This window comes from Postechiella marina, assembly GCF_039538365.1.
Classification (GTDB): domain Bacteria; phylum Bacteroidota; class Bacteroidia; order Flavobacteriales; family Flavobacteriaceae; genus Postechiella; species Postechiella marina.
The window spans coordinates 346,030-403,700 of sequence record NZ_BAABCA010000006.1; the positions used below are offsets into that span (position 1 = coordinate 346,030).

The 57,671-nt window shown below is 33.2% G+C and carries 40 protein-coding genes (2 of these 40 only partly in view); 23 read left to right on the top strand and 17 right to left on the bottom strand.

Going from position 1 to position 57,671, the window contains the following annotated elements; translation table 11 throughout:
- A protein-coding gene (locus tag ABD715_RS15160; RefSeq protein WP_344789154.1) for a hypothetical protein crosses the window boundary here: on the top strand, window positions 1–506 show its 3' portion. Its footprint begins 340 nt before the window's first position; only the last 506 of its 846 coding nucleotides appear in the window; its start codon lies off the left edge, out of view; the stop codon is at window positions 504–506.
- Between the two features lie 47 nt (window positions 507–553).
- On the opposite strand, the gene trxA is transcribed toward ABD715_RS15160, so the two are convergent.
- The 8 genes from trxA to msrB form a co-directional block, all read right to left on the bottom strand.
- A complete protein-coding gene (trxA, locus tag ABD715_RS15165; protein WP_344789155.1) occupies window positions 554–856 on the bottom strand; it encodes a thioredoxin in 303 nt (100 codons plus the stop codon).
- 54 nt (window positions 857–910) lie between these two features.
- Window positions 911–4,612, bottom strand: coding sequence for a metallophosphoesterase (locus ABD715_RS15170; RefSeq protein WP_344789156.1), 3,702 nt, complete (start codon window positions 4,610–4,612; stop codon window positions 911–913).
- A gap of 133 nt (window positions 4,613–4,745) precedes the next feature.
- The gene (locus tag ABD715_RS15175; protein ID WP_344789157.1) at window positions 4,746–5,969 is read right to left on the bottom strand and encodes a bifunctional alpha/beta hydrolase/OsmC family protein; all 1,224 of its coding nucleotides are present in this window, start codon (window positions 5,967–5,969) and stop codon (window positions 4,746–4,748) included.
- 62 nt (window positions 5,970–6,031) lie between these two features.
- Window positions 6,032–6,526 carry a peptide-methionine (S)-S-oxide reductase gene (locus ABD715_RS15180; RefSeq protein WP_344789158.1) on the bottom strand — a complete coding sequence of 165 codons (495 nt, stop codon included), beginning with the start codon at window positions 6,524–6,526 and terminating at the stop codon, window positions 6,032–6,034.
- Window positions 6,527–6,532: 6 nt separating this feature from the next.
- Window positions 6,533–7,477 (bottom strand): aldo/keto reductase, encoded by a 945-nt coding sequence (locus ABD715_RS15185; RefSeq protein ID WP_344789160.1) that lies wholly within the window; start codon window positions 7,475–7,477, stop codon window positions 6,533–6,535.
- Between the two features lie 32 nt (window positions 7,478–7,509).
- Window positions 7,510–9,072: a protein adenylyltransferase SelO gene (locus ABD715_RS15190; protein WP_344789161.1), complete on the bottom strand. Its 1,563-nt coding sequence runs from the start codon at window positions 9,070–9,072 to the stop codon at window positions 7,510–7,512.
- 4 nt (window positions 9,073–9,076) lie between these two features.
- On the bottom strand, window positions 9,077–9,619 hold the full coding sequence (gene msrA, locus ABD715_RS15195; RefSeq protein ID WP_344789163.1) for a peptide-methionine (S)-S-oxide reductase MsrA: 543 nt from the start codon (window positions 9,617–9,619) through the stop codon (window positions 9,077–9,079).
- A complete protein-coding gene (gene msrB, locus ABD715_RS15200; protein WP_344789164.1) occupies window positions 9,616–10,068 on the bottom strand; it encodes a peptide-methionine (R)-S-oxide reductase MsrB in 453 nt (150 codons plus the stop codon). Before msrB ends, msrA begins: the two co-directional genes overlap by 4 nt.
- Before the next feature lie 208 nt (window positions 10,069–10,276).
- On the opposite strand from msrB, the gene ABD715_RS15205 reads away from it, so the two are divergent.
- The 3 genes from ABD715_RS15205 (at window position 10,277) to ABD715_RS15215 (ending at window position 15,200) form a co-directional block, all read left to right on the top strand.
- A complete protein-coding gene (locus ABD715_RS15205; protein WP_344789165.1) occupies window positions 10,277–11,476 on the top strand; it encodes a Pycsar system effector family protein in 1,200 nt (399 codons plus the stop codon).
- 136 nt (window positions 11,477–11,612) lie between these two features.
- Window positions 11,613–14,033 (top strand): TonB-dependent receptor domain-containing protein, encoded by a 2,421-nt coding sequence (locus ABD715_RS15210; protein ID WP_344789166.1) that lies wholly within the window; start codon window positions 11,613–11,615, stop codon window positions 14,031–14,033.
- Between the two features lie 48 nt (window positions 14,034–14,081).
- A complete protein-coding gene (locus ABD715_RS15215) occupies window positions 14,082–15,200 on the top strand; it encodes a PepSY-associated TM helix domain-containing protein (protein ID WP_344789167.1) in 1,119 nt (372 codons plus the stop codon).
- Window positions 15,201–15,207: 7 nt separating this feature from the next.
- Here the strand turns inward: ABD715_RS15215 and ABD715_RS15220 are convergent, their stop codons facing one another.
- Window positions 15,208–17,574 carry a GAF domain-containing protein gene (locus ABD715_RS15220; protein ID WP_344789168.1) on the bottom strand — a complete coding sequence of 789 codons (2,367 nt, stop codon included), beginning with the start codon at window positions 17,572–17,574 and terminating at the stop codon, window positions 15,208–15,210.
- Window positions 17,575–17,736: 162 nt separating this feature from the next.
- Entirely contained in the window at window positions 17,737–20,028 is a 2,292-nt protein-coding gene (locus ABD715_RS15225) for a tetratricopeptide repeat protein (RefSeq protein WP_344789169.1), read from the bottom strand.
- Between the two features lie 290 nt (window positions 20,029–20,318).
- Here ABD715_RS15225 and ABD715_RS15230 point away from each other — a divergent pair, with 290 nt between their 5' ends.
- The 19 genes from ABD715_RS15230 (at window position 20,319) to ABD715_RS15320 (ending at window position 52,865) form a co-directional block, all read left to right on the top strand.
- Window positions 20,319–20,639 (top strand): hypothetical protein, encoded by a 321-nt coding sequence (locus ABD715_RS15230; RefSeq protein WP_344789170.1) that lies wholly within the window; start codon window positions 20,319–20,321, stop codon window positions 20,637–20,639.
- Window positions 20,640–20,665: 26 nt separating this feature from the next.
- Window positions 20,666–21,709: a family 16 glycosylhydrolase gene (locus ABD715_RS15235; RefSeq protein ID WP_344789172.1), complete on the top strand. Its 1,044-nt coding sequence runs from the start codon at window positions 20,666–20,668 to the stop codon at window positions 21,707–21,709.
- 15 nt (window positions 21,710–21,724) lie between these two features.
- The gene (locus ABD715_RS15240) at window positions 21,725–22,078 is read left to right on the top strand and encodes a hypothetical protein (protein ID WP_344789173.1); all 354 of its coding nucleotides are present in this window, start codon (window positions 21,725–21,727) and stop codon (window positions 22,076–22,078) included.
- A gap of 124 nt (window positions 22,079–22,202) precedes the next feature.
- The gene (locus ABD715_RS15245) at window positions 22,203–23,690 is read left to right on the top strand and encodes a sulfatase-like hydrolase/transferase (protein WP_344789174.1); all 1,488 of its coding nucleotides are present in this window, start codon (window positions 22,203–22,205) and stop codon (window positions 23,688–23,690) included.
- 26 nt (window positions 23,691–23,716) lie between these two features.
- The gene (locus ABD715_RS15250) at window positions 23,717–26,962 is read left to right on the top strand and encodes a glycoside hydrolase family 2 TIM barrel-domain containing protein (protein ID WP_344789175.1); all 3,246 of its coding nucleotides are present in this window, start codon (window positions 23,717–23,719) and stop codon (window positions 26,960–26,962) included.
- A gap of 253 nt (window positions 26,963–27,215) precedes the next feature.
- On the top strand, window positions 27,216–28,859 hold the full coding sequence (locus ABD715_RS15255; protein ID WP_344789176.1) for a tetratricopeptide repeat protein: 1,644 nt from the start codon (window positions 27,216–27,218) through the stop codon (window positions 28,857–28,859).
- A gap of 46 nt (window positions 28,860–28,905) precedes the next feature.
- Window positions 28,906–29,763 carry a helix-turn-helix domain-containing protein gene (locus ABD715_RS15260; RefSeq protein WP_344789177.1) on the top strand — a complete coding sequence of 286 codons (858 nt, stop codon included), beginning with the start codon at window positions 28,906–28,908 and terminating at the stop codon, window positions 29,761–29,763.
- Window positions 29,764–30,262: 499 nt separating this feature from the next.
- A complete protein-coding gene (locus tag ABD715_RS15265) occupies window positions 30,263–33,472 on the top strand; it encodes a SusC/RagA family TonB-linked outer membrane protein (RefSeq protein WP_344789178.1) in 3,210 nt (1,069 codons plus the stop codon).
- 36 nt (window positions 33,473–33,508) lie between these two features.
- A complete protein-coding gene (locus tag ABD715_RS15270) occupies window positions 33,509–35,269 on the top strand; it encodes a RagB/SusD family nutrient uptake outer membrane protein (RefSeq protein WP_344789179.1) in 1,761 nt (586 codons plus the stop codon).
- A 118-nt stretch (window positions 35,270–35,387) separates the two neighbouring features.
- Window positions 35,388–36,683, top strand: a complete 1,296-nt coding sequence (locus ABD715_RS15275) for an MFS transporter (RefSeq protein WP_344789180.1) — start codon at window positions 35,388–35,390, stop codon at window positions 36,681–36,683.
- A gap of 1 nt (window position 36,684) precedes the next feature.
- On the top strand, window positions 36,685–37,845 hold the full coding sequence (locus ABD715_RS15280; protein WP_344789181.1) for a mandelate racemase/muconate lactonizing enzyme family protein: 1,161 nt from the start codon (window positions 36,685–36,687) through the stop codon (window positions 37,843–37,845).
- A 58-nt stretch (window positions 37,846–37,903) separates the two neighbouring features.
- Entirely contained in the window at window positions 37,904–39,706 is a 1,803-nt protein-coding gene (locus tag ABD715_RS15285; protein ID WP_344789182.1) for an arylsulfatase, read from the top strand.
- A gap of 116 nt (window positions 39,707–39,822) precedes the next feature.
- Window positions 39,823–41,856: a glycoside hydrolase family 127 protein gene (locus ABD715_RS15290; protein WP_344789183.1), complete on the top strand. Its 2,034-nt coding sequence runs from the start codon at window positions 39,823–39,825 to the stop codon at window positions 41,854–41,856.
- Between the two features lie 253 nt (window positions 41,857–42,109).
- Window positions 42,110–45,235, top strand: coding sequence for a SusC/RagA family TonB-linked outer membrane protein (locus tag ABD715_RS15295; protein ID WP_344789184.1), 3,126 nt, complete (start codon window positions 42,110–42,112; stop codon window positions 45,233–45,235).
- A 4-nt stretch (window positions 45,236–45,239) separates the two neighbouring features.
- Entirely contained in the window at window positions 45,240–47,072 is a 1,833-nt protein-coding gene (locus tag ABD715_RS15300; RefSeq protein ID WP_344789185.1) for a RagB/SusD family nutrient uptake outer membrane protein, read from the top strand.
- Between the two features lie 4 nt (window positions 47,073–47,076).
- Entirely contained in the window at window positions 47,077–48,804 is a 1,728-nt protein-coding gene (locus ABD715_RS15305) for a SwmB domain-containing protein (protein ID WP_344789186.1), read from the top strand.
- Between the two features lie 347 nt (window positions 48,805–49,151).
- A complete protein-coding gene (locus ABD715_RS15310) occupies window positions 49,152–50,309 on the top strand; it encodes a mandelate racemase/muconate lactonizing enzyme family protein (RefSeq protein WP_344789187.1) in 1,158 nt (385 codons plus the stop codon).
- Between the two features lie 18 nt (window positions 50,310–50,327).
- Window positions 50,328–51,782, top strand: coding sequence for an NAD-dependent succinate-semialdehyde dehydrogenase (locus ABD715_RS15315; RefSeq protein WP_344789188.1), 1,455 nt, complete (start codon window positions 50,328–50,330; stop codon window positions 51,780–51,782).
- A gap of 75 nt (window positions 51,783–51,857) precedes the next feature.
- Complete coding sequence (locus ABD715_RS15320; protein WP_344789189.1) at window positions 51,858–52,865, top strand: L-rhamnose/proton symporter RhaT; 1,008 nt, start codon at window positions 51,858–51,860, stop codon at window positions 52,863–52,865.
- Window positions 52,866–53,051: 186 nt separating this feature from the next.
- On the opposite strand, the gene ABD715_RS15325 is transcribed toward ABD715_RS15320, so the two are convergent.
- From ABD715_RS15325 to cls, 7 genes are all read right to left on the bottom strand, one after another.
- Window positions 53,052–53,777 (bottom strand): T9SS type A sorting domain-containing protein, encoded by a 726-nt coding sequence (locus ABD715_RS15325; RefSeq protein WP_344789190.1) that lies wholly within the window; start codon window positions 53,775–53,777, stop codon window positions 53,052–53,054.
- Window positions 53,778–53,999: 222 nt separating this feature from the next.
- Window positions 54,000–54,884 carry a mechanosensitive ion channel family protein gene (locus tag ABD715_RS15330; protein WP_344789191.1) on the bottom strand — a complete coding sequence of 295 codons (885 nt, stop codon included), beginning with the start codon at window positions 54,882–54,884 and terminating at the stop codon, window positions 54,000–54,002.
- 251 nt (window positions 54,885–55,135) lie between these two features.
- Window positions 55,136–55,297, bottom strand: a complete 162-nt coding sequence (locus tag ABD715_RS15335; RefSeq protein ID WP_344789217.1) for a DUF1328 family protein — start codon at window positions 55,295–55,297, stop codon at window positions 55,136–55,138.
- A gap of 137 nt (window positions 55,298–55,434) precedes the next feature.
- Window positions 55,435–55,890 (bottom strand): DUF2383 domain-containing protein, encoded by a 456-nt coding sequence (locus ABD715_RS15340; RefSeq protein ID WP_344789192.1) that lies wholly within the window; start codon window positions 55,888–55,890, stop codon window positions 55,435–55,437.
- A 10-nt stretch (window positions 55,891–55,900) separates the two neighbouring features.
- Complete coding sequence (locus ABD715_RS15345; protein ID WP_344789193.1) at window positions 55,901–56,335, bottom strand: hemerythrin domain-containing protein; 435 nt, start codon at window positions 56,333–56,335, stop codon at window positions 55,901–55,903.
- Window positions 56,336–56,430: 95 nt separating this feature from the next.
- A complete protein-coding gene (locus ABD715_RS15350; RefSeq protein WP_344789194.1) occupies window positions 56,431–57,024 on the bottom strand; it encodes a hypothetical protein in 594 nt (197 codons plus the stop codon).
- 120 nt (window positions 57,025–57,144) lie between these two features.
- On the bottom strand, window positions 57,145–57,671 hold the 3' end of the coding sequence (gene cls / locus ABD715_RS15355) for a cardiolipin synthase (RefSeq protein WP_344789196.1). It continues 910 nt past the right edge of the window; only the last 527 of its 1,437 coding nucleotides appear in the window; the start codon falls outside the window, past its right edge; its stop codon occupies window positions 57,145–57,147.

Here is a 57,671-nt window from a genome sequence, read left to right on the forward strand (position 1 = left end):
CGCATTTAGACCAAGAAAATGAAGTAGACATAGAGCGCATTACATTCAAGTACGAAAATCAAGAAAAATTCCCTCCAAAAAACAAAAACATGTATTTTGATTGCGAAGCCTTTTTTTATTTTAACAACAACTTATATTTATTTACTAAAAGTAGAGTAAAAGGAGACCACGGTAAAACCAACATGTATAAAGTGCCTGCAAAAGCGGGTAATCATGTTGCTAAACTAGTAGAATCTTTTACAACATGCGAGGACGCCTCTTGTTGGGTAACAGCTGCCGATATTAGTGACGATGGCAAACAAGTAGCGTTGCTTACCCAAAATGGCGTTTGGTTGTTTTCTAATTTTTCTACAGATAACTTTTTTAGTGGCACATTAAAAACATATCCTTTTAAAAACTATACCCAAAAAGAAGGTGTTTGCTTTAAAGACAACAACACCCTTTATATAACCGATGAAAAAGCACATGGTGAAGGTGGTAATTTATACGAAATGAGTTTAAACTAAACTCATAAACACGGTATAAAACACTAAATTAAAATTTAGATTTTAATTTAGTGTCCGTGAGTTTTAATGACACTAACAATATCTTTTTTCTGTAAAACACCGGCTTGTCTCCATTTTGGCGCTCCGTCTTTAAACAAAATCATTGTTGGCACACTACGTACTTGGTATTTAGCTGCTAAAGCTTGATTTTTATCTATATCTATCTTTACAATTTTTACAGCATCGCCTAACTCGTCTTTTACATCTTTTAAAATAGGCATTAAGGTTTGGCAAGGCCCACACCAGGTCCCGAAAAAATCGACTAATACAACTTCTCCAGAGTTTACAATATTATTAAAACTACTTTTCATTTTTATTTTACTTTAACTACTTAGACGTAAATAATACTTAAAAATTACATTGATTTAAAAGCCAAATCCTAATTTAAAAGCTAACCTTAATCCGTCGTCACTATGAAACGCAGAAAGGTTTAAAGTTAATATATCTGCAGCGTTAGCAAATATTCCACCACCAACAGAGGTATTCCAAGAGTTTGAATTATATAGTAAATTATCTTCTAATACTAAATCGTTATCTACCCAAACACGTCCATAATCAAAACCGCCATAAACCCCTATATTAAGAGGTAGTAAACCTGTTTTTATTTTTCTAAGATTTAAACGAATATCTGTACTTTGATAAAACGAACTTTCTCCCGAAAATCTTTGATTTCTATACCCACGTAAACCATCATTACCACCAATACTCGCCGATTGGTAAAACTCAAAATCGTCTCCAAAAATAACATGAGCCTTAGCCATGGTTGCTAAAACCAACTGTCCGCTAGGCTCTAATTTATAATCGAAGCCCAATTCTGGAATAATATAGCCAAATGCTCTAGACTCGTCTAAATTCGTTTTATAACCAACCTCTATCCCTGTTTGCATACCTATAGTTGGGTAAGCCTCGTTGTCTTTATTACTAAAAACATACTTACCGCTTATACCTGCAAAATCTTCTTGATTTTCTTCGCCATTTTCTGTGTAAAAGGTATTAATAAACCTATTGCTTGTTTCTTCAACCTCTATAGACTCGTAGCTTACGCCTAGTTTAAAATGCCCACCTAATTCGCCTCTCCAATTTAACGATGGTGCAAAGGTTATAGTACTATATTTAACTCTGTTATAATCTAAATCGACATCAAAACCATCATTACTTTCTGCTTCCCTATTTGGAGTACTATTACCAAAACCAAAAAAGTTAATACTATAATTAGAACTTGTATACTTGGCATTTAAACCTAAATTCCATTTTCCTACAACATGAGCAAACTCTCCAGTATACTCGAAATCGTAACCGCTTGTAGCAAAATAATAAGACGCTGCAAAAGTGTGCTGCGAACTAAACGGGTTTCTTTCGAAACCATAATTTGTTAATATATTTAAAAACCCAAGTTTAAAACCATCATCTGGATTAGCACCTAGAAGAGGTGTAAATTGGTTTGTACTTGTTTTAAATTTGGTAAAATCGTAAATATTTGTTTCGTAATCGTCTGTTAACTTTTGAGTACCGTTATTGGTTGTAATTGTATTTTTCTTCGATTTAAAATCGTAAAATTTAACTCTATTGCCATTATCTAAAGTATAAGTGTCGTTATTTTGACCTCCAATAATTCTTACTTTAATGTACTTATCTCCGTTTCCAAAAACTTTAAACTCATCATCATCATCTAAGCCATAAATCCAAATTTCTTTAGTGTCTTTTTTAGAGTATGTTTTCTCGAAAAAGACTGTGCTTTTTTCTCCTTTCTTAATTCTACTTACTATAATTTTAGTAGCCCCATTTTGTAAACGCTCTATTTCAAATAAATCGTCTTTATCTGTACCCGTTATCACTGCAAAATTATTAAGTATGTCGTAATACTCGTTTGCTATTCTTGGCAAGTTTTTAAGCCTAGACAAAAGGGTTGCTTTAATTTTTGCCACTGTTTTGTCTTGTACTTCTTTAGGAAACTCTTGCAAAGCCCTATCTATAACCTCTTCTGTTAAGTTTTTTTGTATAAATGCAACTTGCGCTTCCCATTCTGCTTTTGTGGTTTCGTTAAGCAACGTCATATCTAAAGAATACGGACTAGAGTTAAAACCCTTTACGTTGCGCATATCGTTATTAAACCCCTCCATTAATTTTAATGCAGGCATAATGCGTGTTGCAACAGCCATTAAAGCACCATCTCCCATTATAGAAAAAGCTTGATCTCTATCTCTAGGAATGGCTTTGTAAATAACCTTACCATCTTCTTTAAACTCTGCCCAACGCCATTGGTCTACATGCCTATCCCAATCGCCAATAACCATATCGAAAAGCCTTGCTCTTAAGTAAACAATATCGTCTACCATGTACTTTTCATCTTTTCTAAGTTTTTTCATTAAGTTATCTGTACTTTCTATGGTATTAGAAAACCCAAAACTTTTTTGATTGCCATGCCCATCAGACACATGCTCTTCAATCATATACAACTCATCTCCAAAATCGTCGTTAAAATTTGTCAATGCTGCTTGTTTAGGCACATAATACAAAACTGGGTTAGTATGGTATAAATCTAAAGCGTCTGATAGTATACCTGTTGTAAATGGCGCATAGGGATGCGAACCTGTGTAAAAATCTAACAATAAACTTTCGGTTGCTGTGCCTTCAAATTGACCTTCTATGTATTGGTCTTTAAAAGCCATAGCTTGTAAATAAACTGTAGCACTTTTACGTATAGCACGCATTACATAACGCCTACCGTTTTTATCTTTAAGTTGCAAGGATTTAGATTGATGTCCTCCTCCTTTTCTTGTTGGCTCTAAACCTCCAAACAACGTGTCTAAATTAACAGTTGGCGCCTTAACCTTTGTACCATAAAAATTACGGTAACGGTCTCCCCAAAGCGATTTATAGAATTTACTTTTATCTATTTCGTTATCGCTATAAACAGAAGCTAATTTCTCGTTTTGAAAAGCTTTAAACGGTGCATAATCTTTCTTTTTACTAGACGAAATAACTTCTTTTTGAAAAAGGACCTCTCCAGTTTCTGCTTCAAAAAAACGAACAAAAGACGATCCATCTTTAAAAACATCTAGTCTTGCATAACCTGGTTTACTTGAAGAAAAATCTCCAGATACGTTTCGTGTTGTGGTAGATTTAGATCCTGCTCCGCTAATAATTTGCGGTAAATTATCGTGAACCAAATATTGTAAACTGTGCTCGTGACCAGATACAAAAATAACTTTATCGTTTTCTTGGGCTAAGGTTACCACTCGTTTTTTAAGAGTGTTGTATTTCTTGTTTTGTATATCTGCTGGAGATACTCCTGTTGTTTTTCTTAAAACATTTTTAAGGGTTCCTAAAACAGGCAAAGGTTTCATGTGCGAAGAAAAATCGTATTGTCCACCGTGTGGTCCATTAGAAAACATGGGATGATGTAAAGCTATTACGGTTGTTTTACCTCTAGCTTTTTTAATTTCGCTTTCTAGTTCTAAGAAAAACTTTTCTCTTGTTTTTATTTCGCAATCGTCGTTTATAGTTGGGTGTTTGTCCCAATTGGTTAAATACCACTCAGAGTCTACAATAATCATGATAACATCATCCGAAATCTCAACCTTTTCTATCGGGCATCCATCTTCTGGTAAAAACGTATTTTTACCTAAAGCCTCTTCAATATATTTTTCTTGTCGTTTTAATCCCTTTACCCCATTACTATACCAATCATGATTTCCTGGTATAAAAATAGTTTCCCCTTTAAAACCTTTAACAGCTTCGGTTTGTATTTTAAGTTGATATTCTGCAAATTCGTAGCCTTTTTCACTTTCTGCAGGCATACCTTTTGGATAAATATTATCGCCTAAAAACAAGGCTGTACTATTTTCTGAAGCTTTTAATAACTCTGATTTAAATGCTGACAAACCTTTTGAAGACGAACCTATAGGAGAATTTCCTGCATCGCCTATTAAATAAAACGAATGTGATATTTCTTTATTAGGAAACACATTTGAAACTGTACTATTAATTTGAGTTTTATAGGTTGCACAGGCATTTATAAAAAACACTAAAAAGGAGAGTAATATATAGCGTAATCTTTTAATCATGATAGGGATATTAATTAATGTTATACAAAAATAACCGTTTACAAACAGAATCATATTAAACTAGCATAAGAAAACTATATACGAACCATTAAAATACTTATAGTTACTCTTTTTTTTATTTTAAACGCAAGCTTTAATCGTTTATAAATGTTGTATCTATAACTACTTGACTTACTAAACTTTTATGCACTGGACAACGCGATGAAATTTCTTTTAAACGTTTTTTTTGAGCATCATCTAAATTGCCAATCAACTTTATTTTTTTATTTACATAATCTAAATATTTTGGCATATCACTTTGCACACCTAAATCGTCACTATGTTTTTTAGAGTGTGTAACATACACAAAAACCTCTTTTAAATCCCATTTTTTACGCTCGGCATACATTTTTAGCGTCATAGCTGTACAAGCTATTAATGCAGCATTGAGATATTCGTAAGGAGACGGACCAAAATCTGCTCCTCCAACCGATACAGGCTCGTCTGCAATCATACTATGTCTTTTACTTTGTATGGTGGTTGTAAAATTATCTTCAACAATATTTAAATGCCCTACAAGTTGCTCGCCACTAGTATTTAACATGGTGTTTTCTTGCGTTTTAAAATAACGCTGCACCCAAGTACCAATCATATTTCCAGCATAATTGCTATCATTAGAATTGGTTAATAAATGATCGGCATCATCTAAAGTTACAAAACTTTTTGGATGATGGGCTTGCAAATAAAGTTCTTCTGCATTTTTAATACCAACAATCTTATCTGTTGGTGCATGCATTATTAACAACGGTTTTCTTAAACTTTTAACTACCGATGCCAAATCGGTTTTATCAAAATCTTCAACAAACTCTTGGTTTATTATAAAAGGACGCCCACCAATATTAACTTGTACTTCACCTTGCTCTTTAACTGCATCAATGCCATGAGAAAATAAATGTGTAACATGTCCTACTGTAGACGGTGCCCCTATAGTAGCTACAGCTTTTACATTATCTAGTTGAGATGCCGCATAAAGAACAGCAGCACCACCTAACGAGTGACCAACAAGCAAAGATGGCGCTTCGTAATTAAACGCCATAAAATCGCTTACAGCAATTAAATCTGCAACGTTTGCAGAAAAATAACTATCTGCAAATTCACCGTCACTTCTTCCCAAACCTGTAAAATCGAAACGCACAACACCAAAACCATATTGAGTTAAAGCTCTACTAATGTTTTTTACAGCATTTAACGAGCTCGAACATGTAAAACAGTGAGCAAAAACTGCATATTTATTAGGTTTTTGATTTGCTGGCAATTCTAAATAAGCATGCAATGCTATCCCTTTCTTGTTCTCTATTTTTAATCTTATGCTTTTCATAATTCGATTTATTTTAAGGAAATATGGCTACTAAAAATAGAGTCGGAATAAATTGAATTTCCTTAATTTAACTTTATATAATTTGAGTATTTACTGCGTAATAATTTTAATTTCGGATTAATATATTGTTTACAGAAAGGTTTTTCAGGATTTTTTTTATAATAATTTTGAATAGCTTCACTGGATGGCTTAAACCCATTAAAAAGCATTGATTTTGTTATTATCTGGTTATTAAATTCTCTTTGACACCCCTTTAATATAGCATTAATTTGTTCGCCTTGTTGTGAAGTATAAAAGTAAACTGCAGATCGGTATTTATTTCTCATAGTATGATTACTTGTACTTTTATGCGTATGTAAATGTATTTCTATTAAGGCTTTTAAAGGTATCTGTGCTTCTTTAAAGTAAACTATAACCGCCTCAGAAAACCACTCGTTTTCTTTAATAGATGCCACATAGCCTTGCTCTACTTTTGTTACTCCTTTTAAAGATTGAAAAACAGCTTCTGTACACCAATGGCAACCACCACCTAATGCTATTTTTTGCTCTTTGCTCATTTTAAATTAGTTCCATTTAAGCGCCTTTCGTTCTTGCCAATACACTTTAGCATTTACTTTAAAATTTGATATCTCATCTATTTCTAAATCTGATAAAACAAAAGCATTCATCTTTAAATTATCTTGTAACTGTCGAGAATTACCTGCACCACTTAACACTTTGCTATTAGGGATAGTTTGCGCACAGTATTGCAAACAAATAGCATCTACCCCTACTCTATATTTGTTTGCCAATGCTTCTAAACTTGCGTACATTAGTTTGTAATTTGGATAATTTTTATTTCTAAAAACACGTCCGTTTGCCAATGCTTCTTTTATTATTATAAGTTTATTTTGTTTATTTAAAAGTTCTACAACTGCTTTTAAACTTTGATCCAACACATTATAAGTTACCTGAAAAACATCAAATAAAGGCACACCATTAACTGCTACTTTTAAGGCTTCTTTTATAATATCAACTTGATTATATCCTGTAGAGCTTAACCCTATTTTAATCTTATAAGTCTCTTTTAAAAAAGCTAAATAACTTAATACTTCGTCATTTTTAAGAACCCCTGTTTGAAAAGTTGCCGAATGAATTTGATATACTTTTAAATAAGGCAACAAGTTTTTAGAAACCAACCACTGCTCTTTTAATTTTTCTACACTATGGTCTTTAACTTCGTGTACTTTGGCTTTTGCGTTAAAGTTTGCAACATAGGTATAACCCCATTTTGTGGCTACTTCAATAGCATTATCATCTTTAGTTTTTAACCATTCTAAAAGCAATTGTTCTGCTAAACCATAACCTGGTGCTGTATCGAAATAACGAACCCCCAAGTTATAAGCCTCTTCGAGTGTAGCAAAACTTTCTTGCTTAAAAGCGTCTAAATTTAAATAGTTAGACGGTTTTTGGCGTATATTAATGTATTGTGGTCTTCCTAAAGCTGCTGTACCTAATCCTAATTTCATACACTTTTTTTTGCGTTATTAAACATTACAATTTAAGAACTACACGACAACATAGAGCATCCCACTTTATGCCTAGCCCACTCTGGACGTTTGGCAAACCATTTTTCGTTTTCTGGTTGTTCGCTATATGGTTTTTTAAGCAAATTAAATAAGACGTCTATTAATTGGTAATCGCCTTTATTAGCATTATCTATAGCCAATTGCGCCATATAATTGCGTAAAACGTATTTTGGATTAACAAGATTCATTTGCTGTTTTCTTTCTTCGGAATTTGCTTCTTCTAATTTTAAACGATTTGCATAACGTTTAAACCAAGCATTCCATTTACTCTTAACATCTTCAGTTATTTCATCTTGAATATAAAATGCATCATTTATAACATTTAATCCTTTTGAAGCTTCATCTAGAGAAAAGTTACTCAAATTTCTGAAGAAAATAGTCATGTCAGTTTCTGTAAGGTGTAAATTATCTTCTAAATCTTGAATTAGCATTTTATCTGCATCATCTTCAATAATTAATCCTAATTTATCTCGCATCATACTCAACGATAACTTTTCAAAATCGGTTTTATATTGCTCTAAAACAGTTTCAAAAGGCTCTGCTTCATCTACTAAAGGATATAAAGCATTCGCTAGTTGATATAAATTCCAAAGCCCCATATTAGGCTGATTGGCAAATCTATAGCGTTTATGTTGCCCATCTGTAGTATTTGGTGTCCAACCAAAATCGAAACCTTCTAACCAACCGTATGGCCCATAATCTATGGTTAACCCCAAAATAGACATGTTATCAGTGTTCATTACACCATGCACAAAACCAACCCGTTGCCAGTTCACTATCATTTTTAATGTTTGCTGTGCTACTGTTTTAAAAAAGGCGATATACGTTTCTTTTGAAGGCGCACCTAACTCTGGAAAAAAGTTTTTAATAGTATAATTTACTAACGTTTTTAAGGTTGTTATATCTTGATTTGCAGCTAAAATTTGATAACTACCAAAACGCAAAAAACTTGGCGCAATACGCGATACAATTGCGCCTTTCTCGTAAGCAGAATTACCATTGTACATCATATCTCTTAAAACCTGATCGCCAGATAAGGCTAAAGATAATGCTCGGGTTGTTGGCACACCTAAATGAAACATGGCTTCGCTACATAAATACTCTCGAATAGACGAGCGTAATACAGCCAAGCCATCGGCTGTTCTAGAATATGGTGTTTCGCCAGCGCCCTTTAATTGCACTGCCCATTGGGTGTTATTATATTTTACCTCGAATAGATTTATTGCTCGACCGTCGCCTAATTGCCCTGCCCAATTACCAAATTGATGCCCACCATAACACATGGCAAAAGGCTGTGTGTTTTTATAAACAGTATTTCCTGTAAACACATTTAAAAACTCAGTTTCTTCAGCATTTTCTGGGGTTAAACCTAAGGCTTTTAGCATTTCTGGAGATACATGTAACAACTCTGGTTTTGCAGTTTGCTTTGGCTTTACAAAAGAAAAACAGGCGTTTTTAACCTGTCTTCTTGTATTCTCTATAACCGTATCTGCTGGTAATTGTGTATTAAATGTATCTTTTATATTTAATTGCATGATTTTACCCCTTCAATTTATCGGCATGTAGTTTTCTTAATTTGGCTAATTTGGGTGTAATTACAAAACTACAAAAGCCTTCACTTTGATTGTTTCTGTAATAATCTTGATGATAATCTTCGGCTTTATAAAAAACATCTAAAGCAGTAAGTTCTGTTACAATAGCGTCATCATAATAAGGCGTTACATCTTTCAGTACCTTTTCTGCGGTATCTTTTTGTTTTTGATCGTGATAATAAATTACCGAACGGTATTGTGTACCAACATCGCCTCCTTGCCTGTTTAATGTTGTAGGATCGTGAGTAGTCATAAAAACAACTAAAATATCTTCGTAAGAAATAACATTTGCATCAAAAGTTATTTGAATTACTTCTGCATGCCCTGTTAAACCAGAGCATATTTCTTTATATGTTGGGTGTCCGGGTACGCTACCACCAGAATATCCAGAAACAACTTTCTCTACTCCTTTCACTTCTTGAAACACTGCTTCTGTACACCAAAAACATCCACCACCAACTGTGGCTATTTGTAAATTTTCTTTATTCATTTTTTATTTTTTTCTATTTTCATAGACTCTGAATTAACACAATATCTTAATCCGCTAGGTTCTGGGCCATCAGGAAATATATGCCCCAAATGCGCATCGCAGGTATTACACATAACCTCTACACGTACCATACCAAAAGATGTATCTCTTTTGTATTTAATAGCATGTTTTTCTATAGGCTGTGTAAAACTTGGCCAACCCGTGCCAGAACTAAATTTAATTGTAGAATCGAACAATGGTGTATTACAACATACACAATTATATTGCCCTTCGTCATAAATACTACAAAGCGCTCCACTATGCGGGTGCTCTGTTCCCTTTAAACGTGTAATTCTAAATTGCTCTGGCGATAATAGAGCTTTCCATTCTGCTTCTGTTTTTTCCACTCTATTTATTGGAGTTGGGTTTCCATTAACAGAAAAATTAATAATATCTTTCCAAGTAAGCATACTCTGTCCTTTATTTTAATATTGTAAATACCACATGTTATAAAGTGCAAATTTAAGTCGAAAAGCACTTCTAAACCTTACAGTTTTTTAATAAATATTCATTTTTGAAAGCTTAACTAAAATTTACGACAAATTATTACGTTTGCACAGTTAATTTTTATGTTATTAAAGTTTAGTATTTTTACTAAATAATTTACCTATTGAACCTATGCCTATTTCTGAAGTTGAAAAATATGTTACAAACCTTTTAAGCCAAGAGTTAGACACCTCTTATACTTATCATAATTTATCACATACAAGACGTGTTGTAGAAAAAGCTACAGAACTAGCCGAGCTTTCTAAAATTAATGACGTAGACAAAGATTTGCTTTTATCTGCTGCTTGGTTACACGATATAGGCTACATAAAAAACATTAACAAACACGAAGAAGAAGGCGCCATAATGGCTAAAGGTATTTTAGAAAATTTAAAATACACTCCAGCACAAATTAATACTATTACCAATTTAATATTAATAACTAAAATGGGTGCTGTGCCTAAAACCCAACTAGAAAAAATAATGTGCGATGCAGATTGTTCGCATATTGGGAGTAAAAATTACGCTGAAGTCTCTGAATTACTTAGAAAAGAATGGGAACTTACATGTAATAAAACCTATACCGAAGCAGAATGGCTAGACGAAAACATTAAATTTCTTTCTACACAACACCGCTTTTACTCTGTTGAAGCTGTTTCTAATTGGGACAAAAGAAAAGGCAAAAACCTTATTGGTTTATTAAATGAAAAAAAGAAACTAGACCAGCAAAACTCGAAATTAAAACAAAAAAAAGAAGAATTAAAGTTTAAAAAAGAAAAGGTAGAAATGCCTGAACGCGGTATAGAAACCATGTTTCGTGTTACTTTAAAAAACCACATTACACTTAGTAATATTGCCGATACAAAAGCCAATATTTTACTATCTGTAAATGCTATTATTGTTTCTTTAGTATTATCTAACTTGGTTTCTAAATTAGATAACGCCTCCAATGCATACTTAATTACGCCTACCGTTATTTTTGTAATTTTTACAGTTATATCTATAGTTCTTTCTATTCTTGCCACCAGACCAAATGTTACTAGCGGAAAGTTTACAAAAGAAGATGTAGCAGCTAAAAAAGTAAACTTATTATTTTTTGGAAACTTCCATAAGATGAGTTTACACGATTTTGAATGGGCTATGGGAGAAATGATGCAAGATAGAGACTACTTATACTCTTCTATGAAAAAAGACTTATATTTTCTAGGCTTAGTTTTAGATAAAAAATATAAAATACTTAGAATTACCTACCTTGTTTTTATGATAGGCATTATAATAAGCGTTATTGCCTTTGCTATAGCTTTTAGGTACTCTGGCGCTGTTACAATTTAAAAACAAACACGCAATAAGCTAACAAACAATAAGTTAACATTTTTATTTAGATTTATTATAAATAAATTGCACAGTTTAATTATAGAATATATTTTTGCTGAAATTTACAATTTATAATAAGTCTAAATAAAAATAAATGAAAACTAATTTTACTCTCACCATCTTATTAATGCTTAGTCTTTTTTCTTTTGCTCAATCTGGAAGCATAAAAGGAAAAATTAACAATTCTTCTAACACCGCTTTATTTGGTGTAAATACAATAATAAAAAAAACAACTAAAGGCGCGCAAACAAATGATAATGGGCAATTTGAAATCTCTAATGTTACCAACGGTAATTACGTACTTTCTATATCTTACTTAGGCTATAAAACCAAAGAAATAACTTTTGAAATAAATAATAACACGGTTAATTTAGGAGAAATAATACTTTACGAAGGAAACGAACTTTTACAAGAGGTTGTTTTAGACTCAAAAAGGAAAAATAAATTTTCTAGAAAGAAAAGTGCTTACGTTTCTAAAATGCCTCTTAAAAACATTGAAAACTCTCAAGTATACAGCACTGTTACCAACCAATTACTAGTCTCCCAATCTGTTAATAGTTTTGAAGACGCCTTAAAAAATGCTGTTGGTGTAAATAAATTATGGTCTTCTACAGGTAGAAGCGGAGATGGCGCTGGATACTATTCTATTCGAGGTTTTTCTGTACAACCACAACTAGTTAATGGCGTTGCTGGTATTACAAATGGTTTTATTAACCCATCTAACGTAGAACGTGTAGAGGTTATTAAGGGCCCTTCGGCTACCTTATTTGGTAGTTCTATTACCTCGTACGGTGGTTTAATAAACATAGTAACAAAAAAACCATATAGCAGCACAGGCGGAAGCATTTCTGTGGCAGGAGGCTCTTACGATTTTGCAAAATTAAATGCCGATGTTAATGTAAGTGCAAGCGATAAAGTATCGTTACGTTTTAATGCTGGTTACCAAAAAGACAATAGTTTTCAAGATTATGGGTTTAAAAAATCTGTTTTTGTAGCACCTTCACTATCATATAAAGTAAATAACAAACTAACATTAAATTTTGCTTACGAAGCGTCTGATAACGAGCAAACAAACCAAACGTTCTTATTCTTTAACAGAAGCGCTCCTTTAGTGTTTAACACTGTTAAAGAATTAAATTACGACCAAGACAAATCGTTAACAAACGATGATGTTGTTATAAAAAATATAACACAGAACTATAGAGCTGAAGCTGCTTACAAAATTTCTGACAACTGGTCTTCACAATCTATTATAGCTGGAGGTGTTGCAAAATCTAACGGTTTTTACACCTATTTATGGAACTTTGCAGATTGGACAGATGTTTCAAACCCACAAGGCACACCCAATTTTGCTTTATATGCTCAAAACACTAATGCCAAAACAAAAACGTTAAACTTACAACAAAACTTTACTGGCGATTTTAAGTTAGGCAATTTAAAAAACAAACTTTTAATTGGTTTTGATTATTTAGAATCTACAATTACTGATCAAAGTTCTGGTTGGGGTTACATGCACTCTGTAAATGCTCAAGGTGATTTAATTTTTGGAGAGCAAGACGTAAACGCAGAAAATCTAAATGCAATTACTTCTAAACTAGACAACTCGAATATAAAAACAAAACAAAATGTATTTGGTGCTTATATTTCTAATGTATTAAACATATTACCCAACTTATCGGCTATGGCTAGTGTGCGTTACGACAGGTTCGAGTATAAAGGCGATATTAACGATCCATCAGACGACCACCAAGCTTATAACGAATCTACATTTTCACCTAAATTCGGTATTGTTTTTCAGCCTATATTAAACGAGCTTTCAATATTTGCAAACTACCAAAACAGTTTTTCTTATGTAAATCCAGAATTGGTTCCTATAAACATTAACGATCCATCGGCAGGTACCATTTTACAATCATACGATTTAGAACAAGCTAACCAAATAGAATTTGGTGTTAAAACAAACCTATTTAACAATAAACTAGAAGCAACTATAAACTACTATAACATTACTGTAGACGATAAAGTTATGGGCTTTGGTACAGGAAAAACACAAGATGGCACAGTAAAAAGTAAAGGTGTAGAACTTGAAATTAATGCTAGCCCTATTACTGGTTTAAACCTGCGTGGTGGCTTTAGTTATAATGATTCTGAAACAACTAAATCTGACACATTAAAAAATTTAATAGGCTTACGCCCAGCCGAAGCAGGGTCTGATATACTTTACAACTTTTGGGGAGATTATCAATTTACTGAAGGATTTGCTAAAAACTTTGGGTTTGGAGCAGGATTTAATGGCGCTAGCGACTACAATACCATGAGCGATTACACAAATTCTGGAGGCTTTACTTTGCCTGCTTACACGGTTTATAACGCCTCTATTTATTACGAAAACGATACTTTTAGAGTTAGTGTAAAGGGCAATAATATAACAGACGAAGTATACTATTCTGGTTGGAGCACATTAACACCACAGCAAAACAGAACATTTTTAGCATCTTTCGATTATAAATTTTAACCTAAAAACATAAAGGCAACCTTTTTAAGGTTCTCTTTTATTTATAAAATGGCTATAAGAAAACACATACTAACATTACACAAAATTTTAGGGCTTGCTACAGGCATTATTGTATTTATAGTTGCCATTACTGGTTGTTGTTGGGCTTTTAGAACCGAAATAGAAAACCAATACAATCAATACAAAAAAGTAACACCACAAAACCAAGCCATTTTAACACCCACGGAAGTAAAAAAAATAGCAGAAAACATATTTCCTAACAACACCATACATGGCAGTGTTTTTGGAAAAGCAGACGATGCTATAGAAGTTATTTTTTATGATGCTGAACCAGAATTTTATCAAAGCGCATTTTTAAATCCTTACACAGGTAAGGTTATTCAAGTAGACAATCACCTTACTGGTTTTTTTGCTTTTATTTTAAAAGGACACATGCGTTTATGGCTACCAAAAGCCATAGGCGAACAAATAGTAGGCGCTTCAATTTTACTTTTTATCTTTATTATAATTTCTGGTTTTATATTATGGGTGCCCAAAAAGCGTAAAAACCTAAAACAGCGTATTAAGTTTGATTGGAAACAAACAACCCGTTGGAAACGAAAAAACTTCGACTTACATACCGTTATTGGTTTTTATATTTGCTCTTTAGCTTTAGTTCTCGCTTTTACAGGTTCTGTAATGTCTTACAACTGGTTAAAATATGTAGTTTATATATCTACCGGAGGCGACAAAGCACCTGCTTTTATTATTCCTAATAACACAAGCGAACCTAATAGCCATAGCACTGTAGCTATTGATAAATTAATTGTAAAGCTTAGAAAAGAATCGCCTAATGCCGAAAGTTTTGAATTACATTATCCAGAAACCGACTCTTCAAGTGTTTATATAGAAGTATCTAATAGTAATGATTTATTTTACGATTCTGATTTTAGATTTTTTGATCAAAATACTTTAGAAGAAATAGAAACTCCTGGAGTTTACGGTAAATATGAAGACGCTAAGTTTCCCGAAAAAATACTTAGGATGAATTACGACATCCATATTGGATCTATTGGAGGTATTACAGGAAAAATAATAGCCTTTATAATTAGCTTGCTAACCGCTAGCTTACCAGTAACAGGCACGCTATTATGGTTTGGCAGAAAATATAAAAAGCAAAAAGCTTAGTTTAAAACTAAGCTTTTATTTCTTTCATTAAATCATTGTAAGTATAAAACTCTTTATCATCTTCTTTTTTATGATACAGCACACTTACTCGTAATGCTTTTAAACCTGTTACAGCTTGTAAATCTTGCAGCTCTACAATCTCTACATCGGTATCTAAATAATGTTTAGATTGTAAAAATTTAATATATCTTAAATATTCTAATTCGTCTTGCTTTTGAGAATATACAATAGTTATTTTCCCTTTTTCTGTAATACGTTTTCTTGTTCCTTTTATATAAGCTTTATCTACACGCTTTTTTACAATTTCGTAGCGTGCATTATACGTACCATCTACGTCAAACTGTTTTTCGTCCATTCTAAAACTTATAGATAATGGCTGACTAAACACCAAAATCATCGAAGCAACATCTAGTGCTACAGGAAAATTCGATTGCATTTGGTAATACGCATTTTCCATTTCGCACATAACTTGCAGCTGCCATAAACGTAAGTTATATAAATATATAGGGTTAAAAGAATCTTCTTTAGTAATAGATTCTCCAACATACATGTTATGTTCTACACCATCAGTTTTAAAACGCTCAAAATAATGTGGATACATAGCTTGAGCTTCTACTTGTTTTTCATCTAAAAGCGAAGCCATTTCTTTATTAATCATAGCTACGGTATCATCGTATTCTTTTCTATGATTGTAAAGCACATTTACTTTATCGTCTATAGAGTCAAAGTAACTATCAATTAATGGTTTTAGTTCGTCTATAACATAAATATGTTTAAAAGCAGACTCTACATCTTCTTTAAAAAAGCTAGATATTTGCTGTTCGCTATCTACCTGAAAATGGTTTCTTAAGCCTTCTAAATAATCGTTTATCTCAGATACAAACTGTTCGTATATTGGTAGTTTTTCAATTTTTATAGCTCTTTCAAAAACATTTTTAGCCGAGTTTAATTGCAAAGCTAAATCTTCTTTGGTTGCTTTATTTCTAGCTTCAGATGAACCTTTAATGTCTATTTGACCGTAAAGCGGATAAATATTATCAAAAGCTATTTTATTAAATGCTGCTTTTTCATTATTAAATTCTGCCTTAATAAAGGCTCTTGCTTCTTTAGCAAAACGCCAATGCACACTTGGATGTATAGATGTACATTCTTTTTGAATAATAGCTTCTATTAAGTTTTCTTCTTCTGCTTTAGAGCGTTCTACTGCAGATACAATAAAAGGCATTACGTCTTCTAACTTATTAGCCATAACACTATTAAGTACTTTTGGCCTTTTAGATACTATTTCTAAAATTCCCATCAATCCACTCTCGTTTGCAATAGGTGCAAAAATAGCACTCTTAATTCCTTGCTTGTGCAGTATACTAACGTGTGGCGAAGGTTTCTCGTACTTATTAAAAGCTTTGTCTACATCAGAAATAGTAAAAAATTTATTTTCTTTTAGCAACCTGTTGTAAGACCAATTACATAAAGCATCAGCACAAGATGCTGTTTCTCGCTTATTTAATAAAAAGCTATTCATACCAACACCATAAACACGCTCAAACTGATCTTCTTCTTCGTTATAAATTGAAAATCCTACCTGCAAGTCTTTTAAGCCTAACAAAGAACGAAATATTTCATGAAAATCTTCCATAAAACTTTTAGTCTTTCTTTTGTCTTCGCCTATTAATGTTGACTTGATATTAGATATAGACTGATCGTCTGTTACATCAAAAATATTAGATATTACAAAGCCTTTAAAAATATAACTGTTTGGTGGAAATTTTTCTTTCCATAACCCTACATTATCATAATTATCTAGTAATTCTTCGTAATCTTCTTGTGTTATCTCTTTTGCTTTATTTGTACGTATTATTTCTATAAAATCTGCATTATATAGTATTTTATAAAAACGCAAAACACCATTTTCGTCTGGTATTTGATAATAAAACGGACGTTTAAAATTTAAATTATAGCCATAACAAAACCCTAGAATAACTGTACATGCAATAATATACATGTCGTCGTCTGGTAAGTTTTTAATCTCCAAATTAAAATCTTCGCCTGCTGTTCTTATAATTCTTTTAAACCTTTCGGAAGAATTAAAAATAACATTTTGAAACGGTACAGATGCTGTTTTTATTTCGTTATTTGTTAATACCGCACTAAACGAATCTTGCAAAATAACACCTATTTGATCTTTGTAAGTTTCTAATTTAGAAAAATCTGAAAAACCTTCTCTTAACTCTGGATAAGGAGCTTGTTCTTCCAAAATACGCTTCGCCTTTGCCGCAATAAAAGCGTTGTCGCTTTGGGCAAGGACTTCATATTGTTCTAAAAGCTTATTAAAGCTTATACGAACATCCAACGGAGATTTGAGATGAGTTAACATAGTTTTGTTTCTATAAATTGTGCTATTATAAATTAACGATAAATAATAAATTAGACGTACAATTACGCCTTAAGTTACAAAATTTGTAACTTTTCTTCAAATAATCTTAATATCTAAAATGCAAAATTAAGGAATAAAAACGTTATAAACCATATTATAGATTTATTGCATAGCACTTAATTGTTGATAAAACGTTTTGTATTGAGGATTACTAGGATACAAGTTTATTAATCGCTCTGCTATATTTTTAGCTTTTTCTGTTTTACTGTTTTTAGAATAAATAAAAGCCAAAGCATATAGTAAATTCTCGTTTGTAGCATCTCGTTTTAACCCATGTATTATTGTACTTTCGGCTTTAGAAAAATTATTTACTTTATTATACAACAGTCCTAAATTATAGTAAAACCTTACGTTTTCTGGCATATATTTTATGGCTAATTCCATTTGTACAATAGCCTCGTCTGTTCTATTTAACTCACCTAACAACAAGGCATAAGAGTAGTATGTTTGCCCAAATTCTGGCTCTTGTTTAATTATTGTTTTAAAGGCTGCTTCCGCTTTATCAACATTACCATTTCTATAATACAAGTTTGCCAAGTTAGTTCGTGCTAAATTATTTATATTATCTATAGCTAAGGCGTTTTCATAACATTTTATAGCGTTAAGTATATCTCCTTTTTTTAAGTAATAACTCGCTCGTTTTATTCGTCCTCCAGTAAAATCTGCATTTATATCTAAATAAGTTTCAAACTCTTTTTTAACATTTTTATAAACCGACTTATAAGCTTCTGGAATTTGCATTTCATTTAACCCGCCAATAGCAAAAAAGGCTTTTACTCTAACAGAGCGTTTCTCGTCTTTTAGTAACGGTAAAAAAGCATTTACATAATCGGTAGTATTTATTTCGCTTAACACATCTAAACTAGCACCACGAACTAAAGGCGACTCATCGTTTAAAAAGCTTATTAAATTATTAATTACCTCTTGGTTAGCATAATTACTCATTGCCATTACTGCAGATGCTCTAGCTATATCTGGATATACGGTATCTTTCACCAATTCTGTTAACGATTCTAATCCATTGGCTTGTCTTGTAATTCCGGGAGCCAATAAATCAGAAAAATGCGTGTAATCTGGCACACCATGTTGTTTCTTAAAATTATCCCAAGCCCATTGGTTGTCTTTATCTTCGTGACATTGTGTGCATGCATTTGGTGTCCCATATTTTAAACTTTGATCTGGACGTGGAATTCTAAAACTATGGTCGCGCCTATAATCGTTACCCATATACGTTTTCCCTGTCATGTGGCAATTTATACACTTTGCTCCATCTGTACCTGTTTCATGAAAATGATGACTTGGTGTATTATAAGTTTCTGAAACATGACATTGTGTACATAGGTTATTGCCATCAAATTTTAATTTTAAAGAGTGTGCATCGTGGCAGTTAGTACAGGTAACATTATTGTGGTACATTTTACTTTGTACAAAAGAACCGTATACATAATCCTCGTCTAAAATTTGCCCATCTGCATGATACAACCCTTCTGTTATAAGTTGAGGCGAATAATGGTCTAGCATAGACCCTTCAAAATTATAAAACTCAGAGAATTGTTCGCGTCTCATATGGCATCGCGCACATTGGTCTACTAAGTCTTTTGGAGCAGTATCTGCTGTCATTTTTAAACTTCCAGAAGGCTTATACTTATCTCCTAAACTTTTTACATCTGCAACATGCTGTTTTCCTGGGCCATGGCAAGCTTCGCAACTTACGTTTATAATAGCATATTTAGTATTGTAGCTATGGGTTTCTTGGTCGTAATTTTTTCTCACGTTTGTAGAATGGCAATCTGCACACATAGTGTTCCAATTTAAACCGCCACGAGACCAATGCAACCATTCAGAATGCACAACTTTAAAATCTGGATATAAATCAAACCATTTATTCTTTTTTGTATCCCAAGCTGTTCTTAAACATTGGTAATGTCCATCTGGAAATTTAACAATATACTGTTGCAAAGGTGTTACACCAAAAGCATATTCTATTTTATAATCATGATTTTGACCGTCTCTTCCTTCTGTATTTACATAAAAATCGCCATCTTTTTTAAAAAATCTAGAAGTAACTCCTTGACTTTTAAATGTCTTATTATTAAAATCGCCTAAAATAGAACTATCGCTAACTTCTTGCATAGCCATATCGTGATGCGAACCTTGCCAGTCTTTAAACTGATTGTCGTGACATTTTTTACAAGTTTCGTCTCCTAAAAAAGAGCTATCTGGTATTTGTTTACCAGATAAAAACATAGATTTCTCCTCTTTAGAAACAGCAATATATTCTGTTTTATTTTTTTTACAAGAAATACCGCAAACCAATATAAAAACAAACAATAAACGAGCTATAAATCTTTTTACAAAAACATACTTAACAGCTTCTTTTTTTAAGAAATTCAAATTAAAACTATTGAAATTAACATCTATTAATAATTACAAAAACTTTTAAAATAGTAAAAACTTTCGCAGCATAAAATTCGTTAAAATTTATCACTTAGCACCTATTTTATTTAAATCTTTAAAATAAAGCCATCAGTCTTTTCTAAAATAAAGTAACTATTTACCATTATACAAATCTGGTAATTTAAGCTTAGAACATGGTAAATTTTAAGGTTGCTTATTCAGAGATATACAGTTGCTTTGTAAACACAAACACTTTTAAAAATCTAACAACTAAACAATTACACAACATGAATTACAAGTTTAGCCATATAGGCATACCAACAACTGAAGAAAAAAACTGGGATGGATACTGCGAACCTGGAAATTTTAAATATACCGATTTTAGTAAAAATAAATATAACATCGAATGGGTTAAATTTGATAAAGGAAGCACAGCACACCCTATGGTAAAAACATTACCGCATGTATCTTATTTTGTTGACAGTATAGAAGACGCCATTGAAGGACACGAACTGTTAGGCAACATTTTTTCTCCTGCCGAAGGTATTCGTGTGGCTTACATAAACCACCAAAATGCTCCAGTAGAGTTTTTAGAAATTAAAGAATAATAGATTTTATCCAAAAAAAAATCCTTTTGAAAAACATCACAAGTAAAAAAACACTCTTTAGCTCTGCAAATAAATGGTTATTTACAAGCTTTATTATCGCATCTATACTATCATGTTCTAGTAACGATTCTGTGTATAAAATTGATAATAAAGAAGAACAAACAGAAACTCCTGAGTTAGCAAATATTAATAATGACTACCCGCTTTCAGACCAAAAAAACTCTGGTAATTGGGTTTTAAACACCTCTATTAGTGATGAGTTTGAAGGCACTACAATAGACGAAACAAAATGGTTAATACAGGGTAAAAATGGCGAATTTCAATCTAATTTTAGAGGGCGAGCACCTTCTCAATTTTCTACAGAAAATGTTCGCGTAGAAGATGGTAAATTAAAATTAGAAACACGTTGGGATCCTGATTATAATTTTTCGCCAACCACAGCCAACGATGGCACTAAATACGAAAACCTAACCACTGCAGCTGTTATAACTAAAAACGAATTTGTATATGGTTACCTTGAAGTAAAATCTAAAGCAGCCGATGCAGAGGTAACTAGCTCTTTTTGGGCAACGGGCAATAATACTGAATTCGATTTTTTCGAAATGTTTGGAGACCACAAACAAGCTTCTAAACTATGGAAAGATAACGAGTTATGGTGGTCTATACACGATTGGGCACCCGAAAAAAATGGTGGTGGCGGTGGAAAAACTACTTATACAGAACATCATGATTTAGGATTTAGGGTTGCTGATGATTTTCATGTTTATGGCTACGAATGGAGTGCTGATGGTGTTAAAATATACATAGACGGACAATTGTTTAAAAGTATTTCTAGAACCGAAATAAACAACTACGACGATGCTATCCATGGTGGTGGTAATGGCGCCAGCGAAAACTACGTAATAACTAAACCTATTAAACTTTGGTTTGACCAAGAAACATTCCCTTGGCATGGTGTACCAGATAGCAAAGCCGATTTGGAAGCCAATAGCTCGTCTGACAAAAAAGATGATGGTATTGTCGATTTCGAAATTGAATACCTAAGAGTATGGCAAAAAACAGTAAACTAATAACAAATAAATATTATGAAAAAAATTCTTTTAACCTTTGTATTGGCTTTAGCTTTTACAGCAACTTACGGACAAAATAAATGGCAACAAAAGCTAAACAAACATTTTGTTGATGCTGCTACTAAAGAATATAATTTAACAAAAACTCAACAAAAAGAACTTGCAGATTATAGAACCGCAATGGTTTTAGCCTTTGCAGAATCTAATAAACAAGAAAACGACGGAGTAATAACTGCCGAAGAAAAAAAGGCCAAAAACAAAGAGGCTAGTAAGACTTTTAATAATGCTATTATTAAATTAACCAATAAAACCTACCAAGAATTAAATCCCTTTTTAGCAAGAATGCGCAAAGAATTAAAAAATCTATAAAGCCATACGCTTAGGTAAAATTAACTCTAAAATAAATTCTAACTTACTAGCTATATTATTGGTAAGTTAGAATTTTGATTTTTAATATATTTCTTTTTATTTCTCAAAAAACACGAAATAAACCATGAGCTCATCACATAAATTAATTGCTTTAGTTTGTATTTTCATTACCATGTTTGGTTGTAATTCTACAAAAACAAATACAAATAAAACCCAACAAACCTCTACACCAATTACCCCACCTAGACCAAATATTTTAATAATTTTATGCGATGATTTAGGTTACTCAGACGTGGGATTTAATGGCTCCAAAGATATTAAAACACCAACATTAGATGCTTTAGCTAAAGCGGGTACTATATTTACATCTGCCTATGTTGCTCACCCATTTTGCGGACCAAGTAGAGCTAGCTTAATGACGGGAAGATACGCACACAAAATAGGCGCACAATTTAACCTACCTCCAAACGCTGCAGATGCCAAGGGGAAAGGTGTAGACACCAACGAAACCTACATTAGTAAAGTATTACAAAATGCAGGATATTTTACAGGAATTATGGGAAAATGGCATTTAGGAGACGACGAGCAATACCACCCAAACAATCGAGGTTTTAACGACTTTTATGGCTTCTTAGGTGGAGGACACAGTTATTTTCCCGAAAAATATAGAGCCGATTATATAAAACAAAAAGAAAATGGCAAAAAAAATATTTGGAGCTACCTCCATCCTCTAGAACACAATGGTAAACAAGTACATGAAACCGCATATATTACAGACGCTTTATCTAGAGAAGCATCTCGATTTATTATAGACGCATCAAAAAAAGAAGACCCTTTTTTCTTGTATCTTTCCTATAATGCGCCACATACACCGCTAGAAGCTAAAGAAGAAGACCTCAAACTTTTTAAAGATATAAAAGATAAAAAACGATCTACTTATGCTGCTATGGTGTATGCTGTAGATAGAGGTGTTAAAACTATTATTGAAGATTTAAAAACCACAGGGCAATACGAAAACACTCTTATTGTTTTCTTTAGCGACAATGGAGGCAAAACAACTGCAGGTGCCTCGAACTTCCCTTTAAAAGAAGGCAAAGGAAGCACTTACGAAGGCGGATATCGTGTTCCTATGTTTTTCCATTGGCCAAAAGTAGTGCCCGCTGCCCAAAAAACAAACACACCCATATCTGCTTTAGATTTGTACCCAACCTTTGCCAGTCTTGCAGGTGCAAAAATACCTAAAGAAAAAATACTAGATGGCAAGAACATTTGGAATAACCTTTTAACTGGCAAGAACTCTTATAAAAATGAAAACATTTATGTTTTAAGACATAAAAAAGGTTACAGCGATGTTGGTGTAAGACAAAACGAATGGAAAGCTTTAAAAATTCATAATCAAAAATGGAAGCTATTCAACATAGAAAAAGATATTAAAGAAGCCAATGATTTAAGTAAAACTCACCCAGAAATTCTTCAAAAAATAGTTACAGAAGCAAAAAACTGGAGCAAATCTAACATACAACCGCAATGGTTTCACTCTAAAAAAGAAGAAACCCAATGGCAACTCGATAATATGCCTCAATTCAATAAAACATTCAGATTAAATAATTAAATTTCGACATAAAAAAACAAACTTTCATGACACAACTAAACAAACTATGCTTAGCACTTTTTATTCTATGTGGAATGCCGCTTGCATTTGCCCAAAACGATTGGGAAAACGAACTTATGTTCGAGCAAAACAAACTACGATCTCGTGTACCTAGTTACTCTTATCTAAACCATCAAGATGCTTTAAAAGGAGATAGAAATACCTCTAGAATACAGTCTTTAAACGGAACTTGGAAATTTAAATATGTTGAAAAATCTAGCGACAGACCGCAAGATTTTATTGCTAAAGATTTTAAAGGTACAAATTGGAGCGATATACCAGTACCGTCTAATTGGGAACTAGAAGGCTACGGGCAACCTATTTATAGTAATATTATTTACCCATTTACACCTGATATTGAAAATGGTGGCACTAGAAATTTTAACTACATGGGGCCACACCCACCTCAATTTCCATACATAGAAAAATATAGAGACAACCCCGTTGGAAGTTACTTTAGAGATTTTACCGTTCCAAAAGATTGGAGCAACCAATCTGTTATTTTACACTTTGGAGGTGTATCTTCTGCTTTTTATGTCTGGATTAATGGTAAAAAAGTAGGTTACAGTCAAGGTAGCAGATTAGCAGCAGAATTTGACATTACTAACTTTTTAACTGAAGGAAAAAATAGAATTGCTGTACAAGCTTTTAGATGGAGTGACGGAAGCTATTTAGAAGACCAAGACATGTGGCGACTAAGCGGAATACATAGAGATGTTATGCTTATGGCGCAACCAAAAATTGCGTTAAACGACTTTTTTGTACGAACAAAATTTGATACTAAATTGGAAGATGCCAAGCTAGAAATTCGGCCTTACATTTGGATGAAGGGAGACGAAGAAAAGCTTAAAGATTGGAAAATAAATGCCGAATTATACGATGCCAATAACAATAAAGTTTTAAAAACACCAATGTCTTGTAGTATTGAAGCTATACATTTTGAACGATGGCCACAACGAGACATTACAAAATTTGCATTTTTAGAAGCTCATATTAAACATCCTAAAAAATGGTCGGTAGAACACCCATACTTATACACACTGGTTTTTGATGTTACAGATCCAAATGGAAATATAGTAGAATCTAGAAGCCAAAAAGTAGGCTTTAGGCAAGTAGCTTTTAGCAAAGACAACGAATTACTTGTTAATGGTAAACCCGTAAAAATAATGGGAGTTAATCGTCACGACCACCATCCTATTAGAGGTAAAGCTTTAACAAGACAAGACTTGGAAGACGACGTTAAATTGTTAAAAAAATTCAACTTTAATGCTGTACGCACTTCACACTACCCTAACGATCCTTACTTTTACGATTTATGTAATAAATACGGTCTTTACGTTATGGACGAAGCCAATATAGAAACGCATCATTTAGGCAGTTACGCTCCCCAACAACCCAGTTTAGCTATTCCCATTTTAAGCAGAATTATGCGCATGGTAGACCGAGATAAAAACAACCCAAGCATAATCTCTTGGTCTATGGGTAACGAAGCTGGATCTGGCCCTGCTTTTGCTGCTGCTGCAGGTTGGATTAAAGATTACGACCCGTCGCGTTTTATACATTACGAAGGTGCTCAAGGCGACCCAACTCATCCAGATTATAAAGAAGGAGACGAAGGTCAGAAATTATTTAGAGGCCCTGCTCACGCTAATCCAGACGACCCTAATTACGTAGATGTTTTAAGCAGAATGTATCCTGAGATTTATCAGTTAGAAAGCATGGCAAAAAGCAAACATATAAACAGACCTATTATTATGTGCGAGTACGCACACGCCATGGGTAACTCTATTGGTGGCTTAGGCGAATATTGGGATTTAATTCATGCTAACAAGAACCTTATTGGTGGTTTTATTTGGGATATGATAGATCAAGGTTTAGAAACTAAAAATGATAAAGGCGAAATGTTTTATGCCTATGGAGGCGATTTTAAAGACATCCCTAACGATAAAAACTTTTGTATAAACGGTGTTTTCTCTCCCGACAAAAAACCAAACCCACATGCTTGGGAGTGTAAATATATATTTCAACCGTTTAACTTTAAAGATAGTGATATTAAAAACGGAAAAATTTCTGCAATCAATCATTTAAACTTTACAAACTTAAACAAGTATGAAGTTAAATGGACAGTGAAAGAAAACGGAAAAACACTACAATCTGGAACCATATTAAATCCAGATGTAAACGCAAGCTCTACCGCCATATTAAACATACCTTTTAAGAAAATAAAATTTAAAGAAGATGCAGAATATTGGTTAAATATAACGGTACACGAAAAAACAGATCGTTTTTGGGCTTCAAAAGGTTTTGAAATTGCTCACGACCAAATTCTTATTCAAAAAAAATCGAAAAACAACATATATACTTCAAAATCTAAATCTATAGTTTCTACTGACGAAAAAGAAGGAGAAATTGTGGTTAGAGGCAAAACATTTACAGCTAAGATTTCAAAAAACAATGGCGAACTAATTTCTTTTATTTCAAACGGAAAAGAGCAACTTGCTTCGCCTTTAAAACCAAACTTTTATCGTCCACCAGTAGATAACGATATTAGAGGTGCAAGCAGTAAGCTGTTTAGAAAATCTCAAAAATATTGGAAAGGTATGGTTGATAAACTTAAAACCAATAGTGTAAAGGTTGAAGATACAGAACATGGAAGTAAAAAGATTATTGTTAACCGTTCGTTTAACAAAGACCTAACCTTAAACATTACTTATACCTTTTTAAATAACGGACGTATTACTGTAAATATGACTATGGATGCCAAAGCATCCTTACCTAGCTTAGTAAGATATGGTATGACTTTAGGAGTACCAGACAGTTACAAAAGTGCTTCTTTTTACGGAAAAGGACCTTGGGAAAATTATATTGATAGAAAAAGAGGAACCATAGTTGATGTTTTCAATTTTAAAACAGACAATTTGTTTTATAATTACATTTTTCCGCAAGAAAATGGAAATAGATCGGATGCTAGGTGGCTACAATTAACAAACAAAAATAAACAAGAATTAAAAGTAACAGGCGCACCAGAATTTGGGTTTTCTATATGGCCATATTCTGCTAAAAATATAGAAGAAGCCAAACACCCTTTTGATTTAAAGAAACAAGGTTTTTACACCTTAAATCTTGACCTTGTACAAATGAGTGTTGGCGGAACACTATCTGAAACCTTACCTCAATTTATAATAAAATCGGGCACATACAATTTTGAGTTTGTTTTAGAAACAGGCAAATAAAAACAAAAAAAAACTAAACATTAAAAAGGCCTGTCTATAAAGACGGGCCTTTTTATTTCTTAAATATTTATTAGTATTTTGCTGTTAACCCCTTACAACAAACTTAAATCGACTTAAAATTCACCACAAAAACCTAAATTAAAACTAAACAAAGCATAATTTAAACAAAAAGAGTTCTAAAGAATACATACAGTATTGTACCTTGAATTCACTTTAAAAACCAACTAACCACAAAAAATCACATTAGCAATACATGATTAAATTAAATAAACATATACCAAAACGAAACTTAACACCACTTTTAATGTTAAGTTGCATGTTTTTGTTTTTAAGTGTTTATGCTAAAACAAAATTTAAACTAGAAACCTTAAATTATTTTCAGAAAAAAGACTCTATTAATATTAACTACCCTAACTCTTCGCTTAATACTTTACATTTATTATACGAAGCTTCAATAAAAAATGCAGACACTATTCAAGCCATAAATAGTTTAAGAGAACTATCTGCCATGTACAGTCATCAAGGAAATCATAAAAAATCGTACGACTATTTATGGGAAGCCTTATTACTTGCCGATAATACCAATTACAAACAGGCACAATCTTTAATATATAAAGATATTGGAAGACACTACAGCTACTATAACAGGCGCGATAAGGCATTAAAATTTCTATCTACTTCTTTAAATTTAAAAAAAGATCTAGTAAAAAAAGGAGAGTTAGACAAAGGCTTACTTACCACAAGTTATGTTGCTTTTACTTCTACCTATAGAGAATTAAAGGAGTGGGAACTTAATAGAAAATATATTGATAGCAGTAAACAATTTATAACCAATGCAACTACAGCACAAACTAAACATTATATCCAATTTGAAGACGCTGTTGCTACCAATATTTCTGGTAACCACAAAGCAGCATTAATTAAGTATAATAAAATAATTCCGTGGTTTATAGAAAATAACCCTTCATATTTAGTTTTACTATACAATTATATTGGCGACACATATAACGATTTAGGTAATTTTAAAGAAAGCGAAAGCTATTATAAAAAGGCTTTAAAAACATCTGCTTCTCTAAATGCACACATAGACTTTACACCTTTAATACATGAACGCCTATCTAAATTATATTACTCTAGAGGCGATTATAAAAGCGCTTTTAAAAACCTAAAAAAAGGTAAAGCATTGGACGCTGTGTTTTTTGATAGTAGAAGCGAAATTAATAGTCCACTATTAGAAATTCAAGATGCCTTTTTAAAAGAGAAAAAAAGTCAATCTGAACAAGCACAACAACTAAGGTTAAAACAATTAGAACAGGATGAAAACGTTTTGTTTTTGCAAAAAACCATTTTATCTGCATTTATTATCATCCTCATTCTTTTCGGGCTTATATATTTAAGTTTTGTAAGATCGAAACATCGTGCAGAAAAAGAAGTTATTAAAAGAAAACGAGAACTCGAAACCCAAAAAAACAAGGAAATTATAGAATTAAAAAATAAAGAATTAGCCACTTCTGTTCTAAAATTAATAGAAAAAGATGCCTTTATAGAAACTTTAAAAAATAAACTATCCAAAGGTACTGGACATATAGACAGACAAGAAGCTAAGCAAATAATTCTTTCTATATCTAATAATAGCACCGATAATTGGAACGAGTTTGAAGCTCGGTTTGTAGCAATAAACAAAAGCTTTTATAATCGTTTACAAACCGAATTTCCTAAACTTACATTAAACGACCAGCGCCTTTGCGCTTTAGTTAAACTTAATTTTTCGAGTAAAGATATTGCTCGTTTACTAAACATGTCTACAGATAGTGTGCATACCACGAGAAGCCGCTTACGTAAAAAACTAGAGCTCGATAGAAACATAAATTTAAAACAATTTATAGCAAACATTTAATAGGCTTACCACCTAACTAGAATTCAACTAAATTAAAAACAAAGTCATGAAATTAATCTTAAAAAACCTAGACAACAGTATTCATAATAGAATGCATGTTATAAAAAAAGATGTTCCTTGCCTTGATAGTTCTTGGCATTACCATGCACAATACGAACTTATTTACATTACAAAAAGCACCGGAATTAGGTTTGTTGGAGATAGTGTTTCGCATTTTGAACCTGGAGATCTTGTTTTGGTTGGGCCTAACTTACCGCACTTATGGAGAAACGACTCTTCTTACTATAAAGAAAAAGAATCTAGTAATGTGCTTACTTTTGTTACTAAATTCGACAAAAACTTTCTGGGCGAAGACACCTTTAAAATCCCAGTTTTTCATGAAATAAACAAGCTATTAGACGCTTCTAAATACGGAGTATCTTTTAGTAAAGAAGTTTCAAGCTCTCTACATAATGAGTTAATAAGAATGGCTAATGTTACACCAACAGAACAGCGTATTAAATTTTTAAACATTCTGCATCGCCTATCGCTTACCACTAATAAAACACTATTATCGTCTTCTGACATGAGACAAATTACAATAGAAAACAACCAAAGAATTGACGATGTTTTAAAGTTTATTTCTGATAATTACACCAGTTATATTACACTAAACGATGTTGCTGAAGTAGCCTGCATGACCACAAACTCTTTTTGCAGATTTTTTAAGCGCATGACAAACAAATCGTTTACAGAATTTTTAAACGAAGTACGTATAAGAAATGCCTCTCGACTACTTATACAAGACAACTTAACCATATCTGAAGTTTGCTATAGTGTTGGATTTAACACGCCTACCAACTTTAACAAGCGTTTTAAACAAATTATGGGATGCACGCCAAAAAGTTTTCGCGAAGCCATATAAAATACACCACGCTTAAAAAAAATTAAAGATAGAACTCTTTAAAATTTACAGCTTACCCCAATAGAACACAATGTAATAACTAAACGGTTAATTGTAAAAGTAAAAACTAGTTTTCTTCACGTAAATTGGAGCACAAAACTCGTACCCTAAACTTACCTCTAATTTTAAATAATATGTTAACATAGGGGTAAAATAATGTTACCCAAAGGTAAATTTCACAAATACAAGCATACTTTATTATCATTTCTTTGCATATAGCGAGTATTTTTTAAATAATTCCTAAAAGACACAACTAACTTTTACTAAAGTTAAAATCTATTAAAACTTAAATAAATAACAACTAAACAAATCTATGACATAAAAACTCTCGAATGAACTAAAGAAAAAACAAAAAAGAGCGCGACTAAACACGCTCTTAATTAACATTCATGTTGACGCATGAATTTAAAAGTAAAACTCCCATTGACGTGGGCAATTTTAACTCTAACAAATCAAAAGTATGAAAATTAAATGTTTTAAAAACAAAGCATCGTACGCCCCTAGCTTTAAGGGATTTTGGATTGCAAATCTATTTTTATTTTACTTAATATCTATTCCGGTATATGCAAATTCAAACACCACTCACAATTCTGCAAACAAATACACCAGTATTCAACAAAACATAACAGGAGTCGTTACCGATGCTAATGGACCTTTACCAGGTGTTAATGTGCAAATTAAAGGAACTACCATTGGAGCTGTTACCGATTTTGATGGCAACTACAGCATCACTTCTACAGAAAGCGACATAACTCTAGTTTTTTCTTACATAGGCTATAAAACATTAGAAATTCCTGTTGGCAATCAAAACAAAGTAAATGCAGTTTTAGAAGAAGATATTGCTGGACTAGACGAAATTGTAGTTGTAGGATATACAACTAGAAAAAAAGGAGACATTACAGGTTCTGTAAGTACAATAAACTCCAAAGACATTCAAAATACAGCTAATAAAGATGTTGCTAAATCGCTATCAGGAAAAGTCTCTGGGCTTATTGTAGCAGATAGAGGTGGATATCCTGGCTCTACAGACAGTGAAGATCTTACTCTATTAATACGTGGTGTCTCTACATTAGGAAACAATGCACCATTAATATTAATAGATGGCATTCCCTCTGGTTCTTTCCAACAATTAGCACCACAAGACATAGAATCGCTTTCGGTTTTAAAAGATGGTGCTGCAGCTATTTATGGAACTAGAGCCGCAAATGGTGTTATTTTAATTACCACAAAAAGAGGAAAATCTGGAAAACCTAAATTTAATTTCTCTACACAATACTCTGTTTCTAAATTCTCGACATTTCCAGATCAAATGTCTTCAGAGCAGTATGCCATTTACGAAAATGAAATAGCAGAAAGAAACGGTATTGCAATACCTTTTTCGCAATCTGATATTCAAGCATTCGCTGATGGTAGCGATCCTATAAATTTCCCTAATACAAATTGGGCCGATTTAACTTTTGCCAACTCGTCGCCAGAGACAAGAAACTCTTTATCTATATCTGGAGGAAGCGAAAATGTAAGTTATTTTGTAAGTGGAGATGCCCTTAATCAAAAGGGAATTTACAGGTCTGGAGATTTAAAATTTAAACAATACCAAATTCGTTCTAACATAGACATTAAGCTATTTGAAGGTTTTAAATTAGGCGTAGATTTAAGTGGTAGAATTGGTGAAACCAACGAGCCTGGGGTTAATAGATCTAACATCTATAAACATATATATACAAATTTACCAACAGAGGTTGGATTGTACCCTAACGGGTTGCCTGGCTTTGGTGGTGAAAACGGACAAAACCCATATATAATGGCTAGTAATGCCTCTGGGTTTGTTAACAGAAAGACACATAATTACAGAGCTAGAATTTCTTATGATTATAAACTAGACCAATTTGTTGAAGGACTAAGCATAAAAGGTTTTGCGGGTCTTGGACAAGTAAGCTACGAAAACAGATCTTGGGATAAACCATGGACGTATTACCAATTGGTTAACGGAGAATATATAGCCTCTCAAGGGTTTCAAGTTAGCCCTTCTAGAGTTTTAGAAGACACCTTTAACAAGAGTAATTCTACCATATTAAATTCAACAATTCACTATTCTAAAACCTTAGGTGAAGATCATAACTTTAGTACGTTTGCAGGATACGAACACTCGTCTACTAAAAACCGCTCGTTTTTTGCTCAAAGAACCGGCTTTAATTTAGAATCTATTACAGAGTTAGATTTAGGAGCTGGAGATAATCAAACAAACGGAGGTACTTCTCAAGATTTTGGTTTTGTAAGTTATTTTGGATCTTTATCTTACGATTATCAGAAAAAATATTTCATCGACTTAACTATTCGTCGTGATGGCTCTAGTAGGTTTGCGCCTGGTAATAAATTTGGAACTTTTCCTGGTGTAGCAGTATCGTGGGCCATAGATAAAGAGTCTTTCATGGACAACGTTAATTGGATTGATGCTTTAAAAATAAGATCGTCTTTCTCAAGAATGGGTAACGACAGAATACAACAATTTCAATATTTAAACAGCTATGCACTTGGCTATCCTACAAATGCACAAGGTAATGGCTGGTACCAACCTAACGGATACGTATTTGGTTCGCCAGGTATTGCTCTTGGCGGTTTTGGACGAAGTGTGGTGCCAAACCAAGCGGTTACTTGGGAAACTGCAGACATGATGAATGTTGGTTTAAACTTCTCTTTATTTGACAGCAGACTTTCTGGAGATTTTAACTATTTCTACCAAAAACGTACAGACATATTAGTTGGAAGTAGCGGTGTACCAGACATCTCTGGGTTAACAGGAAGTGCCTTACCAGACGAAAACATTGGAGAAGTAAATAACTTTGGATGGGAGTTTGAGTTAGGATGGAGAGACCAAATTGGCAAAGTTGATTATAACTTAGGCTTTAACTTTACAAATGCTCAAAATGAAGTTGTAACTCTTGGAGAATCTGAAAACGTTCCAGATTACAGAAAAAGAGAGGGCAAATCTGTAAACTCTTACATTGTATTCCCTACCAATGGTATTTTTAAAGACCAAGCAGAAGTAGACGCGACAGCTGTTAAAAAAGATGGTACTGTAGAAGGAGAACCAATTTATGTAGATACTAATGGCGATGGTTCTATAAGTGCCGATGACAGAATTAGAGTAGACACATCTGCTATTCCAGAAATACAATATGGTATTTACGGTGGCATGAACTACAACAACTGGAACTTCAACTTTCTTTTTCAAGGTCAAGCAAAAGCAGACGTGTTAGTATACTTCGATCAAGCTGGAGCTAAACCAGACTTTGTTTTTAACGATAGATGGACACCAGAAAACCGTAACGCATCTTACCCAAGAGCCTTTGCACAAGGAGACACATATAGTGGTGTACAAAACGAAGCTGGTGCTGGCGCTGTAAATAGTGGTTTTGAAGGTGCAGATTTATACTTAAAAGACGCTTCTTTTTTAAGACTTAAAGAAATAGAAATAGGATATACGCTTACAAAAGAAGTTACAAAATTTGCAGACATTAAAATATCGCTAAGAGGCTTTAACGTTCTTACCATGTTCTCAGATATTTATGATTTAGGTCTAGACCCTGAAGCAACTGGCTACAACAACTTTAGAAACAGCACATACCCTTCTCTTAAGAGTTACACGCTAGGGCTAAACGTAAATTTCTAATTGGTTATGACAAATTATAATTTAAAAAGAAGAAAAATGAAAAATATAAAGACATTATCAATCATCTGTCTTATTACTTTTTTTACAATTTTTAGCTGTGAAGATGTAATAGATGTAGAGCCTAAAGACCGCGTTACAGAAGTTGCTGTTTATGGTGATATTGATCAAGTAGAGGCCTTAGTTTATCCAATGTATAACAGTACAGAAGGTTGGGCTATTAGAAGAAATGATTTTTGGGGACAAAGAATTAATATAGAAAGCGCATCGTTTGAAGCAAAATTTAACTTTAAAGATTTAAATAATATATTTCAATTAAGAGCTGGCGGTTGGTCTAAATCAAACGTAGGTCTTTCGTTTGCTTCAAAATGGCAAAACTATTGGTCTTACATACAATCTACAAACGAGTTTTTAAGCAAAATAGATGCTAGTGATGCTATGGTGCAAGACCCAGAAAGAGCAGAAGTTTTAAAAGCTGAAGTTCGTTTTTTAAGAGCCAACATATATACCAAATTAATTAAGTATTATGGAGGAGTACCTATATTAACAGAACCTGCAAAAATTACTGATAGTTTTGAATATACTCGAGACAGCTACGAAGACTGTGTGTCTTTTATTGTAGAAGAATTAGACGCAGCTGCAGCAATATTACCAACAACAAGACCTGCTGCAGAGTTTGGAAGAGCTACAAAAACAGCTGCCTTAGCTGTAAAATCGCGTACACTTTTATATGCAGCCAGCGATTTGCACGACCCAAGTCTTTTACCACAAACAACAAACACAGAACTATACTCTTATTCTGTTGCTAGTAAATGGGAAGATGCCGAAAATGCTGCAAAAGCAGTAATCGATATTGTAGGAGAAGATGCTTTAATACAAGTTGCAAATGCTACCGATTATCAAAACCTATTTCTATCGCCTAACGACAATATTATTTTTGCTAGACCTTACACAGCCGGTTTTTACGAAGTAGGTACAGGCGGATTTGCTGCTGCTAACTCTTTACCAGACCAAGCACAATCGCCTAGTGGTTATGGCGGATGGGGTTTAAGCTCGCCAACACTTAATTTCACTTTAGAGTTTAATTTTAACGATGGCACAACAACAGGAGGCGTAACACCAGCAAACCCAAATGATGGCAGAGAGATGAGATATTACGCAAACCTTAACTTTCAAGGAGCCAATTTTAGAGGCAGACAAATTAACTATGCTTTATCAGACACTTTACCTGGACAAAACACACCTGCTTTTCCGCACGGATTAGATTCTCCGCAGGGTTTAGGTAATGTTTTACACTCATCTAAAACAGGTTATAATATTAGAAAATTTCAAGACGAATCATTAGATGCCACAAATGGTATTTCTCCAAACCGCCCTTACATTTTATATAGAGTAGCAGAAATATACTTAAATTATGCTGAAGCTTTAGCAGAACAAAATAAAGATGGATTGGCTAGAACTTATTTAAACAAAGTATCTTCTAGAGCCTTACAACCAGACATTACAGTTGGTGGTGATGCGCTTAAAGAAGCCATAAAAAGAGAAAGACGTGTTGAACTTTGTTTTGAAGGACATAATTTCTTTGACGAAAGACGTTGGTTAAACGAAGACCATTTAGGTTTTGATATTAAAGGTCTAAAATGGAAAACAGACACTAGCGGAAATTTATCTTTTGAAGAATACTCCCTTTTTACAGATTCTAGCCAAGGTAGAATATGGTTTGATAGACAGTATTATTTACCAATACCTGAAGGCGATTCTGAAATAGTACCTACATTAATTCAAAACTATGGGTATTAAACCCCTTAATAGAGAAGTAAATTGTAATCATATTTATATTTAGTAGTTAGTTTTTAAAATACCGAGGCGTTCTTCCTCGGTATTTTTTTAAAACCCCATTTAATCGACAATAATTATTTTGAAAACACATAAAAGCAGTAAGAAGCGCTACAACATTCTCGCTTTAATCTTTGGCACAGTAGTTATAAATTACCTTGACAGAACAAATATTTCTGTTGCTGCATCAGCTATAAGCGAGTCTTTAAAATTAAGTACCATTCAAATGGGATCTATTTTCTCTATTTTCGGAATCGCTTATGCTGCACTACAAATTCCTGGAGGTATTATAGTAGATAAAGTAAGACTACGTTTTTTATATGCCTTTATGCTATTACTGTGGTCTGTTGCCACGCTATTTCAAGGTTTTGTAAATTCATTTAAAATTTTACTTGGTTTAAGAGCAAGCATTGGTGTATTTGAAGCCCCATCCTACCCTGCCAACAATGCTATTGTTACCAAGTGGTTTCCAGAAACAGAACGCGCATCTGCAATTGCTATTTACACCTCTGGCCAGTTTATTGGACTAGCATTTTTATTTCCCGTATTAACTATTATACAAGACAAAGTAGGCTGGCGCGGTTTATTAATAATCTCAGGAATAATTGGAATAATCTGGGCAGGAGTTTGGTATGTTTTTTATAGAGACCCAGACCAACATAAAACAGTAAGTGAGCAAGAACTAAAACTTATTCAAGATGGCGGTGGCTTTTACAAAGAGAGAAAACCAAACCATAAAAAGGAAAAGTTTAATTGGAATGATTTTTCTGAAGCCTTCAAACATAAAAAACTTTGGGGCATATACCTTGGCCAATTCTGCATGACATCAATGTCTATTTTCTTTTTAACTTGGTTTCCAACATATCTAGTAGAGTATAGAGGTCTCGATTTTATAAAATCCGGATTCTTAGCATCCATCCCTTTTTTAGCTGCTTTTTGCGGTGTGCTTTTAGCAGGTTTTTCTTCAGATTATTTAATTAAAAAAGGACGCTCTGCAGAATTCGCAAGAAAAGCACCTGTACTTTTTGGGTTATCTTTATCTACTTTAATAGTTGGCGCTAACTTTACCGATAGCACTTTTTTAATCATTCTATTCTTAACTATTGCATTTTTTGGTAATGGACTAGCTTCTATTACTTGGATTTTTGTTTCTCTAATTGCACCAAAAAACATTATAGGTTTAGTAGGCGGTGTTTTTAATCTTATAGGTGGCTTATCTGCAGTAATTGTTCCTTTTGTAATTGGCATTTTGGTTCAGGATGGAGATTTTAGCCCTGCCTTATTTTTTATAGGCTCCTTAACAGTAATTGGCTTTCTTTCATTTCTATTAATTGTGGGCCAAGTAAAACGCATTGAATTACCTAAAAAAAAGAATTAATATGAAAATAACAGATATAAAAGTTTTCCCTGCCAACATTGCAGGAAGAAGTCAATTAAACATAAAAGTAGAAACAAATTCGGGAATTTATGGATGGGGAGCATCTGGCATTACAGGAAGAGAATATGCAGTAATTGGAGCATTAAAACACTTTAAGCCATTACTTATTGGAAAAAACCCTATGCAAATTGGTGCCATATGGCAAGACCTTTATCGTGGGCAATATTTTGAAGGCGGTCGTGTTTTAACCGCTGCCATTTCTGCCATAGATATTGCGCTTTACGATATTAAAGGCAAAGCTTTAGGTGTTCCGGTTTACGAATTATTAGGCGGAAAACAACGCGATTATGTTGAGTGTTTTGCTTCTTTACGATTTAGTAGCAAGAAAGAACTTATAGATAGAGCAAAAACTTTAATACAAGAAGGCTGGCAAATGCTAAGATTAGCCCCTGCAGAATATGAAGAAGGCAAATATGCATCTACATTTGAACCAAGAACATCAATAGCCATTATAGCAGACTGGTTGACAGATTTAAGAAAAGAAGTAGGAAACACGCCTACTATTGGCATAGATTATCACCATAGATTAACTATACCCGAAACCATTTCATTTTTACAGCGTATGCCCATAGGCACAATAGATTTTATTGAAGAACCTATAAGAGACGAATCTCCTGAAGCATACGAAACCTTAAGAAAAATGACCAATATACCTTTTGCCATTGGCGAAGAGTTTGCTAGTAAATGGCAATTTATGCCTTATCTGGAAAAAAACATCACTCAGTTTGCAAGAATAGATGTTTGTAATGTAGGCGGTATTACCGAAGCAATGAAAGTAGCTAGCCTTGCAGAGACTCACTATATAGATTTATTACCACACAACCCTATTGGCCCAATTTGTACAGCAGCAACCATTCATTTAGCTGCAGCATGTCCAAATTTTACATGGTTAGAAGAAATGAATACTCCTGTAGAAAACCCTGGGTTAGATGATATTAACTACTACCCCATTCAACCAAAATTAGATGGTCCCAGATATAAAGTATCAAACACACCTGGCTTGGGCGTAGAATTTAATGAAGAATTAGCCTTAAAAAATAAATTTAAACCTGTTGAAACACCCCGCTTAAAGCGTAAAGATGGATCGTTTACCAATTGGTAATCTCGAACCATTCTTTTGCAAAATAACTTTGTAATTTTTAATTAAAATTTCACGAATCATGCCCAAACATATATTCAAATTTATTTCCTTAGTAAGCAAACACATTTGCCCAGTTATACTACTTATGTATTCGTTAAACATTCAAGCCCAAGAAAAGCCAAATATTATTATCATGATGACAGACGACCAAGGTTATGGAGATATTGGTTCGCATGGTAATCCATATTTAAAAACACCTCATATGGAATCTATTGGAGAAAAAGGTATAGAAATGACACACTTTTTTGCCTATCCCAATTGTTCTGCTTCTAGAGCTGCTATGTTAACCGGTCGTTATCCTTATAGAACCGGGGTAACCGCAGTAACTCAAGTCGATCATTTTATGAATACCCAAGAAACCACTATAGCCGAAGTACTCGCAAACCATGGCTATCGCACAGGTATTTTTGGCAAGTGGCACTTAGGAGATAATGCCCCCATGAGACCAACAGATCAAGGCTTTCAAGAAGCCTTGGTTCACAAAGGCGGAGGCATAGGACAAGCAGCAGGCCCAGCAGGAAACACCTATTTTAACCCTGTTTTAGAACATAACAACAAATCAAAAAAATACAAAGGTTACTGTGATGATATATTTACTGATGCTGCTATAAATTTTATTAGCAAGAAAAACAGCGCACCCTTCTTTACCTATTTAGCAACAAACTTACCGCATTTCCCGCTTCAAGTCCCAGAAAAAAGAGCCATACCCTATAGAAACATGGGGCTTCATGAAGACAATGCACTTACCTATGGCATGATTGATAATATTGACTACAACGTAGGGCGTGTTTTAAAACAATTAAAAATCTTGGGTATTGAAGATAATACCATTGTTATTTTCCTATCGGATAATGGCCCTAGACATAGAAGAACAAAAAACGATAGTTACCCAGGACGATGGGTTGCCAATTTAAGAGGCACAAAAACGAGTGTTTACGATGCAGGAATAAGAGTTCCATTTTTTGTTAAATGGCCTAAGGCTATAGCTTCTCAAAACAAAACATCTACCATGGGAGCTATTATAGATTTGTTTCCTACGCTGCTAGATGCAACGAAAATAAAACTACCAAACAACATTCATATTGATGGAAAATCGTTGCTTCCGCTTTGGACAAAAAACGACACTATCAATTTAAAAAGTCGAGATTTTTTTGTGCAAATGCATTATGGGCCAACACCGTTTAAGTATATGCATTTTACACTTAGAACACCTAAATACAAACTGGTTAGTCCGCATAATTTTCCGCATGGTATTGTACATCAACCCACAGATAACATACTTAAAAATGTTTTAAAAAACTTAGAACTTTATGATGTAGAAAACGACCCTAGCGAGCGTATTAATATTGCTAAAATTCACCCAGAAATTGTAAACAATATGCTAGAACGCTACGACCATTGGTTTGATGAAGTTACCGAAGAGCGTGATGCAAGAGGCATACAAAGAATACATATTGGCACAAAAGCACAACCTGTGGTAAACCTATCTAGATTTGACTGGGGAGGTCCGCGTGTTATTTCTCGTTTCGACTACGGTGGCGCACGTGTAATTGAAGAGAACCAACTGGGCTATTGGCAAGTAAAAACCACAAAAGGGTTCTACTCTGTCACCTTAGATTTACCAGAAGTACAAGTAGACGGGCTTGCACATATAAAATTTAACAACCTGCATTTAACTGCCCCCATTAAAGCTGGACAGAAACAAGTTATTTTTAATACCATTAAACTACCAACAGCAACTGGAAATTTTCATGCGTATTTTAAAACAGAACGTTTGGCAACCGGACCTTTATTTGTAACCATAGAACGTTTAAACATATAATTCAAAAAAAATATAAGGTAAATTTTAGTTATCAGCGGGTAAATTCAAACAATATTTAAAGCTTAAATTTAATGTAATTTGTAAATCATAACATAAAATCATCAACAAAACATAACATGAAGTACTCTATTATATTTCTGTCTCTAATTTTTTTAACCCAAACATCTTTAGCGCAACAACAAGGCATAATAAACAACGCCGAAAGTGAACACGTAACACTAAAAAGCATAAACTTTGGAGACTGTAAATGGACAGAGGGCTTTTGGGCTGATAAATTTAAAATAGCAGAAAAAAGCATGATTCCTTACATGAGAAGCCTGTTAACCGGAGATATTGGGCATGCTTTAAACAACTTTAAAATTGCTGCTGGCGAAAAAGAAGGCGAACATAAAGGCATGCGCTGGCACGATGGCGATTTCTACAAGTTTATGGAGGCTATAATGTATGTATATGCCCAAAATGGTGACGAAAAACTTTTAAAAGAACTAGATAATTACATTCATATTATTGAAAAAGCACAAGACCAAGATGGTTATTTACAAACCCAAACACAATTAAATGACGATATTGACCGCTATGAAAACAGGAAGTATCACGAAATGTACAACACCGGACATTTACTAACAAGTGCCTGTATTCATAATAGAATTACCGGACAAACAAATTTTCTAGACATCGCTATAAAACATGCAAACCAACTATACTCTGTTTTTATGCCAGAGACAAAACATTATGGGCGTTTTGGTTTTAACCAAACCCAAATAATGGGGTTGGTAGAATTATACCGCACAACAAAAGATAGCAGATACTTAAAGCTTGCTGAAAAATTTATTAATAACAGAGGTAAATACAAAGTAGAAGACCACCCAACTACAATTGGATACCCTATTGGAGATATGGTGCAAGAGCGTACACCTCTTAGAAAATCTAGCGAAGCTGTTGGCCATGCTGTGCTAGCATTATATTACTACGCTGGTGCTGCCGATGTTTATGCCGAAACAGGAGAACAAGCTTTAATAGATGCTTTAGACAGGCTTTGGGAAAATGTTACCAATAAAAAAATGTACGTAACTGGCGCACTTGGACAAACACATTACGGGGCATCTACAAATAGAGACAAAATTGAAGAAGGCTTTATAAATGAATACATGATGCCAAACATGACTGCATACAACGAAACATGTGCCAATATTTGTAACTCCATGTTTAGTTACAGAATGTTGGGTTTACATGGCGAATCTAAATACGCAGACATTATGGAACTTGTGCTTTTTAATAGTGCTTTATCTGGTATAAACTTAGAAGGCGATAGATATTATTACGCAAACCCATTACGAGTAATTGAAGGTTCTAGAAACTACAAAAAAATGAATACTGAGTTCCCTACGCGTCAACCATACCTTGAATGTTTTTGTTGTCCGCCAAACTTAGTTCGAACAATTGCTAAAGTTTCTGGATGGGCATATAGTTTATCAAAAAATGGAGTTGCTGTAAACTTATATGGAGGTAATAAACTAGCGACAAAATTATTAGATGGTTCTGTTATTAAATTAAAACAAGAAACACAATACCCTTGGAATGGCAATATTAAAGTAACTATAGAATCTTGTAAAAAATCGCCTTTCGAAATCCTTTTTAGAATTCCAGAATGGGCTATAGGTTCGCAACTTAAAGTAAATGGTGTTAACATTAATACGCCAGTAAAAGCAGGTTCTTTTACTAAAGTAAATCGTAAATGGAAAAAAGGAGATGTTGTTACTTTAAATTTCCCAATGGAAATCTCTTTTGTAGAAGGCCATTCTAGAATTGAGGAAGTAAGAAATCAAGTAGCTATTAAAAGAGGCCCTATAGTATACTGTGCAGAATCTGCAGATTTACCAAAAGACACTAAAATTGTAGATCTATACATTAAAGGAGACACCAACTTATTAAAAGCAGAATACCGCCCAGATTTCTTAGGAGGCGTATCTGCAATTACCGGAGATGTCTTGCTAAGAAAAAAGGACAACAACAAAGCAATGTACACTAAGGTAAGTAAACCAAATTGGACAAATTATTCAACAACATTTGTTCCTTACTTTGCATGGTCTAACAGAAATAACGGAAAAGAAAGTGAAATGACTGTCTTTATGCCTGTTATATGGGAATAAAAACTTAAACACCTATTTAAATTTTTAGTTTAGTAATTAGTTTATGGCAATAACAAGATAGATTTAAAACCTATCAGTTATTGCCATTTTTACATCATACATATTCATATATACACTTATAATGGAATTTTAACAATATTTTAGGTAAAAAATGATCTATTACTGACAATTATTACCATATCATTTTTAATATTTTCAAGTTATTTTGTTCGTAAGACTTCAAAAGAGTTTTAAACTTAAACTAAATTAACTAATGAAAATTAAAACCTTATTATTATCAAAAAAGGCAAGGATGCGTTCCATCCTACTGGCATTATTTGCATTAATATGCAATTTAAATTTACATGCACAAAAATTAACAGTACAAGGTACTGTTACTAGTGCAACAGACGGTTTACCTATTCCGGGAGTAACCATTTTAATAGAAGGAACAGCAATGGGCACAACTACAGATTTTGATGGTCAGTACGTGGTAAGTGCAAACATGGGAGATGTTTTAACATTTAGCTATATTGGCATGCAGCAGCAATCTCTAAAAATAAAAAGCGCTACGCTTAATGTTCTTTTAGAAGAATCTATTGAAGATTTAGAAGAAGTTGTTGTTATTGGCTACGGAACCGTTAAAAAGAAAGAGATAACTGGAGCAGTAGCTCAAGTCAAAGCTGAAGAAATTGAAAATGTAATTACTAGTGATATTAGCACAGCACTTCAAGGTCAAGTAGCAGGTGTTAGTGTAGCTGCCACTAGTGGAGAACCTGGCGAAGGTTCTGGAATTTTAATTCGTGGTGTATCTTCTTTAACAGGATCTAATTCACCTTTATTTGTTGTAGATGGTGTACCACAATCTGGAGATCCTGGATTAAACCCTAACGAGATTGACACTATAGATGTTTTAAAAGATGCAGCATCAGCCTCCATATATGGAACTAGAGCTGCTGGTGGTGTTATTTTAATTACTACAAAAAAAGGCAAACCGGGTAATGCAAAAATAAGTTTGGAAATTTCAAATGGTGTTCAAAAAATAACTAAACAAACACCATTACTTAACACTCAGGAGCAAATTTTCTTCGATTTAAATAACCCAAGTATAAATGGGTCTCCTGCAAGATCGGACCGTTTTAGTCTATTAAACGACAATGATCTAAGAGATTTAACAGAAAACGATTACGCCAGAATCTCTAGATACAACTTTAATATTTCTGGAGGAACAGATGATGTAAACTACAGTGTTGTATTAGGCTACTTTAACCAAGAAGGAACGGTTGTAAACTCAGAGCTAAAACGATATAATTTAAGATCTAATTTAAATATAAAAAAAGATAAATGGTCTTTTGAAAATGGTTTTGGTTTTACTGTAGACAATAGAGAACGACCAAACTACAACCTATTAATATTAGGTCAACGTGCTTTTCCATATTTAGATGAAGTAACTCCAGAAACCTCATCTGTAGTTAATGAGAATGATGAAAGCGCTGGTCCTTTTACTCAAATTTTAGAAGCTCTTACTAGAGACAGACAAACAAATAGATATAGATTTGAAGCTAGCTCTAACATTAGATACAAAATAAATAAACACTGGGAATTAACAACACTTATTAGCGGTGTTATTACTCATGAAAAAGAAAAGCAAATTCAACCACGTTTTGACTTGTTCGATTCAAACGGTATTAATTTAAGAACTGATGATGACAATTTTGTTTTCGAAGAACGTGAACAAACTATATTACTTAACTGGAACGGAGGTATAAACTATAACCAAGAATTTGGAAAACACAGCGTTAGTGCTCTAGCCATGGTAAACATTGAGCAAGATTATTACACATCTATAGCTGCAGTAAATAGAGGTTTAAGCTTTACAACTCCCGTAAATTTATCTACAGGAAGCCAAAACCCAGAAGTTGTCTCTAATGGAACAGTTAGTATTGGAGGTCCTTTTTTCACAGATCCAGATCATAAAATAAAACGAGTTGGTAATGTTGCTCGTGTTTTATATGATTTCGATGATCGTTACTTACTAAGTGTAAGCGCAAGGCTTGATGCATCAAATCAATTTTCGAAAGATAATCTTTACGCATTTTTTCCTTCAGCTTCTGCTAGCTGGAACATCTCTGATGAAAATTTTTGGAACAGACGCGTTGTAAACAACTTTAAATTAAGAGCAAGCATTGGTACTACAGGAAACGATCGTTTTCCAGCAAACTCCATATATAGCCCAGTATTTACTGGATACAATGCTTACTTTCAAAACTCAAGCGGCAACAGTACAGAAAATACAGGATATGTACAACAATCGTTTGGTAACTCTAAACTAAAGTGGGAGGTTACTACTCAAAGAAACATTGGTGTAGATTTAGGCTTTTTTAAAAATAAACTAACACTTACTGCTGATTATTACACAAGCGATAAAAAAGACTTACTGTCTAACATTGCATTAAATCCAAGTTTTGGGTCTCCTGCTGCAGTAGAACGTTTTCAAGGATCAAACTTCGCGATTTTTAATGTTGGAAACTTAACCAACAAAGGTTTTGAAACCGCTATAAGATACCGTCCTAAAACAGGGAAAGTAAGATGGAATATTTTAGGAACATTTGCTACTAATAAAAATGAAGTAACAAAAATTAACGGAGAAACAGATCAGCTTTTATTTGGCACAAATATTATTCAAGGTGACATTACTGCAAGAGCTATTGGATTACAAGTTGGCAGAGAGGCTGGGTCTTTCTTAGTATGGGAAACTGATGGTTTATTAAGAACCCCTGAAGAAGTTGCAGACTATAATTCAACTTACAATCAAAATGCTCAAATAGGTGACTTAAAATATGTGAGCACAGATGGCAACAATGTATTACATGAAGACACAGATAGAGTTTACAAAGGAAGTGGTTTGCCAGAATATGAGCTAGGTTTAAATATTCAAGCTACTTATAAAAATTGGTTTTTTGCCACCAACTGGTTTGCCTCTATAGGAAATGAAGTATATAATGCAACTAGAGCAAATGCCCTTAGAGTAGGTCGTCATAGAGATTTATTATTTCAATATATACCTGGTGTTAACGAAAACACAGACATTCCTGCTTATAGAACACCAAATAGAGGTGACCTTAACTTTAATGGTAGTTCTGATTTCTTTGTAGAAGATGGTTCTTTCTTAAGACTAAGAAATGTTGTTGTTTCTTACTCTTTACCTAAAGATGTCACAGAAAAGTTAGGCTTCTCAAGGTTTAACATTTATGCTAATGCACAGAATGTATTAACTATTACCAATTATTCTGGATTAGATCCTGAGGTAGGTGGTAACAATATCTCAATAAAAGGAATAGACCGAGGTTTAATTCCTATATCTGCAAGTTTCAATTTAGGTCTAAGATTAAATTTCTAAAAAAATGAAAAAATTAAAATTTATTTACATAACGCTTTCTGTCTTAATATTGTTCTCTTGTGAAGAATATTTAAATGAACCTAACCCAAACGCTCCTGAACTTCTTGAAGCTGTAAACAATTTAGGCGATACAGACAAAGTACTTAATAGTGTTTACAACTCATTATTTAACCACTTTATTCTAAGTATAGAGGAAGACAATTTCAGGTCGGATATTGGAGCCATGAAAAACAGAATTAATCCAGACACAGGATTATCTGAACACGTTGATTTTTACTATAAAACTTACAACTCAAGTACAAGACGAATAGATCAACGCTGGGGTGCTTTATATCGTGGAATATTTTTTACTAATCAAGCGTTAGCAGCCTTAGACCATATAAAACCTAACTTGGCAGAAAGCGATCTTCAAGCATGGAATGAACAACGTGCTCAAGCATTATTTTTTAGAGCAACCTATCATTTTTACTTACATTCTGTATTTAACAATGGTGAAATTATAATTAGAGATGTATATGAGCCAGATGTTACTAAACGCAGTAAAGAAGTATCATCTTCTGCAGACGTAAGAGCCTTTTTTAGAAAAGATTTAGAAGACGCAATTCCATACTTACCAATGCCATCTGAAGTTTCAGAATTAGGCAGAGTTACAAAAGGAGCTGCTACAATGATATTAGCAAACTCATACCTTTATGAATCTTCAGAAGGAAATACTCAAGCACTAACTAGAGCTACTGCCCTATTTGAAGAATTAAGAGACAATTTTGGATATACTCTAGAAACTGATATATCGAAAATGTTTACTTCTGCAGGAGAGTTTAACAGCGAATCTATTTTCGAAATTCCATACACTAATACATTTGGAGCAGAGTTAGATGAGTTTGATGAAACTAGTCCTCATAATAGATTAGCATCTAGATCGGGCCACTTTAACTACAGTGGTCAAGACTTTATGCAACCTGCTACTTGGTTAATTATGGCTTACGAAAACGACCCAATCGACGCGTCTAACCCAGTAAATACTATTACAACTGGCGCAGGTACTCAAGATACAAGACGTGTTTCTTTAAGAGCTTCATCTATGTTATTTTTAAATGATGATTTAGATACTCCTGTCTACGACGGACCTAATGTATTAAATTCAGGACGCTGGGGAGGTCTTGGAAGTAGAGCCCTAATTATTTCTGCATTTAAAAAATATACAAATCACGATTTAGGTTCTGCCAATGAGGTAGATGCCAATGGAGGAAATCGCTTAAAGTCTGGTAAAAATGTAATTGTAAATCGTTTATCTGAAGTATTACTAAACCTGGCAGAATGCTACTTTAAACAAGGAAAACTTCAAGAAGGTATTAATGAAATCAATAAAATTCGTAACAGATGGGCATTACAACCTTTAGAATTAGGAGCCCGTATAGACGAACCAGAAACCGCATATAATCAAGCAAGCCTTATGGAAAGGTTAATGTTTGTAGAAAAACCGTTAGAACTTGCCTTAGAAGGTCATGCTACTAGAATAATAGATCTTAGACGATGGGGAGTTGCAGAACAACGTTTCGATGATTTAAGTCAAACGTATTATCAAGGCACCTTTTTCCCAAGACCAGGACGAAGAGCTATTACTCAAGCTTTGGCTAGAGGCCCAATTACTAGTATAACAAGAGCCCTAAGTGATGTAATTATAGTTGAAGGAGACGTACCTGCCACCATTGAAGAAAGAAGACAAAACAATATTTTTCAAGAATTCTTAGGCTCTGCACAAAACTATTCTAACAACAATGGTTATTTACCAATTCCTGCAGAAGAGGCTTTAAACAATAACGACATTAACAACTAATAAGATGAAGAAATATAGTTTAATTATACTTGTATTACTAGCAATAGTAAGCTGTAATATAGATGATTACGACAGACTGTCTGAAATTACAAAACCAGAATTATTTACACCTAGTATTTATAACTTAACTGAAACCTCAATTAATAATGCAGTTCCTATTGCTATTAATAGTTTCAGTTCTGTCTCAGATGCATCACAAGGTGTTATATCTAGACATTGGACCATAGAAGAAGGTTCTAAATATTTATTACCAACTTTTACTAGAAAAGACAGTTTAAATTTAGAGCCATTTATTGATTCTGACATAGGGTTATCTAATTGGACTGAAATAGTACACGTGCTATTCCAAAAAGAAGGAGAAACTACAATTACATTAAAAAATACATTTGATAAAGCTGTTAGCTTTTTGGGAAATGATGCTGTGCAAAATAATGATGGGTTATGGGAACTAACAACCACTTTAACATATGACGTATATGCAGAGTTAAATGCTGAAGCATCTGTTTCCAATGCTGACAATACGGAGGTTTTAGCGACTTTATCGTCTAATCAGAACCCGAATAAAGACAATACTAATGGTTTTCAAACTATTACAATTGAAGCAGGTAGTAATTTAACCTTTACAGATTTATCTACAATAGGAAGACCTTCGGGTAGACTATGGGAATTTGAAGGCGCAACACCAAATTCTAGCGAAGAAGAACAACAAGTTGTCACTTTTAACAGATTAGGTAGTTACACCGTAAACCTAACAACAATACGTGATAAACGAGGAAACTCTTTACATGCAACAGAGCAAACTAAAACTTTACCTGTAATTATTGAAGTAATACCCTCAACACAACCTTACATAATTAGCGGAGAGGCAAATGCTGAAATTGATGGTAATGATGATGCAGGGACAAACATTATTTCATTTCGAGTTAACGGAGAAATAGAACCATTTAATGGAGGAGAAACAGATTTTACCGTTAATGTAGTAAACACTGGCTTTAATCAAGATTTTGAGGTACAATCAGTCAACATTAACAATGCAGACCCTACTATTATCGAATTAACATTAGCTCAACCAATCTTAAATTCTGACACTGTAACACTATCTTATAACGGAACGATTATAAAATCTATAGATTCAAGGACTTTAAATACTTTTTCTAGTATTTCTGTAAATGCTTTAAATCTAAATCTTATGACGAATGCTTCCAACCCAAGTTTTGAAAATGCTGTTGATAATGATAGACAAGTAAACGCGCAAGGTTATAACCTCTTTGTTGGCGGTGGTGGTAATAATTTAGATAATGCTAGAAATGCAGACAACTCTTTATTTTTAAACAGAAGTACAGAAAGGTCTAGTGATGGTAATGCGTCCTTAAAATTTAACGCTATTATGCCAATGGCACCTGGCTTTGTAAGTTTATCAAACACCATATTATCCAATTCGGCTATTCCTGCTGGAGACTACAAATTAACTTTTGATGTTTTTATTGAAGATGGATCCAATTTTAATGCTATTTTCAGTGTTATACAACAAGGAACTCCAAGAACACAATTGGCACCACTTAATGCTCCTGCAACAGGAGAATGGTTTACTGTAGAACGTAATTTTAGCAATGCAGGTACTTTAGGAGGCAATCTCATTTTTAACTTTAGAAACCAAGATAATAATGGTATAACAGGGAGACAAACATTTTACATAGACAATATTCAAATCATAGCTATAGAGGCCAGATAGTTATAAATAGAACTTTAATTAAAAACTTAATAGTATCCCTATAATACAAAGAAAATAATTAACTTTTTATAATAAAAAAGGGACATGTTAACACATTGTCCCTTTTTGTGTATAGTAACTTTTAGCAATATATTACAATAATTAAGCTATGTTTTACCCCAACTAAGCAAGAAAGGTAATTTTTGCTTTGTATAAGATAATTTAAGAGTCTTGCAAAACTCCATAATAAGTACCTTTATGCCAAGCAACCATAAATTAATAATTTAGAAACTAAATCTACTTAAAAAAAGTACAAATAGATTTTTATATCTTACTAAATTCAACTAAAAAATTATAAAACCAATCAGATGAAAATTGAAAAAATAGAAACCTTCATACTTAAAGATAAACTATCTAAAAGTTTCTTCTTTTCACAATGGGAGTATTCTGAAAGATGTATATGTGTGGTAAAAGTAACTGCTTCTAACGGTCAATTTGGATGGGGAGAAGGTTATGGCCCAGCAAATGTTTTAGAAGCTGGAATAAAACTTTTAGAACCACATGTTGTTGGCAAAAACCCTTTAGAGAACGAAGTCATCTGGAATCACATGTATCGAAAAACATTAGATTTTGCCAGACGAGGTATTTTAGTAGCCTCTATGAGCGCGATTGATATTGCAGTATGGGATTTAAAAGGGAAAATACTAGGTTTACCTATTTCCACTTTACTTGGAGGCGCTCAAAGACAAAGTGTAAGGCCATATGCTACAGGTCTTTATTTTACAGATCACAATAATCCGTCTAGAGATTTTGAAACTGAAGCTAAACAGTATGTAGAGCAAGGATTTAAAGCTATAAAAATGAAAGTTGGCTTGGGCATTAAACAAGATTTCGAAAACGTAAAAAAAATGCGAGAAGTTATTGGTCCAGACATTCAATTAATGATAGACTCTAACCATGCTTACACATTAAGAGAAGCCATAGCCCTATCTAGAAAAGTAGAACCTTTTGATATTAGCTGGTTTGAAGAACCCGTATCTCCAGAGTATTACGACCAATACAAGCAATTAAGAGATAAAACCTCTATTCCTATTTCTGGTGGCGAGTGCGAATATTTGCGCTTTGGCTTTCATCAATTACTTCGCAACAAATCTGTAGACATATTACAACCAGACATTTGCGCTAGTGGAGGATTAACAGAAGCTAAAAGAATAGCAACTTTGGCTAGCACCTATGGGGTAGATTTAATTCCGCACACTTGGGGCACATCCATAGGTATCCATGTGGCATTGCATTTTATTTCTAATCTAGAAAGTATGCCAGGAAGAATGAAGCAACCAGATTTTTTAATGGAATACGATCAAACAGAGAATGGACTTAGAGAACGTTTAACATTTCCTAAAATAAAAATGGAAGATGGTATGATAAAAGTACCTAACAGACCTGGTTTAGGTATAGATGTAGACGAGGATGTATTAAAAGAATATGCCACTCCAAAAGAAAATATTAATAGCTCAATTATCTAGTTTAATAAATTTTATTACATGAATACTCAAAATTTTGGATATAAAAAATTATATATTGGCGGTAAACTAATTGACTCTGCCAACGGAAAAAAAGCAGATGTAATATGCCCTGCTACCGGAGAAGTAATAGCCCAAGTAGCAGAAGCAGGAAAGGCAGATGCAGAAAAAGCTTTGGAAGCTGCAGAAAAAGGATTTAAATACTGGTCTAAACTTTCGCTTGCAGAACGTACAGAATGGATGACCAAGCTACGCACTGCAGTTCTAGAAAAAGAACACGAGTTAAGAACTGCAATGGTACATGAAATGGGTAAAAACTATGAAGGCGCTTACGAAGATATTGAGGCTGTAATTAACGCCTTAGAGTGGTACCCTTCTGCCATGAAAAATTTAAGAGAAGAGCAAATTCCAGATTACGAGAACACACATACCCACAAAATGATATCTAAACCTGCAGGTGTAGCTGTAGCTTATTTAGCATGGAACTTTCCTTTACTAAATGTTGGTTTTAAATTAGGCCCTGCACTAGCTGCTGGTTGTTCTTTAATTATAAAACCTTCAGCTTTATCTCCTCTATCTACTTATATTATTGGAGAAATTCTTAACGACATTAATTTTCCTGCTGGTGTAGTTAATATTCTTTCTGGCCCAAGTTCTACAGTTGCTCATACCTTGACAACTAGTAAAATTCCAGCAGTATTAACCATGATTGGATCTACAGCAACAGGACAACGCGTTATTGCAGACAGCACAACTTCTATTAAAAAACTAGGCATGGAATTAGGTGGTAATGCTCCTTTCATTATTTTTGAAGATGCTGACTTTGATAAAGCTCTAGAATTAGCTGTTGTTTTAAACTTCTGGAATTCTGGTCAAATATGTGTGGCTGCAAATAGAGTTATGGTTCATAAAAACATTTACGATAAGTTTATAAAAGCTTTTGTAAAACGCACTTCAGAATTAAAATTAGGATTTGGCATAAAAGAAAACCCAGACGTATTTATGGGCCCTGTTGTTTCTAGAAAAGATAGAGACAGAATGTTTGACTTGATTGAAGATGCTGTAAGCAAGGGCGGAACATTAGAATACGGAGGAAAAATACCAAGTCATCTTCCTGAAAAAGGAAACTGGATGGAACCTACTGTAGTATCTGGAGTTACTAAAGAAATGAAACTGTTTACTCAAGAAACCTTTGGACCTGTAGCAGGCATTATGAGTTTTGATACAGATGATGAAGCTCTAGAACTTGCAAACGATACAGAATACGGACTGGCATCATATATTTTTACCAACAACCACAAACGTATTGAACGTTTTACTGAAGAACTAGAGTTTGGAGAAATTCAAATAAACGGTGTTAAATATGCTATTTACTTGCCACATGGCGGTATTAAAAATAGTGGTATTGGACACGACTGCTCTCATTTAGCTTTAGATGACTACTTAGTTAAAAAACGTGTTTCTACAGCTTTGTAATTATTTTTTTTACTTTTTAAACATGTAAGCACAAAATACATTTAAAAAAAACCAATTAACTTAACAACAAACATTATGGAATTACTTCCTCTATTACTAGTTATTTTTGCTAGTATTTTCCAAGGCTCTTTTGGCCTTGGAATGAAATTTATGGCTCCTCTTAAATGGGAAGCGTGGTGGTTAGTTCACTCTATTTTCTCCATGATTTTAATACCTACAGCTTGGGCTTTTTTTGTTACACCAGATTTATTTAGTGTTGTTACAGGCGCCTCTACAACAGTTATATTAACAGCTATGGCTTTTGGTGCACTTTGGGGTGTTGGTGGTATTATGTTTGGAAAAAGCGTGCCATACATTGGCATTTCATTAACCTATGGTATTGTTATGGGTATTTGTTCTGCTGCAGGAGGATTAATTCCTTTATTTACAGCAAATGAAGTTGAATATCAAAACATGGCACCTGCACTACCTTATATTCTAGGAGGTGTTTTAATTATGATAATAGGAGTTGCAATTACCGCATACGCAGGCGTGCAAAAAGACAAATTACAAGCAAAAGATAAAAACACAACAGAAAAAATAAACCTAAAAGCAGGTTTAATTATTGCTATTTTAAGCGGATTATTATCTGCTTTTTTAGCTGTTGGTTTTGCAGAAGGCAAGGAGATTGGTGAATTAGCAAAAAATGCAGGGGCTATTCCGCGTAACGCTAGTTTATCTATTTGGGTTGTTGTTCTTTGGGGTGGTTTTGCTGTAAACGCTATATATGCTATATTTCTTTTGTTTAAAAATAATACTTGGAACACTTTCTCTACACCAAATTCTGGTAAAGCATATGCTTGGGCTATTGGAGCTGCAGTACTTTGGTTTGGCGCACTAGGCATATATGGTCAAGGCGCAACACTTATGGGCAAAATTGGAGATGTAATTGCATGGCCTATCATGTTAGGACTTTCTTTAATTGTTGGTAATATATGGTCTTACATGAACAAAGAATGGGAAGGTGCTAAAAAGCCTTTTAATATTATGTTATCTGGTGTATTTGTAATTATTATTGCTGTAGTAGTTATGGGGTATTCTTAATAAAAAAACTTAGTAAAAACTATAATATCAAACAGCATTTATTTTTAATAGATGCTGTTTTTTTTTAGACATATTCATCTTTTAAAAAAAACACAACCATTTAAGCCCACAAAAAAACCAATAAAACTAATTGCTTTACTGGTTTAATTTAAGCTCTTTATTTGCTACTTCTTAAAACAAACTTGTTTATTGTTTTACAATACGCTTTGTTGCCACTCCCCTACTTGAAGATAGTTTTAAAACATATACGCCTTTAGCTAAAGCCGAAACATCTAAAGCATTTTTAACGGTATTGGCACTTAGTACTTTTTGACCTATCAAATTAACAACTTCAACAGAAGAAACAGGCTCTTTAGTTTGAAAATTTAATTTGTCGTTTGTAGGGTTAGGAAACACCGAAAATTGAAAGGCATTATGCTTTGTAGTAGATAAAGATCCCTGAGCTACAATATTAATAGGAACATTAAGCACAGTACCCCAAACAGATGTTTGGTTTGGCGCATCATTATAATTTTTGCCATTTATTTTAATTAAATGATCTCCAATTATGGCATCTTCAGGAATATTAAACACTCTTTCTGTTTCTGTGTGAGGAGAGGCATTTCCTGGAAATGGAAACACATTGCTATCTGCAGGAATAATATTACCTGGGTGGTTTGAAAGGTTTTCTTTAATAACAAAAAATGCACGTTCTATATTATTTGTACCGTGCGTTAAAGTCCAAGTAACCGTTAAAAAAGCACCTTGCTCTACAGTAATTGGAACTCCAGAAAAATCATTACCTTGAGGTCCAGCCCCAGAACCTCCCGTGCCTACACTTGGTGTTATGGTTACTGCCGATACATTTTGAGCAAATGTCGTGTACGTTACAAATAAAGTAAACATTAAAATAATTGCGTAAATTTTCTTCATAATTAATATAGTTTTTTAATTTATCTAAAATTAGCAAATTACCTCGCTATACTTTTCTTTAAAACTACCCTACCTTAATCATTTTTTACCTAAAACAATACCAATCAATCGTTTTACGTTTTTTTATTACAAAAAAATACCACATATATTATGTGGTATCTTTAAATTATATTTACTATAAATCGAGATTTTTTTTGAGTTTTAAACCTCAATAATTAAATTTTATTTGCGCTCTGCTTCTTGAATATTTATTGGGCTATCTACTTGAAGTGTTCGTATAGGAAAAGGAATATTGAAACCTTCTTGATTATATACCTTTTTAATATTAATTATGGCATTACTTTTTGCCTTAAGCCTATCTAATCCGCTTTCACCTTCTATCCAAAAACGACACAAGTAATTTATTGAACTTGCCCCAAACTCTGTATAATAAAACTCTACTTTTTTACCAAGTTCTTTTTGATTGTAATGTTTTGCAATAGTATCTTTAGTTACCTGCTCTACTTTTTCTAAATCAGATTCATACCCCACACCACATTCTAAAGACACTCTCATTTTTTTTGTTAATGTATAATTTTTAAATGGGTTTTCTATAATAAGCTTATTAGGTATTACTACCGTGTTATTATCTGCCTCACGAAGTACAAAATAATTTAAATTAATATCTACTACTTCTCCTGCGTAGCCATTAGTCTCTATCCAATCTCCTAATCTAAGATTCTTTCTAAAAGCTAAAACGATTCCAGAAATAGTGTTAGACAACGTGCCTTGCAATGCCAAACCAACTACTAAACCAGATATACCTGCTCCTGTTAAAAGACCTGTAAGTGCTTTGCCTAAATTTAAAGCGCCTAAGGCTAAAAATAAACCAACTAAAACAACAATTACCGCAGTAAACCTTGCTACTAGTTTAGATATAGACTTTTGTTTTATTCTTTTATCTGTTAGCTTTAACGTAAACCTAAAAACTAACCTAGAGATAAAATACGAAATAATTAAAACTACTAAAGCAACCGCAATATTAGGCAGGTTGTTTATTAAGGTCTCTAACCAACCATCTAGTTTATTGGTAATTTCTTTTACTGGTTCCATATCTTGCATTCTCATACTTTCTTTTTTTAACTGTTAACTTGTAATTTTACACAAAAGTAATTGAACATAAAGAGTTCTGTTTGCTCTATTAACATGTCTCTTAACGCAAAAGGTTAAAGGAGAAAATTTCAAGGCTTAAATCAAGTTTAACATACCATAAAAACAGAAAAGCAGCATAGCCTAAACCATACTGCTTTTGCATTTTTATTTTAAATTCCTTTTTAATTAATAGGTTTAAAAATGCTATAATTTACAAGAAACTTATATTATTTTTTAACTAGCCCTTTTAATAAAGAAGCAACAAATAGAATTAAGAATATAAAGAATAATACTTTTGCAATAGAAGCAGCACCTCCTGCTATTCCTCCAAACCCTAATATGGCTGCGATTATTGCTATTATAATAAATGTGATTGTCCAACGTAACATAGTTTTTTGTTTTAAATTAATAAATTGATTTTGCTTATTACAAATATCGTCATTATGTATGGACTCCATTAGTTGATTTAAACCTTAAATTAACTCAATTACCAATAAATCAATTAATTGAATACAAATTTACAGCATTAAAGACTATTCATTTTTTGAACATCTGATGCTATTTGAGCATAATGATTTTCTAATAGTAATTTTAAATTATCGCTAAGAATTTCTGGTTTACTAAGCACCGATTTATAATCATAAAGTAAAGACTCATCATGATATTTTGCTTTAGTTAGAGACACCTCATCTTCATCATTATCAAACATCGTTTTTATTTTGGTGTGCAACCTGCTAAAAGCACCTGTAACGGTACCAGATGTTTCTATTCTTACATCGTTAGCTTTTAGGTAGGCTTTTAATTCAGATCTAAAAGCTTTTCTTTCTTCTAGTTTTTTGTGATAGAATAGAACAAGAGGCTCTGTTTTAGCTATTTGAGCAAGCAAATAAAACCGTTTAACAGCATTATTTAATTCCTTAAATAGCCTATTAAGCTTTTGCTGTAACTCTGTAGGGTATGGCAATCTTTGCTTTGCTTTCATAATTTTTTTATTATCTAGATATTTCAATAAAATTGGTGTACTGCGAGGCCAAATTAGATTTTTGATTATCTGTTAACACCTTGCCTGCCAATTGAAAAATAGTATGTTCCTCATCATTTAAATGATGCTCTACTTTGTCTTTTAATTTTTTTGCGTATTTAAGCCAAGCAGAAGAATCTCGCTCTGTTACTTCTAGCTTTTCTACAATCTCGTCTATTTCATGATGCTCAGCAATACCATGTCTTGCATGATCTTGTGTTTTATCTTTTTTGATTAATGGGTTGTAAAAATGACGCTCTTCTCCATCTTCATGTATCTTTAATTCGTGTTTTAAAGCTTCAAAAGCTTTACTTCTAGTATTGGTATCTCCACTAGTATTTACCAATACATCTAATAATTGGCGTTGTATATCGTGGTCTTTTCTTAATGCTTCAAATATGTTCATGCTTTTTTTTTAAACGATTAAAAAGAGATTTTAATATGATACTAAAATCTTTTAAACTATTTTTATTTAATATCTATTAGGGAAAAGCATGCTAATTAATCTGAATAAATTACTCTGTAATTCTCTAGTTTGCTTTTTAAATCTTTTTCGTTAGCATAGTATTTAAATGCATTGTTAAATAACCTGTTTGGTTTTTCTCCAATTATATAATGCTTAACATTTAAGTCTGGTGCATTAATGGTAATTTGATCTGAAATACGCATTTTTTTATCACCCAAACTAGTTTCTCCTTTTTCTAGCTCTGATACCACAATTAAATTATTGTTACTGGCATATATTTTTTCTATATTAATTTCATGCTCAAAGCCATTAACTTCTGCTTCAACCATAATGGTATGTTCTTCTTTATTTCCAAATTCTTTTGGCATATCTATATCAATATAAGGAACATCTACTTCAACCTCGTCCATTACAACAACTACCTTTGGCACTTTAACCGTTCTTTTTTCTGTTCCTACATTTACGTCTGCCCAATCTACATCAAAAGATGGCAATTGCCCTTCTTCTACGCTTGCATCTATATCTAAATCTACATCTGGTAATTCTGTTTTCTTTTCTTGATCTATTTTACAGCTTGTAGCAAAAAATAATGACGATGATGCTATAGCTAGTACAAATATTTTTTTCATAATAAATTGTTTAATAATTAATAAGTTATAACCGATTCTCGATTAATTATTACAAATATAAAATGAAGATATATTTTGTTTTTGCTCAATAAAAAATGAGATTAACTCTTATAAGGTTAACTATAGCAAAGGGCTAAAAATTTTGGCTAATCCTTGAAGTAATTTTTCTTTTAACGACCTATCTTTATAAGTATTATACTTAAGCACTGTGGCCTTTTCCTTTTTAGACAAAAAACCTGAGGCTAGGTCTTTTGCTATTTTATTGTCGTAAATAAGCGTATTTAGCTCATAGTTATGCTCAAAACTTCTATAGTCAAAATTTCCCGACCCAATGGAAGCTATGGCTTTATCGACAATAATTAATTTACTATGAGAAAAAACATTGTCGAGAAGACAAATATTAATATTTACCTTAAGAAGGTCTTCAAAGTTAGAATACATGCAGTATTTAGCCACTCTACTATCGCTATGTTTTGGCACAAGAATAGAAACCTCTACACCTCTTAACGAAGCCATTTTTAGGGCTTCTAAAAGCATTTTATTAGGTATAAAATAAGGATTCTCTATAAATACACTTTCTGTAGCGCTATGAATCATCATAACATATTGGTGCAAAACTGAGAGATGATCTAAATCGGGTCCTCCAG

Bases quoted from the DNA above. Each gene is read 5' to 3' on its own strand.
- ABD715_RS15210 (WP_344789166.1), top strand. From the start codon at position 11,613: ATGAAAACTAATTTTACTCTCACCATCTTATTAATGCTTAGTCTTTTT.
- ABD715_RS15295 (WP_344789184.1), top strand. From the start codon at position 42,110: ATGAAAATTAAAACCTTATTATTATCAAAAAAGGCAAGGATGCGTTCC.
- ABD715_RS15300 (WP_344789185.1), top strand. From the start codon at position 45,240: ATGAAAAAATTAAAATTTATTTACATAACGCTTTCTGTCTTAATATTG.
- ABD715_RS15350 (WP_344789194.1), bottom strand. From the start codon at position 57,024: ATGAAAAAAATATTTGTACTAGCTATAGCATCATCGTCATTATTTTTT.
- msrB (WP_344789164.1), bottom strand. From the start codon at position 10,068: ATGCTTACTTGGAAAGATATTATTAATTTTTCTGTTAATGGAAACCCA.
- ABD715_RS15255 (WP_344789176.1), top strand. From the start codon at position 27,216: ATGATTAAATTAAATAAACATATACCAAAACGAAACTTAACACCACTT.
- ABD715_RS15315 (WP_344789188.1), top strand. From the start codon at position 50,328: ATGAATACTCAAAATTTTGGATATAAAAAATTATATATTGGCGGTAAA.
- ABD715_RS15310 (WP_344789187.1), top strand. From the start codon at position 49,152: ATGAAAATTGAAAAAATAGAAACCTTCATACTTAAAGATAAACTATCT.
- ABD715_RS15330 (WP_344789191.1), bottom strand. From the start codon at position 54,884: ATGAGAATGCAAGATATGGAACCAGTAAAAGAAATTACCAATAAACTA.
- ABD715_RS15215 (WP_344789167.1), top strand. From the start codon at position 14,082: ATGGCTATAAGAAAACACATACTAACATTACACAAAATTTTAGGGCTT.
- ABD715_RS15290 (WP_344789183.1), top strand. From the start codon at position 39,823: ATGAAGTACTCTATTATATTTCTGTCTCTAATTTTTTTAACCCAAACA.
- ABD715_RS15230 (WP_344789170.1), top strand. From the start codon at position 20,319: ATGAATTACAAGTTTAGCCATATAGGCATACCAACAACTGAAGAAAAA.
- ABD715_RS15175 (WP_344789157.1), bottom strand. From the start codon at position 5,969: ATGAAAAGCATAAGATTAAAAATAGAGAACAAGAAAGGGATAGCATTG.
- trxA (WP_344789155.1), bottom strand. From the start codon at position 856: ATGAAAAGTAGTTTTAATAATATTGTAAACTCTGGAGAAGTTGTATTA.
- ABD715_RS15185 (WP_344789160.1), bottom strand. From the start codon at position 7,477: ATGAAATTAGGATTAGGTACAGCAGCTTTAGGAAGACCACAATACATT.
- ABD715_RS15265 (WP_344789178.1), top strand. From the start codon at position 30,263: ATGAAAATTAAATGTTTTAAAAACAAAGCATCGTACGCCCCTAGCTTT.
- ABD715_RS15240 (WP_344789173.1), top strand. From the start codon at position 21,725: ATGAAAAAAATTCTTTTAACCTTTGTATTGGCTTTAGCTTTTACAGCA.
- ABD715_RS15260 (WP_344789177.1), top strand. From the start codon at position 28,906: ATGAAATTAATCTTAAAAAACCTAGACAACAGTATTCATAATAGAATG.
- ABD715_RS15250 (WP_344789175.1), top strand. From the start codon at position 23,717: ATGACACAACTAAACAAACTATGCTTAGCACTTTTTATTCTATGTGGA.
- ABD715_RS15320 (WP_344789189.1), top strand. From the start codon at position 51,858: ATGGAATTACTTCCTCTATTACTAGTTATTTTTGCTAGTATTTTCCAA.
- ABD715_RS15270 (WP_344789179.1), top strand. From the start codon at position 33,509: ATGAAAAATATAAAGACATTATCAATCATCTGTCTTATTACTTTTTTT.
- ABD715_RS15280 (WP_344789181.1), top strand. From the start codon at position 36,685: ATGAAAATAACAGATATAAAAGTTTTCCCTGCCAACATTGCAGGAAGA.
- msrA (WP_344789163.1), bottom strand. From the start codon at position 9,619: ATGAATAAAGAAAATTTACAAATAGCCACAGTTGGTGGTGGATGTTTT.
- ABD715_RS15285 (WP_344789182.1), top strand. From the start codon at position 37,904: ATGCCCAAACATATATTCAAATTTATTTCCTTAGTAAGCAAACACATT.
- ABD715_RS15180 (WP_344789158.1), bottom strand. From the start codon at position 6,526: ATGAGCAAAGAGCAAAAAATAGCATTAGGTGGTGGTTGCCATTGGTGT.
- ABD715_RS15205 (WP_344789165.1), top strand. From the start codon at position 10,277: ATGCCTATTTCTGAAGTTGAAAAATATGTTACAAACCTTTTAAGCCAA.
- ABD715_RS15220 (WP_344789168.1), bottom strand. From the start codon at position 17,574: ATGTTAACTCATCTCAAATCTCCGTTGGATGTTCGTATAAGCTTTAAT.
- ABD715_RS15305 (WP_344789186.1), top strand. From the start codon at position 47,077: ATGAAGAAATATAGTTTAATTATACTTGTATTACTAGCAATAGTAAGC.
- ABD715_RS15325 (WP_344789190.1), bottom strand. From the start codon at position 53,777: ATGAAGAAAATTTACGCAATTATTTTAATGTTTACTTTATTTGTAACG.
- ABD715_RS15340 (WP_344789192.1), bottom strand. From the start codon at position 55,890: ATGAAAGCAAAGCAAAGATTGCCATACCCTACAGAGTTACAGCAAAAG.
- ABD715_RS15345 (WP_344789193.1), bottom strand. From the start codon at position 56,335: ATGAACATATTTGAAGCATTAAGAAAAGACCACGATATACAACGCCAA.
- ABD715_RS15190 (WP_344789161.1), bottom strand. From the start codon at position 9,072: ATGCAATTAAATATAAAAGATACATTTAATACACAATTACCAGCAGAT.
- ABD715_RS15170 (WP_344789156.1), bottom strand. From the start codon at position 4,612: ATGATTAAAAGATTACGCTATATATTACTCTCCTTTTTAGTGTTTTTT.
- ABD715_RS15335 (WP_344789217.1), bottom strand. From the start codon at position 55,297: ATGTTACGTTGGACAATCACATTTATTATAATAGCAATAATCGCAGCC.
- ABD715_RS15245 (WP_344789174.1), top strand. From the start codon at position 22,203: ATGAGCTCATCACATAAATTAATTGCTTTAGTTTGTATTTTCATTACC.